The organism is Acetobacter ghanensis (assembly GCF_001499675.1).
Taxonomy (GTDB): Bacteria; Pseudomonadota; Alphaproteobacteria; order Acetobacterales; family Acetobacteraceae; genus Acetobacter; species Acetobacter ghanensis.
Window position 1 is genome coordinate 1,826,913 of record NZ_LN609302.1, and the last position, 43,483, is coordinate 1,870,395.

The 43,483-nt window shown below is 53.9% G+C and carries 33 protein-coding genes, 1 tRNA gene, 2 rRNA genes and 2 pseudogenes (2 of these 38 only partly in view); 13 read left to right on the forward strand and 25 right to left on the reverse strand.

The genetic code is table 11. The features are described from left to right. Positions 1-187, reverse strand: partial view of an ABC transporter permease gene (locus tag AGA_RS08695; RefSeq protein WP_059024780.1) — the 5' end (the start) only. It extends 599 nt beyond the left edge of the window; 187 of the gene's 786 nt are visible here — the first part of the coding sequence; its start codon is at positions 185-187; its stop codon lies beyond the left edge, outside the window. A gap of 216 nt (positions 188-403) precedes the next feature. Here AGA_RS08695 and AGA_RS08700 point away from each other — a divergent pair, with 216 nt between their 5' ends. Next, positions 404-1,393 (forward strand): ABC transporter substrate-binding protein, encoded by a 990-nt coding sequence (locus tag AGA_RS08700; RefSeq protein ID WP_231945759.1) that lies wholly within the window; start codon positions 404-406, stop codon positions 1,391-1,393. Between the two features lie 38 nt (positions 1,394-1,431). Then, positions 1,432-2,577, forward strand: a complete 1,146-nt coding sequence (locus AGA_RS08705) for an acyl-CoA dehydrogenase family protein (RefSeq protein ID WP_059024781.1) — start codon at positions 1,432-1,434, stop codon at positions 2,575-2,577. Between the two features lie 74 nt (positions 2,578-2,651). On the opposite strand, the gene AGA_RS08710 is transcribed toward AGA_RS08705, so the two are convergent. Beyond that, on the reverse strand, positions 2,652-4,085 hold the full coding sequence (locus AGA_RS08710) for a coniferyl aldehyde dehydrogenase (protein ID WP_172793733.1): 1,434 nt from the start codon (positions 4,083-4,085) through the stop codon (positions 2,652-2,654). Positions 4,086-4,173: 88 nt separating this feature from the next. On the opposite strand from AGA_RS08710, the gene AGA_RS08715 reads away from it, so the two are divergent. Next, complete coding sequence (locus AGA_RS08715; protein ID WP_059023893.1) at positions 4,174-4,782, forward strand: TetR/AcrR family transcriptional regulator; 609 nt, start codon at positions 4,174-4,176, stop codon at positions 4,780-4,782. Between the two features lie 51 nt (positions 4,783-4,833). Here the strand turns inward: AGA_RS08715 and AGA_RS08720 are convergent, their stop codons facing one another. After that, positions 4,834-6,510 carry a tannase/feruloyl esterase family alpha/beta hydrolase gene (locus AGA_RS08720; protein ID WP_231945760.1) on the reverse strand — a complete coding sequence of 559 codons (1,677 nt, stop codon included), beginning with the start codon at positions 6,508-6,510 and terminating at the stop codon, positions 4,834-4,836. A 531-nt stretch (positions 6,511-7,041) separates the two neighbouring features. Here AGA_RS08720 and AGA_RS08725 point away from each other — a divergent pair. Further along, positions 7,042-9,237 carry a TonB-dependent siderophore receptor gene (locus AGA_RS08725; protein ID WP_059023894.1) on the forward strand — a complete coding sequence of 732 codons (2,196 nt, stop codon included), beginning with the start codon at positions 7,042-7,044 and terminating at the stop codon, positions 9,235-9,237. 143 nt (positions 9,238-9,380) lie between these two features. Here AGA_RS08725 and pgm read toward each other — a convergent pair whose 3' ends face one another. Together pgm and AGA_RS08735 are read right to left on the reverse strand one after the other, a co-directional pair. Beyond that, complete coding sequence (gene pgm, locus AGA_RS08730; protein WP_059023895.1) at positions 9,381-11,048, reverse strand: phosphoglucomutase (alpha-D-glucose-1,6-bisphosphate-dependent); 1,668 nt, start codon at positions 11,046-11,048, stop codon at positions 9,381-9,383. Between the two features lie 154 nt (positions 11,049-11,202). Then, positions 11,203-11,760 (reverse strand): TetR/AcrR family transcriptional regulator, encoded by a 558-nt coding sequence (locus AGA_RS08735; RefSeq protein WP_242008555.1) that lies wholly within the window; start codon positions 11,758-11,760, stop codon positions 11,203-11,205. Between the two features lie 150 nt (positions 11,761-11,910). Between AGA_RS08735 and AGA_RS08740 the strand changes: the two genes are divergently transcribed. Both AGA_RS08740 and AGA_RS08745 read left to right on the forward strand, forming a co-directional pair. Beyond that, positions 11,911-12,894, forward strand: coding sequence for an SDR family NAD(P)-dependent oxidoreductase (locus AGA_RS08740; protein ID WP_059024783.1), 984 nt, complete (start codon positions 11,911-11,913; stop codon positions 12,892-12,894). Between the two features lie 254 nt (positions 12,895-13,148). After that, complete coding sequence (locus AGA_RS08745; protein ID WP_059023897.1) at positions 13,149-14,222, forward strand: alkene reductase; 1,074 nt, start codon at positions 13,149-13,151, stop codon at positions 14,220-14,222. A gap of 42 nt (positions 14,223-14,264) precedes the next feature. On the opposite strand, the gene AGA_RS08750 is transcribed toward AGA_RS08745, so the two are convergent. Beyond that, complete coding sequence (locus AGA_RS08750) at positions 14,265-14,822, reverse strand: flavin reductase family protein (protein ID WP_059024784.1); 558 nt, start codon at positions 14,820-14,822, stop codon at positions 14,265-14,267. Positions 14,823-15,479: 657 nt separating this feature from the next. Between AGA_RS08750 and AGA_RS08755 the strand changes: the two genes are divergently transcribed. Beyond that, a complete protein-coding gene (locus tag AGA_RS08755; protein ID WP_059024785.1) occupies positions 15,480-16,637 on the forward strand; it encodes an iron-containing alcohol dehydrogenase in 1,158 nt (385 codons plus the stop codon). 72 nt (positions 16,638-16,709) lie between these two features. After that, positions 16,710-18,101, forward strand: coding sequence for an NAD-dependent succinate-semialdehyde dehydrogenase (locus AGA_RS08760; RefSeq protein WP_059023898.1), 1,392 nt, complete (start codon positions 16,710-16,712; stop codon positions 18,099-18,101). Positions 18,102-18,242: 141 nt separating this feature from the next. Here AGA_RS08760 and AGA_RS08765 read toward each other — a convergent pair whose 3' ends face one another. Next, complete coding sequence (locus tag AGA_RS08765; protein ID WP_059023899.1) at positions 18,243-18,935, reverse strand: fumarylacetoacetate hydrolase family protein; 693 nt, start codon at positions 18,933-18,935, stop codon at positions 18,243-18,245. 157 nt (positions 18,936-19,092) lie between these two features. Here AGA_RS08765 and AGA_RS13740 point away from each other — a divergent pair, with 157 nt between their 5' ends. Next, entirely contained in the window at positions 19,093-19,398 is a 306-nt protein-coding gene (locus AGA_RS13740) for a hypothetical protein (protein ID WP_157065335.1), read from the forward strand. Here AGA_RS13740 and AGA_RS14470 read toward each other — a convergent pair. Beyond that, the gene (locus AGA_RS14470) at positions 19,389-19,553 is read right to left on the reverse strand and encodes a hypothetical protein (protein WP_172793707.1); all 165 of its coding nucleotides are present in this window, start codon (positions 19,551-19,553) and stop codon (positions 19,389-19,391) included. The genes AGA_RS13740 and AGA_RS14470 overlap by 10 nt on opposite strands. Here AGA_RS14470 and AGA_RS08770 point away from each other — a divergent pair. Continuing rightward, positions 19,482-19,754: an FAD binding domain-containing protein gene (locus AGA_RS08770; protein ID WP_083503682.1), complete on the forward strand. Its 273-nt coding sequence runs from the start codon at positions 19,482-19,484 to the stop codon at positions 19,752-19,754. The two genes, AGA_RS14470 and AGA_RS08770, sit on opposite strands and share 72 nt — an antisense overlap. Here AGA_RS08770 and AGA_RS14475 read toward each other — a convergent pair. The 7 genes and pseudogenes from AGA_RS14475 to AGA_RS08805 all read right to left on the reverse strand — a co-directional run bounded on the left by AGA_RS14475 (position 19,663) and on the right by AGA_RS08805 (position 26,261). Next, a pseudogene (locus tag AGA_RS14475) lies at positions 19,663-20,439 on the reverse strand (IS5 family transposase). The gene AGA_RS08770 and the pseudogene AGA_RS14475 overlap by 92 nt on opposite strands. Positions 20,440-21,156: 717 nt before the next feature. Next, on the reverse strand, positions 21,157-21,495 hold the full coding sequence (locus tag AGA_RS08780; protein ID WP_059023901.1) for a DUF1493 family protein: 339 nt from the start codon (positions 21,493-21,495) through the stop codon (positions 21,157-21,159). 30 nt (positions 21,496-21,525) lie between these two features. After that, positions 21,526-21,942, reverse strand: coding sequence for an STM2901 family protein (locus AGA_RS14480; protein ID WP_373319901.1), 417 nt, complete (start codon positions 21,940-21,942; stop codon positions 21,526-21,528). 308 nt (positions 21,943-22,250) lie between these two features. After that, positions 22,251-22,634 carry a type II toxin-antitoxin system VapC family toxin gene (locus tag AGA_RS08790; protein ID WP_059023903.1) on the reverse strand — a complete coding sequence of 128 codons (384 nt, stop codon included), beginning with the start codon at positions 22,632-22,634 and terminating at the stop codon, positions 22,251-22,253. Continuing rightward, positions 22,631-22,969 (reverse strand): type II toxin-antitoxin system Phd/YefM family antitoxin, encoded by a 339-nt coding sequence (locus AGA_RS08795; RefSeq protein ID WP_010512391.1) that lies wholly within the window; start codon positions 22,967-22,969, stop codon positions 22,631-22,633. The genes AGA_RS08790 and AGA_RS08795 overlap by 4 nt, the downstream gene beginning before the upstream one ends. Before the next feature lie 7 nt (positions 22,970-22,976). Then, positions 22,977-23,615: a tyrosine-type recombinase/integrase gene (locus AGA_RS08800; RefSeq protein WP_059023904.1), complete on the reverse strand. Its 639-nt coding sequence runs from the start codon at positions 23,613-23,615 to the stop codon at positions 22,977-22,979. Positions 23,616-24,008: 393 nt separating this feature from the next. Next, the gene (locus AGA_RS08805) at positions 24,009-26,261 is read right to left on the reverse strand and encodes a CHAT domain-containing protein (protein WP_059023905.1); all 2,253 of its coding nucleotides are present in this window, start codon (positions 26,259-26,261) and stop codon (positions 24,009-24,011) included. Positions 26,262-26,731: 470 nt separating this feature from the next. Here AGA_RS08805 and AGA_RS13480 point away from each other — a divergent pair, with 470 nt between their 5' ends. The 3 genes from AGA_RS13480 to AGA_RS13745 all read left to right on the forward strand — a co-directional run bounded on the left by AGA_RS13480 (position 26,732) and on the right by AGA_RS13745 (position 33,676). Beyond that, entirely contained in the window at positions 26,732-26,971 is a 240-nt protein-coding gene (locus tag AGA_RS13480; RefSeq protein ID WP_231945762.1) for a restriction endonuclease, read from the forward strand. Between the two features lie 227 nt (positions 26,972-27,198). Beyond that, complete coding sequence (locus AGA_RS08810; protein WP_231945763.1) at positions 27,199-33,210, forward strand: DUF4011 domain-containing protein; 6,012 nt, start codon at positions 27,199-27,201, stop codon at positions 33,208-33,210. Positions 33,211-33,499: 289 nt separating this feature from the next. Beyond that, a complete protein-coding gene (locus AGA_RS13745) occupies positions 33,500-33,676 on the forward strand; it encodes a hypothetical protein (protein ID WP_157065336.1) in 177 nt (58 codons plus the stop codon). Between the two features lie 346 nt (positions 33,677-34,022). On the opposite strand, the gene AGA_RS08820 is transcribed toward AGA_RS13745, so the two are convergent. From AGA_RS08820 to AGA_RS08860, 10 genes and pseudogenes are all read right to left on the reverse strand, one after another. Beyond that, positions 34,023-34,373: a hypothetical protein gene (locus tag AGA_RS08820; RefSeq protein WP_059023908.1), complete on the reverse strand. Its 351-nt coding sequence runs from the start codon at positions 34,371-34,373 to the stop codon at positions 34,023-34,025. A 28-nt stretch (positions 34,374-34,401) separates the two neighbouring features. Next, positions 34,402-35,217, reverse strand: a pseudogene (gene tnpC / locus AGA_RS08825) (IS66 family transposase); the annotation flags it as partial. A 77-nt stretch (positions 35,218-35,294) separates the two neighbouring features. After that, positions 35,295-36,074 (reverse strand): IS21-like element helper ATPase IstB, encoded by a 780-nt coding sequence (gene istB, locus AGA_RS08830; RefSeq protein ID WP_025437151.1) that lies wholly within the window; start codon positions 36,072-36,074, stop codon positions 35,295-35,297. Beyond that, positions 36,064-37,587, reverse strand: a complete 1,524-nt coding sequence (istA, locus tag AGA_RS08835; protein ID WP_059024568.1) for an IS21 family transposase — start codon at positions 37,585-37,587, stop codon at positions 36,064-36,066. The genes istB and istA overlap by 11 nt, the downstream gene beginning before the upstream one ends. 90 nt (positions 37,588-37,677) lie before the next feature. Then, entirely contained in the window at positions 37,678-39,267 is a 1,590-nt protein-coding gene (locus tag AGA_RS08840; RefSeq protein WP_231946121.1) for a xanthine dehydrogenase family protein molybdopterin-binding subunit, read from the reverse strand. 10 nt (positions 39,268-39,277) lie between these two features. Continuing rightward, a complete protein-coding gene (locus AGA_RS14135; RefSeq protein ID WP_231945764.1) occupies positions 39,278-39,625 on the reverse strand; it encodes a molybdopterin-dependent oxidoreductase in 348 nt (115 codons plus the stop codon). Between the two features lie 2 nt (positions 39,626-39,627). Then, entirely contained in the window at positions 39,628-40,092 is a 465-nt protein-coding gene (locus tag AGA_RS08845; RefSeq protein WP_059023909.1) for a (2Fe-2S)-binding protein, read from the reverse strand. A gap of 751 nt (positions 40,093-40,843) precedes the next feature. After that, positions 40,844-40,921 (reverse strand) — tRNA-Met (locus AGA_RS08850). Positions 40,922-40,974: 53 nt separating this feature from the next. Then, a 5S ribosomal RNA gene (gene rrf, locus AGA_RS08855) occupies positions 40,975-41,090 on the reverse strand. Between the two features lie 112 nt (positions 41,091-41,202). Then, positions 41,203-43,483 (reverse strand): 23S ribosomal RNA (locus tag AGA_RS08860); it runs 460 nt beyond the window's last position.

Consider the following 43,483-nt stretch of genomic DNA (forward strand, 5'->3'; position numbering starts at 1 on the left):
ACACGCCCAGATTAGTCGGCAATGTGCCATCCAGCACAAGCCCCCAACCTGTTCCTACGATCTGCGCAGGAGACGCGACCAAACGCGTGGAAAGGAGACCAGTCGAACAGGCAACCTGCCATAAAACAATGAGCACAAGGGGGGACAAATAACGGGCAAGATTGTGCAATAGACGCCTCCCCCCCATCCAGCCCACCGCATAAGGAGGAAATCGGATACCAATCGACCGTTTAAAGCGGGAAACAGGCTGGTGCGTATTGTGCAGGATTGTGCTGGACATTCCCTTGTGCCTCCACAACTGGAAATTTTTTCTCCATCACCCTCTCATATATACGTCATTAAATTATGTTAAATATATTAATATCCTACATTTTCGTGTTTTAATTGAAATTAACGAAATTTCGTGGTTGGTTTTGGTGTGATGAAACCATTTTTACATCATCTACAGATACATAAGAGCTTGCGGTGTATCTGCACGCTGCTAGGTGCCTTACTGCTACCGATATTGCTCAGCATGCCAGCGCAAGCTGAAGATGAACTGATTGTGGCAGACCAAAAAGGGCAGCAAAAAGCTTTGTTGGAGGCCGCAGGGGCCGCTAAGGATTTGCCTTATCATATCCGTTGGGTTGAGTTTGAGGCGGCCGCCCCTCTTCTTCAGGCCCTTGGTGCGAGAGCGGTTGATACTGGCATTGCAGGAGATGGCCCTTTCCTTTTTGCATGGGGATCTGGCCTACCTATTAAGGCCGCATGGGTCATTCCTCCACGTGGAGCAGGTTCCGCTACCGCCATTGTGGGGGCGGCTGGGTCACCTATTTCTTCGCCAGCGAATTTGTCAGGCAAACGTATAGCGACGGGGCGAGGGTCGGTCGGGCATCTCCTTCTACTGCGCCTTCTTGCCATTGGAGCCATACCTGCGCCTGCGCCCCACATTGTGTTCCTTTTACCCGCACAGGCAAAAGCGGCATTGGATACAAACCGCGTCGACGCATGGTCAACATGGGAACCATACATATCCCTCGCTGTCATATCCGGGCATGGGCATATCATAACAGACGCAGCGGGGCTGATGCCGAACAACAGTTTCTTTGTAGCGAACACGGATGCTCTTGCCAGAAAGAAATTGATTCTGGCTGATTTTTATCGCCGTATGACCACAGCTTATAACTGGGGCACGAGGCACCAAACCGACTATTCGCATATTCTCGCCCGACAGACAGGACTGCCTGAAGATGTGGCAATCTCTGTTGCTCAAAAACTCATTGCCGTTCCTGCACCTGTCACGCCAGATGTAATTCAGGCAGAAAAAGAAGTACTCGACACTTACAAATCCGCAGGTTTCATCACCCGTAAAGATGATTTGAGTGATGCATTCGAACAAAATCTGACGCACTGAAGATGCAATAAGGAGATCTCTCTATGGACGGAAATCGCATGACAGAGGCACCCGCTATCAATCTGGATGTTCCAGAAGAGCTCGTGCGTCGATTTGCATCCCGGGCAGCTGAATCGGATCGTTTAGGCGAGATCAACTTTGACAATCTGTCAGACTTACACAAGGCAGGCTATCTTGGCCTAACTTTGCCTCCAAACCGGGGCGGACAAGGCATTACCCTACGCCAGATCACGCAAATTGTATCGCAAGTCGCAAAAGGAGATCCGTCCACCGCGCTGATACTCGCTATGCAGTATTTGCAGACAGTCGCTATTCTGTTGTCAGAAACATGGCCAGATAATGTGCGTGATGAAGTGCTTGATTCCGTCATCCGCTCTGGTGCTCTGGTCAACGCATTGCGGGTCGAACCCGAGCTTGGAACCCCTGCCCGAGGCGGAATACCAGCAACGCGGGTACGTCGCCAAGGGGACCGTTATGTTCTGTCTGGTCGAAAAATCTTCTCAACAGGGTCATCTGCTCTGCATTGGGGCGTCGTATGGGGCGCAACAGAAGAGGAAACACCCCGCGTCGGACAGATTCTCGTCCCCTTGTCTTTACCGGGAATAAGGATTAAAAAAAGCTGGCATCACATGGGAATGCGCGCAACTGGCAGTGATACAATCATCTTTGAAGATGTTGAAATCCCCGAGCGCTATCTGATCAATTTTCACGAAAATGGACAAAACCCGGAAACGCCTATTTTAGCAACATGGCATACTGTTGTTATTCCTGCTCTGTATAACGCAATAGCCCATTCAGCGCGTGACTGGTTAATCGGGTTTCTTGAAGAACGAGTACCTTCGGCCTTGGGCCGCCCTCTTTCCACACTGCCTCGCTTCCATACCGTGCTCGGCGAAATTGACGGACTACTCTTAACCAATGAAGCATTGTTAGAATTGGCCCTGACAAAAGCTGAAAACCAGACACTCAGCCTATCGGACTCAGGCCAGGTCAAAAGACTGGTGACGGAGAATGCCATAACCGCAGTAGCACGCGCAGTTGAAGTGACAGGTAATCCGGGTCTTAGCCAAGATAATCCGTTGGAGCGCCATTATCGCAATGTTTTGTGCGGGCGAGTGCATACACCACAAGCTGATGCCGTATTGCAAAGCGCAGGCCGAACAGCCTTCTCCCCCGCAATCTAAAAAGGGCAATCTGTCTCTGGATCAGTTTGGGTCAAACAATACCAGCCAAACAGATTGCAAGGCACAAAATTTTCTTACCGCAAAATAAAGTTTATTATGATGTCGGTTAGTTTTCCAAAGGGTGGGTAAAGAAGCGTGCTCATGTTAATACGACCTTGTTTGTAAATTCCGCGTGGGTGCGTAAGCGCAATAAAGCCTTCCTTGCCATGATAAGCCCCTATCCCGCTTTCTCCTACGCCGCCAAAAGGCAGATCGTCCTGCGCGTAATGCAGCAATGTACCATTGATGGTTACATTCCCTGAAACTGTGTGCTTCAGCAGTTTGTTCTGCTCAACCCACTCCTCTCCAAAGTAATACAATGCCAGAGGTCGGGGGCGCGCGTTAATGAACGCAATAGCTTCATCAAGATGACTATATGTGAGCACAGGCAGAATGGGGCCGAAAATTTCTTCCTGCATGACCGCCATCTGGGGCGTAACATTCAGGAGCAGGACAGGAGCAAGGACATGGCTGTCTAGTGCATCGCTACCCAAACGGAGGACTTGCGCGCCATGTTCTTCGGCATCACGGAGCAAACGGCTCAGCCGTTCATAATGTTGCGGGTTGAGGATAGCTGTGTAATCGGGCGATCCAGCGAAACCCAAGGGATGAAGCTTTTTTACAGCATTCTGATAAGCGCGGACGAAAGCATCCTGATCATCCTTGTGCAGCAACACATAATCGGGCGCGACGCAGGTCTGTCCGGCATTGGTAAGCTTACCAAATGCTACGCGCTCCGCCGCCCGTTGCATGGCAAAACCGGGTTCGATTACTACGGGTGATTTACCGCCGAGTTCGAGTGTAACTGGCGTCAGGTTACGGGCGGCTGAAGCTGCAACTTTTTTTCCGACCGCCGTGCTGCCCGTGAAAAAAATATGGTCAAACGGCAGGGCTGAGAACGCCGCTCCTACTTCAGCATCTCCTGTAATGACGGAGACCTGTTCTGGCGGGAAAGCGGCCTGAACGACCTTCGTAATAACTTCTGCCGTGGCCGGTGTGAGTTCCGATGGTTTAAGCATCGCACGGTTGCCTGCGGCAATGGCCGTGGCCAACGGCACAAGAGCGAGGGCAACCGGGTAATTCCACGGAGCGATAATGCCCACAACCCCAACTGGCTGACGGACTACCCATGCGCGACCAAATTGGAAATAGGCTGTTACGTGCCGCCGTTCCGGCTTCAGCCAGCGCCCGAGATGACGGATCATGTAATTAATCGACTGCACCAGCGGGATGAGTTCGACAATGGCGCTTTCTCGCTCTGACCGCTGCCCGAAATCTACTTTTAGAGCGTGAATAATCTCCCCTCTCCGCTTCAAGACCTCAGCTTTAAGGCGGCGTAAATCTGCGCGACGCTGTTTGAGGTCCGGTGGGCCGAGGCGCAGGAACGCAGCACGCTGACGGTCAAGAATACGATGTAGATCCGTGGGGACTGCATTCGCTGAAACAGTATCGGACATTGCGTCCTCCATGTTTACATGAGAAACATATAAAGACAGACTATGGACAATAGCGCGCGGACGTCAATGAAAGTTTCTCTTGTAAACATGAGTCTCACAGATGAGTGATATGAAAGATCGGCCGTACCACCATGGCAACCTGCGCCATGCCCTGATCGAAACTGCTCTTACCATGCTGGACGAAGACCGAAACTGGACCTTTACAGTGCGGGAGGTTGCTCGGCGGACTGGTGTCAGCCATGCAGCGCCTTACAAGCATTTTCGCGACCGTGAAGAACTTCTGCGCGAACTGGCTCGGATTGGCTTTGTCCAGCTTGGAAAGACCATGAGGAATGCAATGACCTCGGCGCAATCTTCCTCACGTATGCAATTTATAGCTGTGGCACAGGCTTGCATTGCGTTTGCAAGCGGCAAATCTGGCCTTTATTGCCTGATGTTCAGTTCTGATGCGGACAAAACTGTGGATCCCCAGTTACATGATGCCGCCATGAGCACATTCGGAATTCTTCTGGAACTTCTGGAAAAAGGTCAGCGAGATGGTAGCTTTCGGCAGGGTGAGATAGCTGCACAGGCGGCAGCAAGCTGGGCACAGGTGCATGGCCTGGCCATGCTTGCGATCAATGGCCAGCTTCTTGAAGACAAAGTCGGGCCAGAACCAATTAGAGCCGCATTAAACGTATTGCTGGATGGGGTATGTTGCAGCGTTTGAAAAGGCGACGTCTCTGCTTGGCATCTACTACCAAGCAGAGAGCTGCTCTGGTTACTGCGCGTTTTCTATCACAAGTTTTCCACCTTTAACGCCATATTGCTTTTGATTGTCCGGACCGATCAGTGATGCGGCATGGCTCGCAAACATCATGGGCAGGGATACAGGAGACATCACGGGCCGGTAATTCTCCGCATTATTCACGTCTCCTGCCCCTCCATACTGAGCAATATACGGATAGGGATAGACTGGCCGGCTCGCGATCGCCACGGCATTGGGGCGAGCATAAGGCTGGCTGGGCATAGAGGCCATGTGAATCTGCCCACCAGCCGGTGGTTTACCATGCCCGCCGAGCGGCGGTCCCATCGGCCGCCCATCACCCAGTGTTGTCTTTTCCGCAAGAATAGCGTTAGGCGCAATACCAGATTCCGTCCAAGCCATAAGCGGGGAAAGAAAATCCACCTGAGGAAAGCCTTCGCCATTGCCGCAATGCCCCACACCGGGCAGCAGATAGAATTTCAGGAAACTGTCGGTCTGTTTCGCTCCCATTTCCTGCTGCACGCCTTGATAATACGCAATGGTATTCAGTGGCGAAATCGATTGGTCCGCCAGCCCATGCCACAGGATAAGGTGGCCACCATGCTTGTGAAACGGACGAAGGTTCGTATTCTCGGCATTATACAGCGGCGCCAGTTCGGTCATGCGGGCAAAGGATGCGTCATCAAAATGGAAGCGTGTCAGATCTGCCGCCTTTTCATCCACCTGTAGCGGAATAACATAGGCAATGGCGGAAGCAGCAATGCCCTTGCTCATGGACTCTCCACGGGCTGTGGAAGGCAGCGCCCATTGCAACTCCGACCCCGGCAATGGACCACCAATAATGTAGGGACGTCCCGCTGCATCCGTTGCCCCCTTGTAAAGCCGCAGCGCTGCCTGCGTTTCCTCTGCCGTCAGGCAATGCAATGTATCGCGCTGGCCTGCCGGGCACTGCACCCATGCGGGATCAAAATGGCAGGTGCGAGGGTCTTCAAGAAGGCCGTCCTTCACACCCGAAAGCGTATCGCAATGACGGATGACGGCATCATGCAGCACGCCCACGCGGCTTTGCAGCAAAATATTGGTACCATCGGCACGCTGGTTCCCGCGTACATTCCACGCGTGGTAGAAGGAATTTTGCACGGTAAACAAGGCAGCTGGAGCACCAGCGGAAATACCGTCAAAATCCTCGGGATAGCGCTGAGCTTCCATCAGCGCCTCACGCCCACCATCGGAACAGCCGACAAAATAGGAATATTTTGGAGCTTGCCCGTAGAAAGCCGCTGTCAGGGCTTTGGCGGCCAGTGTGGTGACATGGTTGGCGCGATAAGCAAAGTCAATGCGTTGTTGCGGGCTCTTGCCAAATTCGCCCTGCGCCAGCCCCATCATGGAACCGGTATGGCCCATGTTATCCGCTGCCATCACGAATTCGCCATTTAGTGCCGGGGAGCACGCCCCTGCGTTACTGACACCCACATGCGTCATCCCACACAGGCCGCCACAACCACCCAGTAGAAACCGCTGGGTCCAGCGCTCCATAGGTAGATCGACCTCAAAGGAAATAGCAGGCGCGATCTGCCCCGTAACCTTACAGAATTTACCCTTTGGCGTTTGGGAGAAGGTCGCCTTCTGGTCATGCACCTCGGCCCTGATGGCATGTGCCACATCGACATTGCCGAGCGCCTCACATGACATGACGGGCTTTACGACAGGTAGAGCAGCTAGGTCTGTGCCCTGTGCTGCGCTTGACCACACGGGGAACAAACAAGTTCCGCCGACCACAGCCCCCCAAAAAGCAATCAGACCAAGAATTACTCTTTTCATATTCAGCGAGGCATCCTGTTTAGTCATCCGTTCGCTCCGGGTTCATTCTTCAAATTACGCCATGCCCGCCAAACTCAGCACCATGAGAATTGTCATGTGCCGTCCCGCTAGAGCGATATGCGACAAGAGAGAATGATCTGCCCACATTTTTATGCTCTCACGGGTCAATCAGGCCATCCATCTTTACGCAAAAAGTATGAAGAGGTCAGACCTAGCCTCCTAACACAAACAGAGTGCGACCATCGCCCCATGAGACACTTGCATTCTGACGGCGCAATCACGCTGCCTGCTGCTCAAGATTAATCATCCGTAACGATATGGCGATTAACTTGCAACTGATTCTCATTTCTATTAATGCGCACGAGTAAGTTGAATGCCACCTGCCAGATCTATGGACAAATCATGCACCGTAGCCGAGCGCTTTGCGCCCTTTCCTTCTCTCTTCTCATCAGCACACCCGCACTGGCAGCTGGGCAAGATGACAAAGCTGCTCCCCATGGGGCTACAAAAGTAACCACTAAAAAACAGACTGCCCGCAACGCGGAGGAAACCGAGCAGCTCGAAGTTAAAGGCCGCAGAACCTCTACCATTGCGTCTTCGGCAACAAAGACTGACACACCACTGGTGGAAACGGCTCAGTCCGTTACGGTTGTTACCCGGAACGAAATGGATATTCGAGGCGTGCTCAGCCTCAACCAAGCCGTGCGGTATTCGCCTGGCGTTACACCAGATCTACGCGGCGGTGGCGTAGGAACACGGTACGACCAGTTTGCAATACGTGGGTTTACTGTCCCCACATTTTTGGATGGATTGCGGTTGCAGGATAGCCCAACTGGCTACGCTGTGGCCCAGACCGATACGTCGCGGCTCGAACGGATAGAAATTCTGCGTGGTCCGGCATCGGCGCTCTATGGGCAGTCAAGCCCGGGTGGGCTAACCGCCCTATCCAGTAAGCTGCCAACAAGCCAGCGTTTTTATGGGGGCGTTAACACAACAGGCGGCATGTTTGACCTTTATCGTGTGGATGCAGATGTCGGCGGCTATGCCACAGATAATGGCATGGTGCGCTACCGGCTTTATGGAACCGTCAATGGGCAACATAGCCAACTGGCCCGCACGGGTAGCCGTCGGTTCAGCATCAGCCCATCCTTCACTTTCGGGGGGGATGGTCCGACAACATTGACGCTTTTGGGCAATTATCAGTACGATCCAGAAAACGGTACATATGGTGGCGTACCACTGGTCGGCTCGCTCAAACGTGCATCCTTTGGTTATTTGCCAAGAGATTTTTATGACGGTGACACGTCTTTTGAAAAATTCAACCGTAAACAGGGTGCAATAACCTACATCTTCAACCATGACTTCAACAGCCAATGGAGCTTTACGTCACGCGGGCGCTATGATGACATCAAGACCATTTATCGCAGCGTGTATGACGCAGGATTTTATAGCAATGAAAGTGCCGGTATCCTGCCGCGTTATGCTTTTGGCACAAACGAACATACCCATAACCTGGCGTTTGACAGTCAGTTCAAAGGGCATGTGCGCACTGGCCCATTAACCCATGCTATGATGTTTGGGTTTGATTACATGCAGCAGCACGCTACAGAAGCCGGATTTTATGGTAGTGCGCCAGACATGAATGTATTCCATCCTGACTATCGGATGGATATTCCAGCTATGAGTCCATACGTTAACTATACAACAGACTCTCATCAGATCGGGGTCTATGGTCAGGACGAAATAAAATGGGGCGGTCTGGTGCTAACCGGAAGCCTGCGGAATGACTGGTACCGGTCCCATCAGGTCGAGCATCTTTCACAAACAGATACGCGCCAAACCCCTAGCCAAATAACATGGCGCGCATCCGGCCTGTATCACTTCAAATTCGGGCTTGCCCCCTATATCAGCTACTCAACATCGTTCCAGCCTCAATCTGGCATTGTTTCAAATGATGGCGGAGCAACACTCCATCAGGCTGATCCCAGCATCGGCAAGCAACTTGAAGGCGGATTAAAATACCAGATACCCAATACATCTGTTCTGTTTACGGCCGCAGGGTTCCATATCGAACAAACAAATGTCCTCGTGTCAGTCGGCAACTATGGATACAGCACGCAAAGTGGGAAAGTGCATTCTGATGGCTTCGAATTTGAAGCCCATGCCGAACCTTACAAAAATTTTGTTGTAACGGCTGCTGTCAGTATTCAGAAAGTACAAGACGATTCTACTGGCAAACCGCTTATCCAGTCCGGCAAAGGCAATGCATCCCTGTTTGCCTACTACACCATGCCTTCTGGGCCAGTCAAAGGTCTGGGTTTTGGCGGCGGCATGCGTTACACAGCAAAAGCATATGGGGGGGAAGCATCCTACGGTAGCGTGTGGGTTCCCAACTATGCACAGTTTGACGGGACTGTTCGCTATGACCTGTCCAACCTTTCGTCTTCTCTTCACGGTTGGAATGTTGCTGCCAGCGTGCGGAATATTTTTGACAAGAAGTTTATCGCCAACTGCCTTGCCTATGCGTCCTACGGGCAGGAATTCTGCTATTATGGGGAGCGCCGTAACGCACAGGCCAGCATAGGTTATAGTTGGTAAACGACGGATAATGCTGAACAGGAGGCAGTTCGCTTAAGCAGGAATGCCCCTATTAAGATACCCGTCAAAAATGCCGTCTGCTCATAACGGGTGGGCGGCGTACCCCATACCACAGTGATGGGATATGGGGACTTCTGCTGAAATCAGTCCGTCTTTTTCTCTGCCGCTTTGGCGAACAGGGCAGAAATCGCAGCTTGAGCTTCGGTCTGAATAGCCTTGAGATGCGCTTCGCTTTTAAAGCTTTCAGCATAGATTTTATAGACGTTTTCCGTGCCCGATGGACGGGCAGCAAACCAGCCATTCTTGGCTGACACCTTAAGACCGCCAATGGCTGCCCCATTACCTGGTGCATTGGTCAGAGTGCTGACAATCGGCTCCCCTGCCAGTTCAGTCATGCCAATCTGCTCAGGTGACAGGTTTTTCAGGATAGCTTTCTGTTCCGGATTGGCCGGAGCATCTATACGTGCGTAGTACGGTGTGCCGAGGCGTTTGGTCATGTCCTCATATGCAGCACCGGGGGTATGCTTGGTACGGGCCGTAATTTCGGCCGCCAGCAAACCAAGGATGATACCGTCCTTGTCTGTGCTCCATACTGCGCCATTACGCCGCAGGAAGGACGCCCCTGCGCTTTCTTCCCCCCCAAAGCCCAGCGTGCCATGGAACAGTCCATCAACGAACCACTTGAACCCAACAGGCACTTCCACCAGCTTGCGGCCAATTTCCTCCGCTACGCGGTCAATCATGCCGCTGCTGACCACCGTCTTGCCCACACTCGCACTGGCGTTCCAGTTTTGGCGGTTTTTGAACAGGTATTCAATCGCAACGGACAGGTAGTGATTGGGGTTCATAAGCCCGTACCGACCCGACACAATGCCGTGACGGTCGGCATCGGTATCGTTGGCGAAAGCAATGTCGAACCTATCCTTCATCCCGACCAGACGCGCCATAGCATAAGGGGATGAACAGTCCATACGGATCTTTCCGTCCCAGTCGGCCGTCATAAAGCGGAAGGTCGGGTCCACCTCCTTGCTGACAATCGTGGCGTTAATGCCGTATTTGTCGATGATAGGCTGCCAGTAATCCACGGCGGCTCCCCCCAGCGGATCGATGCCGATGGATACGCCGGATTCACGAATAACATCCATGTCCACCACGGCAGCCAGATCGTCCACATACGGGGTGATGTAGTCATGTCGTTTTGTGGTGGGAGCCTTCAACGCCTCTTCATGATTGATGCGCTTTACGCCGTCCATGTTCGTGGCCATGTACTTGTTGGCTGCGCTTTCCACCACCTTGGTGATGTCGGTATCAGCCGGACCACCGTGAGGGGGATTGTATTTATAGCCGCCATCTTCAGGGGGATTATGAGACGGCGTAATGACCACACCATCAGCCAGGCTGCTGCTACGACCGTTGTTATAAGTCAGAATAGCATGCGAGATAACAGGCGTGGGGGTATAGCCATCCTGCGCATCAATGCGGACTTCCACACCATTGGCCGCAAACACTTCCAGTGCGGATTTTAACGCAGGCCGTGACAGCGCATGCGTGTCTATGCCGATAAAGAGCGGCCCGGTAATGCCTGCCTCTTTGCGGTAGTCGGCAATCGCCTGACTGATGGACAGAATGTGGTTTTCATTGAAGCTGGTGGTCAGGGAGGAGCCTCGATGCCCCGATGTGCCGAATGCCACACGCTGCGTTGCAATGGCGGGGTCAGGCTTATGAATATAATAGGCGTCAAGTAGGGCGTCTATATCGACAAGACGGGCCGGATCGACCGGCTTACCGGCAAACGGGCTTATGCTGGGCATTGTCTACTCCCGGAATACGATACGAAAAAGCTTATATTCTACATATTTCCTTACAAGCCGATATCGGCAGCGTCCACCCGCCATCCTGCCTTGTGATCTGAAGGGAGGAGCGAACTCTTGATCGATAGTTCTGTGCAACGCTGCCTGCTCTACCTTATGGGCGCGAACCCACAATCAGAACATCAACGAGGCGCTTCGCACGCGCCTCCCAGCCGGGGCCTGTGGCGTAGTTCGAAATGCCACCGAGGGCGCACAGCAGATCCACCGGCTCAATATCAGGACGAATGTCTCCGCTTGCCATGGCACGGGCAACAAGCCCGTCAATCGCAGCAGTAAGAACGGTGCGGGAGTCCGCATAGATTTCATCTGTTCCGCCGAGGAGGCTGTTCAGCGCGGGGGCAATGACCTGCTTGGTCGCAATATAATCAACGAATAGAATCAACCATACGCGCAGCGCTTCGACAGGCGGCTGCGTCTCTGCCAGATGGGTAGCTGCCACAGCGAGCCTATTCAGTTCATCACGATAGACAGCCTCGATCAGAGCATCGCGATTGGGAAAATGCCGATAAAGCGTACCAATTCCCACGCCGGTGCGCCGAGCGATCTCATCAAGAGGAATGTCGATTTCGCCTGCCCCAAAAGCGGTTCTGGCCGTTTCTAGCAAGCGTTCACGATTTTTACGTCCATCGCTACGTGGCCTGCGGCGGCGCATCTGGTCCTCTTTCACGTCTTTCCCTCTTGTTAAACGGAGGAATACTCCGTATATAAATAAGCGGAGCATGCTTCCACATAACTCCTTAGGCGCCCTTCCCACAAGGAACGGCGTTCCCTTTCATGCTGGAGGCCTATCATGGCACAGACTATGACACAGCAGTTTGGCGCAACTTCCACAACTGAGGACGTCCTGCACAATGTTTGCCTTACCGGCAAGCGCGTTCTCGTGACCGGTGTTTCAGCAGGCCTTGGCGTTGAGACAGCCCGTGCGCTGGCAGCCCGCGGGGCCACGGTTGTAGGGGCTGTACGCAACCTTACAAAAGCGGAACACGCAACCGCACAGGTCCGAACAGACGCCCAAAAAAGCGGTGGATCGTTTGAACTGCTTGAACTTGACCTTGCGGACCTTGCAAGCGTGCGCGCTGCCGCGGACCATCTGAACACAGCAGGCAAGCCGTTTAATCTGGTCATTGCCAATGCCGGTGTGATGGCCACTCCCTTCGGGCAGACGAAGGATGGGTTTGAAACACAGTTCGGCACCAATCATCTAGGGCATTTCGTGCTAGTCAACCGGATTGCTGGCCTGCTGCGGGCGGGCTCCCGTCTGGTCAACCTTTCCTCAGCCGGGCATCGCTTTTCCGATGTTGATCTCGCCGATCCAAACTTCGCACACACGCCGTACGATCCTTGGGTTGCTTATGGCCGGTCAAAGACCGCCAATATCCTGTTCGCGGTTGCTTTCGATGCCCGGCATCGGGCGCAGGGCATACGGGCCACTGCAGTGCATCCCGGCGCGATCCTGACGGAACTCGTGCGTTATCTGCCCCAGGGCGCATTAGAGGCAATGGTAACGCAGATCAACTCTCAGGCGGCGGCTGAGGGTAAACCGCCATTTGAGTTCAAAACAGTCCCTCAGGGCGCTGCAACCTCGGTGTGGGCAGGCGTCGTTGCTACCGCCGATGCGGTAGGCGGACATTATTGCGAGGACTGCCATGTCGCGCCGGTCATTCCCAATGATGCACCTAAAGGGCTGCTTGACGGGGGTGTCCGTGCTTATGCCGTTGATCCGGCACATGCTGAGGCCCTATGGGCTAAAAGCGAGGAAATGGTCGGGGAGCAGTTTACCCCATAATGTCCGTTAGCATTCGCCCGTGATCTGCACAGAAACCTGCCATCTGCCAGATCAGGCTCTCCAATCAATGAGCTGGCGATTTTTACCTGTCGATCCGCTTTACATACTCGTGGATCGACAGATTTCCTCTCCAAAATGTAGCATAGAACGAATGCCCATACACGACCCAAGCTGGTGGCGAGGAAGCCTCCTGTTGTAATCCACGTAAGGCTTCCCCAATTCATAGGGACTGCGTCTTTTAGGGAGGATCTGTCATGCCTAGCCTGTTTGAGCCAATTAAATTGGGAAGCATTTACGCCAAAAACAGAATTCTCATGGCACCGCTGACACGCGCCAGAGGCACCCGCCAGCATGTTCCGACCCCCATTATGGCCGAGTATTACGCACAGCGCGCCACCGCAGGCCTGATTATCTCGGAAGCAACCGGGATCAGTCGGGAAGGTCTTGGATGGCCCTATGCGCCGGGCCTATGGTCACAGGAGCAGGTGGAAGCCTGGAAGCCGATTACTGCTGCTGTACACGCCAAAGACGGAAAGATCGTAGCCCAACTCTGGCATATGGGGCGCATGGTACATTCCAGTGTAACAGGCCAACAGCCTGTATCGTCTTCTGCCACAAAAGCGCCCGAACCACTTCATACGTATGATGGCAAACAGGCGCCTGAAGTAGCCCGTCCCCTTACCAAGGATGACATTGCCCGTATTCTGAACGATTACGAAAAAGCCGCGCGCAATGCTCTGGACGCGGGTTTTGACGGTGTTCAGATTCACGCAGCCAACGGTTATCTGATTGATGAATTCCTACGGGATGGCACCAACCATCGTTCTGACGAATATGGTGGTTCTCCAGAAAACCGTATTCGCTTTCTGCGTGAAGTCACCGAACGGGTGATTGCTACGATTGGCGCGGACAGGACATCTGTAAGGCTTTCCCCCAACGGTGACACACAAGGTTGCATAGACAGTCATCCCGAGCAGGTTTTTGTGCCTGCCGCGAAGCTTCTGAACGATCTTGATATTGCTTTTCTCGAACTGCGCGAGCCCGGTCCTCATGGCACATTCGGCAAAACCGATCAGCCAAAGCTCCATGGTCCGATCCGCAAAGTCTTTACAAAACCATTGGTTCTAAATCAGGATTACACACGGGACGAAGCGATTGAAACGGTCGCAACAGGTGTTGCTGACGCCATTGCATTCGGTCGGCCGTTCCTTGCCAATCCAGATCTGGTACATCGTCTGCAAGACAACCTTCCTTTGAACAAAGACGATATTCGCACCTGGTACACGCAAGGGGCAGAAGGCTATACCGATTATCCACTCGCCCAGTAATGACCCTATGTCTCTCAGAAAGCCCCTTCCTCAGGAAGGGGCTTACAATTTATGTGTCAGAACACTTGGCGGCAGTTTTGGGCGCATCATCATGCGCCGATCCAGCGCAGGGCCATCGGTCACAAAGGTGCCATCGCCAATGGCGTGCAGGAGTGACCGCCCTTTGCGATGCGGGTCAATATGAGCTGCGACCCCTTCAAGGATGACAATGTCATACTGCTCAATGATGTCGATAACGCGACATTCGATATTCGCCAGACACGCATCAAGCAGCGGGGCTTTAACTTTATCAGCCTTGCTGCGCGCAATCCCAAATTTCCCGAACTTGTCCGTATCTTTGCCGGAGCAAAGGCCGATCCCCACGACAGTATCGAGCATGTCAGCAGATGGAATGGCGAGCACGCATTCGCGTGTTTTCTCAATCGCCTTCCATGAGTAATTCCACGGACCAGTGGTGATCGCAAAACGTGCGTCGAAATCCAGTACCATGGTCCAGGTGATCGTCATGACGTTATCGCGCCCATCGTCATGCGTCGTCACGAGCGTTACCGGCCCAGATTCCAACCAAGTAAAAGCCCGATCTAAGGGAAACGGCTGCATGGTAGTCTCCGTCTGGTTGTCGTCGCCCCACAACTGATAGCCATGCTACTGCGCGCTCTGTATTGCGCTGCGTTAACGGTATCATGAAAAACAGGCAGCGCGCGCGAAAAAATCAGAGCATCATGCTCTAGTCTCTGACTGCCTCCCCGACGTAGGGGCGCGGAGTGTCCTGCGCATCGGCTACCCATCACAGGTCAAACATGGTGTTCGTTAACCAGTCCATTATCCCTTCCCCAACTTTGCCTCAGAGTCAGTCACGGCATTGCTGCCTTTCACAACCGCCGTGCAGATGGACCGCATGGTGATCGGATACTATGAATATAAAAATAGTAGACCGGTCTAATTTTATATAGACACGCAATCCGCTTGCCCATATACACGCCTCATGAAGATTGCAGAGAAACATCGCGCTGTCCAACAGCATATCTTAAAAGCGGAAAAACTGCTTATCGGCCAGCGTGGTTTTTCAACTGTTGGCTTGGTCCGGCCCTACTGGTGAAAATACCACATGCCTCCCTCATAAGGGTTTGATCACGCTTCACAGGCTACCAAGCAATTTTTGAAAATCTAGAGTAGGCAAAAACGCATAGGCGTTATTTTTTGCAGACTTAATAGTAGACCGGTCTATTATTTATGCCGGCATATGTAGGCGGAACAATGCAAAACTTTGAATTCTACAACCCTACACGGATACTGTTCGGCAAAGGCATGATCGCCCAGATTAATGAACAGTTATTACCCGAAGCGCGTGTGCTGGTACTTTACGGGGGCGCAAGTGCTGAACGCAGTGGCACGCTGGCTGAAGTCAGAACAGCTCTTGGCAGCCGGACTTTTCGTGAATTTGGTGGCATTGAAGCTAATCCCACATATGAAACCCTGATGAAAGCCGTGGCACTGGTACGAGAAGAAAAGCTTGATTTTCTTCTCGCCGTTGGTGGCGGGTCAGTTATGGATGGCACCAAATTTGTGGCCGCAGCCGTGCCGTATGATGGCGAACCGTGGGACATTCTGGTCAGCAAAGGTGAGGCTGCAAAAAAGGCGCTACCACTGGGCACAGTTGTTACCCTGCCTGCCACTGGTTCCGAAATGAATTGCCTGAGCGTGATTTCACGTCAGTCCACCGGTGACAAACTGCTGTTCTCCAACCCGCTGATCTATCCGCGCTTTTCCGTATTAGACCCCATGCGCACCATGAGCCTCCCGATGAAGCAGGTTATCAACGGTGTGGTGGACTCTTTTGTCCATGTAATGGAACAGTACATGACCTACCCCGTCGACGGTATGGCTCAGGACCGTTTTTCTGAAGGGCTGCTCTCCAGTCTGATAGAAATCGGACCACGGATTACAGCAACACCGGATGATTATGATCTGCGTTCCAATCTCATGTGGGTGGCAACGCTCGCTCTGAATGGTTTGATTGGTGCTGGCGTGCCTCATGATTGGACAACCCATATGATCGGTCATGAAATCACAGCAAAGTATCACATTGACCATGCCCGTACACTGGCCTTGGTATTCCCTGCCCTGCTGAAAGTTCGACGCAACGAAAAGCGGGCCAAGCTGTTGCAATATGCCGCACGGGTCTGGAATTTGAACGCTGGTACGGAAGATGAGCGCATTGATGCTGTCATCCGTAAGACCGAGGAATTCTTTGAGAACCTAGGCGTGCCGACTCATCTGTCTGCCTACGACATCGGCGCCGAAGGTATCAACGATCTGGTCAGACAGCTTGAAGATCACGGCATGACGCATCTGGGTGAAAACGGTGATGTTACCCTCGATGTAAGCCGCAGAATTCTGGAAGCCGCTGCCTAATCTACGATCCATTACTGCCGAGGAGCTCCCCACTCTCTGGCCCCTAACAAGTTGACAAGAAAGAAGCTTTAAATGGCTTATGCCTCGATTAATCCCTATACCAATGAAGTCGTTGCCACATTCCCTGATGCCACGGATGCCGAAGTCCAGACTGCACTGACCGAAGCTCATGCCGCTTTCGAAGTCTGGCGTGACACGTCCTTTGCTACCCGTGCAAAGGTGATGAATGCCGCCGCCGCAATTCTGCGCCGTGACATTGATAAATATGCACGTCTCGGCACGCTGGAAATGGGGAAACTCTTTGAAGAGTCAAAGAAAGAAGTCATTCTTTCTGCCGAAATATTTGAATACTATGCCAATAATGCTGAAGAGCTACTCAAGCCGGAAATACTGCCTGTAGCCGATCCAGATGAAGGCAAGGCTATGTTGGTGCATGAACCTCTTGGTATCGTGCTGGCGATTGAACCGTGGAACTTCCCTTTCTATCAGGTGGTGCGCATCATCGCACCGCAGCTTTCTGCCGGTAACGCAGTCCTGCTCAAGCACGCATCCAATCTGCCGCAGTGCGCTGCAGCCTTTGATACCCTGATGACGGAAGCCGGCCTTCCCAAGGGTCTATTCCGCAACCTGTACGCGGCCCGTCCGCACACAGCCATGATTCTGAATGATCCTCGTGTGTGCGGCATTGCACTAACGGGCTCGGAAGGGGCCGGTACGGTTATCGCTGGTATCGCTGGTAAAGCTCTGAAAAAAGCCACCATGGAACTGGGCGGCGCGGATGCGTTTATTGTGCTGGAAGATGCGGATGTTGAAAAAGCAGCAAAATGGGCGGTCATCGGTCGTCACTGGAATGCCGGTCAGGTCTGCGTATCTGCCAAGCGCCTGATTGTGGCCGATGCCATTTATGACCGTTTTGTCGCTCTCTACAAGGAAGGTGTCGCAGCCCTCAAAGCCGGTGATCCAATGGACCCCGCGACCACACTGGCCCCACTCTCATCTCAGGGAGCGGCTGATGATTTACGTAGCCAAGTAACGCGGGCTATGGACCTGGGGGCGAAGGTTGAGGTGATTGGTGCTCCTGTTCCTGAGCAGGGAGCGTTCTTCCAGCCACTGCTCATGTCCAACCTCAATGAAACAAATGCGGCACGGCATTGGGAATTTTTTGGTCCCGTGACCCAGATTTATCGTGCGAAGGACGAGGCCGATGCCATCCGTATCGCCAATGATTCCCCTTATGGGCTGGGTGGCAGCGTCTTCACTCAAGATGAAAAGCGTGGTGCCCGCGTGGCACGCGCTCTGCGAACAGGCATGGTGGTCATCAACCATCCACTCTCACCCAAGGCAGACCTGCCTTTTGGTGGTATCAAGAACTCAGGTTACGGGCGTGAACTGATCGGTCTGGGCATCAAGGAGTTCATCAACCACAAACTTATTAATGTGGTGGATATCGACGCAGCGTTCTAATACGACTTTGGCAGAATGTGTTGTGGGGTCTGATGTAGGAGGATTCCACAGCGCGAACATTACCCGGTGGGTGGCGGCAGGGTGCAATCAAGAATGTCCTGCCTCCTCCCTTACCCTCTGACCGGCCCACCGGTCAGACTGCTACTGGTAGCGGACTGTCAACTGGCCAACATTTTCACAACTGGCTTCCAGCACATCATGGGCGTGGACCTGACTAACACCTGCTGGCGTACCGGTCATGATAAGGTCGCCCGCACGCAAGGTCACACTGTGTGACAGGACGGAGATCATCTCCGGAATTGACCAAATCATATCGCTAATGTGCCCAGACTGACGCACCACTCCGTTGACCTTAAGGCTGAGCAGGCTGTGCTCCAGCCCTTCGACCAAGCCAGCCGGACGAATGGCGGAAATAGGACAAGCATTGTCAAACCCCTTGGAAAGGCTCCACGGGTGCCGGTTTTTCTTGGCCTCTTCCTGCATGTCCCGCCGTGTCATATCCAGCCCGACGGCGTAACCATAGATCAGCTTTTGGCTTTCCTCGGGTGTCAGGTTAGCTCCTCCGGCATTGAGTGCCACAACCAGTTCCACCTCATAATGCAGTTTTTGCGTTTGCGGCGGAAAAGGCAGAACGGCAAGAGTGGTCACACTATCCGCCGGTTTGGTGAAAAAAAACGGTGGATTGCGCTCTGGGTCACTCCCCATTTCGCGGCTGTGCTCCGCGTAATTGCGGCCAACACACCATATCCGGCCGACAGGAAACTGCACATTCTGCCCGTCTATTGGCAAGGCCGGGATGGAGGGAGGAAACAAAAAGGAGGGACGCTCAATCATGTATGATGCTCCGAGGGGAGGCTGAGTGAAAAAACTATGCTGGATAAGGCTGTTTTATAAACGATACCCGCAAATTTTTACTGATCAAATTTAAGTGTCATATATCCATCCCCTGCCCCGAAAGACGTGCCATAGGGCAAGGATAGATCCCGGAGTTTTGCCTGAATGCGCCTATTATCCTCCCCTTTTACCAGATAGCTACAGCAGCACTCTCGCTGTTCTCAAGGCTAACGGTCTGTCGTCCAACAATGCCTACGCCGTGGCAGAGCTTATTCATTCCAGCCCCCAAAACCGCGAAACCCTGAGTGTTAACTGGACCAGAGGCAAGTGGTCTGTCTCAGTGGAAGAAATGCGCTACGGGTCCAGCGTCTTTATTGCGGCCCTAACCTCCCCACCAATCTGTGGATACAAATCCAGCCTGCGACGGCCCGACGCAGGAAAGTCGCCTGAGCATCAGTCATAATCCTGACCGCGACATAATCGTCGAAGGTGCAGACCGCCACGGCGGGTTTCCGGGAAGGCGACACTCTCATCATAGGCGCCCTGATGCGTTGGCAGGACATCCTGCTTGACCCTGTCATCGCGCAGACCGCCCCGATCCTCCGAGACGTCGCACATGGTGTTGGAAGCCCCCAGATCAGAAATGCCGCAACCATTGACGGCAATGTGGCTACCGCCTCTCCGGCCGGAGACAGCCTTCCGGCTCTGGTCGCACTTCAGGCCCGCATCAGGCTAATCCACGGGATAGCACTCGGGAAATGCCCGTTGCAGACTTTATCACCGGCCCCGGACGCACGCAGCGCAGAACAGAAGAACTGATCGCCACACGTCGCCAGTCTTTCAGCGTTGCGAACATGTTTTCGATCAGATGACGCTTTTTATATCGATGCCAGTTGTAAGGCGGCTTTGATTTCCGGTTCTTTTTCGGAGGAATGCAAGCAGTGATATTGCGTTCTGCAAGCGATAACCTGATCCGGTTGCTATCATAGCCTCAGTCTCCGATGACTTCTCCTGTCTCGTCTGGGAGAACTGCCAGAAGCACGCCTGCGCCTCTGAAGTCACTGACCTGTTTCGCAGTCAGATAAAGGCGGACAGGCCGGCCCCGACCATCGCACACGGTATGGAGTTTTGAGTTCAGACCGCCTTTTGTCCGTCCGATATGGCGGGGAAAAGCCCCTTTTTAAGCAAGGGAGGCCGATGTCCGATGCGCTTTGAGATGTGTTGCATCAATCATCAGGCGCTTTGAACGGCCTGCCTGTTCTGTCAGGGCTACAAAGATCCTGTCAAAGACGCACTGGCGGCTCCACCGGATGAAGCGATTATACAAAGTCTTGTACGGACCATACGCTTTCGGAGCGTCTTTCCACTGAAGGCCATTGCGTATCACATAAACGATCCCGCTCAGAGCACGCCGGTCATCCACCCGTGGCACTCCGTGCGCCAGAGGGAAAAACAGATCAATCCGCTCCATCTGGCTCTCAGACAGCAAAAACACCTCACTCACAGCCTTACCTCCATCGGTAAGCCTCTGAAACACAATGGCTCGCTCAGCTCAAGAAATTAATAGGTCCTGAGCCTAATCATGAGCGGGATCTTGGACGAATTCTTATAGATGGCCAACATGAAGGCGTCTGCCTCCTGTCCGCTTCCGGCCCGGTCCCTTCAAATGCGGTTGTTCTGCATAGCGCCAAAAACGCGGTCTATCGTGGTTCACCTAAAAACATCGGCTTCGGGCAAGCGCCACCATCACTTTGGTGTCTGACTTGAGGCGTAAGCCTCCATCTAGGCATGAGCTGAGGAGGCCTGGCACAATTAATTGCTTTTTAGGCTGCGAGTGCGGAACGGTCCGTGTTGCTTATGCATGGGACGCCGAGAGGCTGGAAAGCTCGGTTCCCGGCGAATTATCCTCATATTCTGGATTTTTTCAGTTGGCTTTGAGGTCGGTTTTTTACGTCCGACAAGAAAACTTGAACTCCCGTTCTGGAACATTGTAAATGCGCACGGGCCTCCAGTCTTTTATCCAACGTGAGGCATAATTCCTGGTTGGTCTTCCACATCGGTCTCGAACGTCACAGACTGCGTTCAGTCCACCGCCGATGTCGAATCCATGAAAATTCGGATCACTTTCTTTTGGCATTCTGAGCGGTGAATAGAAAAGAATCTCGCCATAGCTGATATGAACCGGAATAAGGTGGACGTGCTTTAGGCTCAGGTAAAGGTGTTAGACCCAAGCGCCAACAGAGGCAGCGTGCGCTAACATGGCTATAGTCAGGGGCTTAGGATCTAACTGAGGACACTTCCTATTCACAAAGCCGAACAGCAGTGCACCTATGATTCCTTCACCCTCTTCTGGGAAATATTTTTCGAAATCAAAATTTTGAGCACTGACATCAAAGTGCTCAAAGTAACGGTGCATTAGGTTCTTGGCGTCGTCGTTGTACATACGAAGATCGCCTCGCAGTGTCGTATTTTCTGTCAATTCGCGTGGTTTCGGGCCCGGAACTTGTTCAGAAATAAATGACAAGATTTCAGATAGCGCGTCTTCGTAAGATTTTACCATGCCATTTTGTCCTCCTGCTTGACTAAATCGTTATAGCGCCGAACTGATTTCAGTAACGTCCTTCGTCATGAAGAAATAGCCAACAAATGGGATGGTTCGCCCTATCCATGCTCCTAAATGTCTTGTCATAGCAATACGAAGAGTGAATAACGATTTTCCGGCAAACATCGGAAGACGAAAAGGTAGCTGAACGTCAATAGCTCGCCTAGAAGCCAAAGATGCGACTGACGTCCCTTTGGTAGCGCCCGAGGGCCTCCCCCGTGTCGAGATTACTGGCTGCCCACTTATAATCGCGATAGCCCCTATAATATCATCAATACCTAATTGTTCTTTGTTAGTATCGATGACAATCCACATGAACAAACGCTCTGCGTTTAGACTGTAAAGACCGTTATATAAATACGTTGTCATAGCGGGTTGCTTGAGTGAATATTTTGAACGAGGCATGGAGATATTCTCTCTAGGTAAGAAATTATGCTGTTTTCAATGAATAAAAAATTGTGTATTTTTGCAAAAATTTACACAAATAATAAGTTGTCTGGACGCAGCGCACAAATACAACCACCTTACCTTCCGAGGCCTTGTGCCTTTGAAGGTATAAAAATCGTATTGTTCTTTATTTGTTCCATATTCTACACACTGTGTCAACGATGCATCCTGTGTGCGGGATTGTCTGGGCCGATGTCCGCTTTACGAAAAGTAACAGATGAGAGCAAATGACTGACATGAGACGTGTTCTGACGGCAGTTTCTGCTTCACGAACAGCGTATTCGCTTGATGGGGTAATGATCCATTTGTCCGTCTTCCGAAAGAAATGTGGCGTGTTCAGCTTGCGCCTGCGCCATAAGGAGATGGTCAAACGGATCACGATGATGCAGAGGCAAAGACATCAGGATCTGTAGGTGCTCGGTCTGTATTTGTAATAGTGAGAAACCTTCTTCAGGAATGGCTGCTAGAATATCGTTCATATCCGCATCCAGCTTTCCGATACGGATTTTGATCGCAATCTCCCAGAGTGACACGATACTCACCAGAATATCGTGAACCGGGTCTGCGATGATTTCCCGTGGAGTCTCACCCAGCCGGTCGGAGTCCGAAAGCCACCACAGCAACGCATGCGTATCAAGCAGAACCTTCACAGGTCGCGTTCCATGCTTTCAAGAAGGTCCGGCGGTGTCTCATCAAAATCTTCGCTTATTCTGATCCGTCCGCGCAATGCGCCGGGTTGACGACGGGGGCGATAGGAAGAGGCTGGCGGCCGCAGTTCGGCTACGACCTGATCATGAGACGTCACCAAGATCGTACTGCCTTGCCTGACCTGACGCAGATACGCTGTCAGGTTTCCCCGGAACTCCCGAACACCGATTTTCTGTGGTAATGGTGCGTTATCTGAAAGATGCTGGCTCATGGTCTCCTCCCCATGTGTCATCATAACATGTACACATAGGGAGGAGGTAGAGAATTCCTGAGGCATGTTTGTTTCAGAGATCAGTGGCTTCCGACAGAGCCAGAGCGTCCTCGACATCCACCCCAAGGTATCGAACCGTACTATCCAGTTTTGAATGACCCAGCAGGATCTGCACGGCTCGGATATTACCGGTTCGTTTGTAAATCATGGCAACCTTAGTCCGGCGGAGCGAATGAGTTCCATATTCCGCGGCGATCAGTCCCACCGCCTGAACCCATTGATCCAAAAGCCGGGCGTATTGCCTTGTGCTCAGGTGAGCTTTGGCGCTTAGGCGACTTGGAAAAACATACTCATTCAAGCCACCACCTCGATGTTCCAGCCACGCCCGCACGCTTTCTCGCGTTGTTTCTGTAATTTCGAATTGCACAGGTCGCCGGGTTTTCTGCTGGACGACCATGGCTCGGTGGCGCACCTGACCACTGGTAACGATGTCGCCGATACGAAGACTGACAAGATCGCAACCTCTGAGTTTGCTATCGAGAGCAAGATCAAACAAAACTCTGTCTCTGACACGTTGTTCGCTCCCCAGCCAAAACCGAATAGCCCAGACGTGCTTTTCTTTGAGCGCCCGCTTGGCGCCAACCATTTTTCCTGCATTCCAAGGCACGGACGCCTTCAGTGTAGGCGATGGAAAACGCGTTTTCTTTTCCATGATACTTTCTCCTGATCAGCTGCACATGCAGCAATCAGAAGTCTGGAGGAGGACATCGGCGGATAACGAGAACTATTGCCGACCGTCCGCTTTACGGAAACCGGAACGGCTCTTCTTATAACCGAGATGAGGCGACTACAGCCTGTCTACTTCAAATTCATTGGGCAGACAGGCAGATCAGGGGGTGAGTAGAAGGTCCGCTATCTTCGCTTGAACGTAAAATAGCTGACGTTTGCATGAAAACACTTTGGCCAGCTAGCAGCCCAAAGTCACCACTCGCACCTAGTGCAGCTTCCGGCAAGGGCCAACCCCTAGCGGACGGCCGTGCTAAGCACAGCATCACACCCAATACCGACACGAAGGACGTAAAAACGGAAGTTCGCCGCGCCGGTTCTATTGATTTGCGTCTGCCTCAGCCTGCGCTTCGTCTCTGAAGCCTTCGTCAGGGTGAACGATAATGGTTTCGGGACAACCCATCTGGAGATAACTAATCGCAGTCGAGTTCACCATCGCCGAGCGCAACTCGTACCACGCCTGCTTCTCATCAATGCCGCGCTCAGACAATTCCATGATGACCGTTTCGTAGGGCCACTTGTCGCCACCATTAATAGCCATGTTACCTGCCAGATGTACAGCCACATAGGTTTCGTGGTCGATCAGACCTTTGCTTTCCAGTCGCATGCAAAAATCAGTCAGCAATTGCATCTGGATCATACCGCCCATGATCTCCATCCAGGTCAAAGACTGATTGAACTCCTTGTGGAATGCCGGAACAAATTTAGCAATGCGATAGATTAACCGAGCAACGAAGGCCGATGCATCCCGCGCGTCAATTGGAAAAACGGACCCCAGAACCGTACGCGCACCAATCGCGAGGAACCCATTTGCCGTAGAGGCGTGGTTTCGGTCGGCTGCATGAGTATCGCATGCACTAAGAACTACAATCGGTGGAATCCTAGGCTGCTTGCGCTGCAACTGCCAGATATCGATGCTTTCTTCCAAAAGTTGAAGCTCGGCAGGCTTGTCTTTTGCATGCCCGCCGTGCCCGTCAAAAATAACCAATGAGCCATTGTAAGAATTTAGTGCAGCAACCAAGTCCTCCTCATTCCGGATGCGTTCTGTCCGGATGCGAATTTTATCTCTGAATTTAGGCTCGAAAGTAGCAATCGCTATAGCAAAAAACTTGCTTATCGGGTCATCATGCCGAAGCGCGCTCAATATCAAGATTTCTTCAAAATTCGATGTCGTCAGGTGTAGATTTTCTTTCGGCAAGACTTGCTCGATGAAGAAATTTCCAGGTGTGACGGGTACTCTTGTGATATTCTTTTGGACGCAAAGTGGAAGTCCACGAACATTCATCCATTCGAGATGGGCATCTGTAATAAGGCGAATTCCATCTTCGGCTTCTTCAATAAACTCGAAAAACTCTTCCGGCACAGATGCTGTGATCGCTCTACTTACCTTCCCAAACTCTTCCCGCCTCTTCCGGTCTGTGGTGCGCTTCGCGTGGTAGTGCTGAGCAAACTGCCGGACCTGGCCAAATGTTCGGTTGACTGCATTAGGCAACCTTATGACCGCTGATACCTCCGATGCAGACAACGTGCCCACGCATTCAGTCCCAAGCCTCAGCTCAGCGGCGCGTTCAAACATGATAGCATGTGGTCTTGGTTCCTCGCCTTCTGTTGCATCCCATAACGCCTTAGCCTGTGACTTAGTAATGGCATCAAATGCGTAGCCATCCTGACGTCGCAATATGCGCCGGACAGCAATAAAGCGCTTATTTTCTTCTGGAGAGAATGCCCCGCCCGCTATGCTAATCTCGTGAAAGTGCGGATATATAGCTGGAGAAAATAGGCTAATACTTGGTGGCTTCCGGAAATACTGGTTGGCTACACGCTCGCCGATCCGTTCCCTTTCAGTCAGAACTGAACGTGTAGTCTGAACGATTGCTTCGACGTAGGGAGCAATCCCTTCATCAAACTTGTCAAAACTGCCGCTGATCGAGTCGCGGAATCCCGCCACATAAAGCGCAGACAGATTGGGGGCTACGGTGTTATGCCCACCAACTTTGTATCCGAGGTCGCGTTCTGCCGGCTCGCGCCAACTTTTAAGGTTCCTCCGAGCCATCTCCAGAGCATCCGATTTAATCTGTCCATCCAAGGCATCACAGATATTAAGGAATGCTTCCTTTAGCTTTGCCAGGCTGAACTCTTTGTATGTTATCGTGCCGCCCTTCTCCGCAACGACTGTAAGAGGAAACGTATGAGCGTCTATCCAATCGCGATACGTCTCGACGTTATCCTCACGTCCTAGAAACAGGACCAAGAATGGAAAGAACGGAGGTGTAACCATGCTCTTTAAAGCTCGCGGTGACTGGCCGCGCCATATCACCGGAGCTTGGCCAGACATTCTCCGTGGGAGCAGAATTTCTTGCCCTTCTGGTGTTAATTCCAAAATGTCGCTTGGCAAAGTGTTGATGAGCTGGACGATGCCGACATTGTACATGAGGCTGCGGGCAAAGCCCTGCAAAAGGCTGGCCTCATATGGGTCACCATCCTCGACCGGTATGACGTAAGTAATCTTTCCAAATAGATCGTACAGAGCGTTCCCGCTATCGGTTGTCTGCCCATGGATTTTCTTAATCATCTTTAAATCTTAGCGGATCGTTGTGGTCGCAGGAAGTATGGAAAAGTATTTTTCCAACGATTGACGACTGACAAGTTCAGTGAATCTACGCTGCGGCACGAGCTGGCAAGATTACTGATCGCTTTGGGCCATCTCCGTTGAATGACGCATGAACGAGCTGCCGTGAAGCGGCGTCCGCTTCCTGCTCGACTCGCCCTGATAGGCTTTGAAACAGTCATGTCAGCTATCGGGAAGCAAGTGGGAACGCCCTATGTCCGAGATGAGGCGACTACCGCCTATCTGTTCTGGTTCTCTTGAGCAGGCAGGCGAGTTAGGGGGGGGAGTGGAATGTCCGGTTTCAGGTCACAATTCAAAATAGCAGACATCCATACGGACTGAAGTCGGCTTCGAGTTGTTTTCAATGCAAACAAAATCCGCAAAATCATTAAGGCATGTCATCAATTAGCATCTGGGCCTGGAGCCGGATTTAGGTGCAGGCGAAGCATCATGCCACAAATGTCAGCGTCGATCGCCCCAATAGACAGGCCTTTGTTGGCTCGCTTGTGGAGCATGAATCGAGCAAAGGCGTGTTCGTCAACACTTCATCCTTCAGCACCCCAGCGATGGACTGCGTCCGCCACCTGAGCCAGCGCGCCATTTTGCTTGACGGCATAACATTGGCAGATCTGATGATCTCTATGGCGTCGGTGTTCGTATCAACCGCGCCATAGGGATCAAGAGGATCGATCTGGATTGCTCTGATCCCTGCCAAGCGGGAGTTTGCGCGGACAGATATGTATCGTCACGCAGATGAAGGTGTGGATTGTCTGAAGATCACTTGAAAATCACGTTCTGATCCCCGAAAGTATTTTGTAACGAAGTATGGATCTTTCTTCATGTTGCGCTCAACGAGATCACAGGCGCATGTGCGAGATTATTGAGCGTTGTGGAGATTTCAGTGACAGCCGACCATGAACAGACTGCTGAGGACGTTGAAATCACCACAGAAGAAAAAAAGCCCGAACTTCGGATCGTCTTACAGGAAACAGTCAATGCCAGCCTGTGGGAAAATAGTGTCCCGATCCTTGAAGAACTGGAATTCGACAACAGAAGCGAAAACACATATCCGGTTGTTGAAATAACCATTACCAGCGAGCCGCATTTTCTGACGCCTCGGTCGTGGATGCTCCAGCAGATCGGTCCCGATGAACTTCGAGTTCTGAACGATCGTGACCTGACACTGGATGGCTCATTGCTTTCGGCCCAGACCGAGGCATCAAGGGCCGTGGTGACCATCGTCGCCCGTGCGGGAGAACAGGAACTTGCGAGGGTAACACGCGATGTCCGGATGCTTGCCCGCAATGAATGGGGGGGCCTGTCCGGTATCCCCGACATCCTCGCCGCCTTTGTGCTTCCCAATGACCCCGCTATTGCCCGTATCCTGCGCAGCGCATCCGAGATCCTCCGGCAAGCGGGGCAATCCCCTTCCCTGGAAGGTTATCAGGGGGACAAGGCGCGCGTATGGGCGCAGGCTCAGGCGCTGTGGTGCGCCATCTGCGCGCTGGATATTACCTACATCAGTCCGCCCGCGTCTTTCGTTGAAAACGGCCAGCGTATCCGTCTTCCAACACAGGTTGTCGAGGAACGTCTGGCGACCTGTCTCGATACGACCGTTCTGTTCGCCGCATGTCTCGAAGCCATTGGTCTGCGTCCTCTGATCGTCCTGACGCGCGGGCACGCCTTCGCGGGCCTGTGGCTGGCCCAGCAGGATGCGGGTTCTTCGGTGGTCCAGGATCTGCCTGGCATTCGCAACCGCCTGAAGCTCGACGATCTACGTGTCTTTGAAACAACTTTGGCGACGGCAGCACGCAAACCCAGCTTCACCGCAGCATGCGAGCGGGGCGAGGCCCATCTGCGCGATATAGACGATGACGATCCGGATGCGTTCCGCGAAGTTATCGATATTCACCGGGCGCGCCTGCGCCGTATCCGTCCCCTCTCCACCTCTGCGGCCTCGCCGGGTGACGACGCACCAGAAACCGTATCCAATGATTCAGTTGGACAACCGACATTCGAGGCTCCTCCCCCATTGCGTGAGGAGCGTGAAGAAGAGCGCCTGCCAGATCGTCCGGCAGATCGCGTACAGAGATGGTGCAATCGCCTGCTCGACATGTCCGCGCGCAACCGACTGCTGAATCTGCCCAAATCAGATCGTCAACTGATTGAACTCGACTGTCCTGATCCGGCAGCATTGGAAGACATGGTGGCGGAGATGCGCTCGGGCAGCAATACCAAACCGCTTCGTTTTGTCGCAGCGCCCGGCCTAATGGACGACGACGATCCCAGAAACAAGGCGCTCCATCAGGGACGACATCATGAGGATGCGTCCAGAGCGTATGCGCTCGAAGCCCTCAAACGACGTGAGATCGTCGTTCAGCGGAAAGACGACAAGCTTCAGACCGCACTGACCGAAATTTATCGTCATGCCCGCAGTTCCGAACAGGAAGGCGGCACGAACGTGCTTTTCCTGACGATCGGAGCTCTGGCCTGGACATCGCAGGATAAATCTAGGCCGTATCTCGCTCCTCTCATTCTCGTTCCGGTCATTCTGGAAAGAGCGAGCATCAAATCACCCTTCACACTACGGGCACACGGGGATGAAACCCGTATCAACACAACGCTGCTGGAAATGCTGCGTGCCGAATACGATATCCGGATTCCCCTTCTGGAAGGAGAGACACTTCCAGAAGATGAGTCCGGTATTGATGTTCCAAAAATCATCGAAGCCTTCCGACTGCACCTTCGACACATTCCGGGATGGGAAATTCGCGAGCATGTCAGTCTGACGACATTGAGCTTCGCGAAATTCCTCATGTGGAAGGATCTGCTGGAACGGAAAGAGTATCTCGCCACGAACGACGTCGCCAGCCGCCTGCTGAACGGAGTCAAGGACGGCGAGCACACAGGTTCTGCCCCATCGAACGGTTTTGATCCTGCTGGTGACCTCGACGATGCTCTCGCCAAAGCCGATCTCGTCTGCCCGATGGAGGCCGACTCATCTCAGCTCAAGGCCGTCGCACGCGCCGCAGCGGGAGAAAACTTCGTCCTGATCGGACCGCCCGGTACAGGAAAAAGCCAGACCATCGGCAATATCATTGCCAATACGCTCGCGCAGGGTCGTACGGTCCTTTTCGTCGCTGAAAAACGTACGGCCCTTGAAGTAGTCCGCGCGCGTCTGGCTAAACTGGGCATCGCTGAATTCTGTCTGGATCTGTTCTCGCCCAAGGCGAACAAGATGGCGGTGCTGCAACAGTTCCAGACAGCACAGGCTGCACTTGAGGATTTCCAGCCTGAAGAATATTCGCGAACAAAACAGACACTCGACACAATTCGCACCGAACTGAACGCATACGTCCGTGATCTTCATACGCCCCGTCGCAATGGCTGGACACCCTATCGCGGAATTGGCGTCATTCTTCGTGGTCAGGAAGCATCCGTCGTCCGCATTCCTCTGGAATGGGCCAATGCGGATGTTCATTCAAAAGCCGATTACGACGCGCTGGTCCAGTCCGTCGAAGACCTGGCGACCCTCTATGCCCGCATCGGAGATGTTGTCGTCTCACCCAGACTGGCAGGTCTTGAGCAGACAGACTGGTCGCCACTCTGGGAAGACAAACTGCTCGGCGCCGTCAATGGAACGCTCTCCGCCCTCGACACGCTAAGAGAGGCAGCACTGAGTGTTACCAAGGCGCTTTCGCTGCCTCAGAACGATCTCTCCCTTCAGCGGCTTGAGCAGATCAGGGCGCTTTGCTCGCATCTTCTGTCGCCCCATGCAGCGGCGTGGAGCTTCACGGAAAGCGCACGCGAAACCCGCGACGCCGTATTACTGGAACAGGAACCCGTTGCACGGTGCCACGCCCTGACAGCAGATATTGATACCCGCTGGAAAGACAGCGTACGTACCCTTCCGTTGGCTGACACCCTCGCAGAATGGCGTACCGTCAAGGAAAAATGGCTGCTGACCCGTTCCATGGGGCAGAAGGCTATCCGTAAACGACTTGAGCCTCATGCCATCGCCTTACCTGAAGACTGCGAAAACGACCTTGAAGCTCTGGTCGAACTTACGACCCTTCTTGAAAAACTCGCGAATGCTTCTCACAAGACGAGCATCGGTCCGATGTGGCGGGGACTGGATACTAACTTCGACGCCATCAACGCCACATTTGACTGGGGACAGGAAACACGCACCCGCCTTGCGGGCTGTACAGCCGAGACGGGAGAACTGCTCACCGCCCGCACCCATCTCAGGACTCTACTGGCAGAAGGTCAGGATCTTCTCGCACCCAGCGGAACAGTCCACGCCTCCCTGACCCGTTATCTCGCGGCATTTACCGAGCTTGATGCCGCCATGAAAACACTGGGAAACTGTAGTGCCAGCGACGTTACCCGGCTGATTTCCCCCGAAAATTCTGGTTGGCTCGAACAGACAGCAGACAGGCTGCGGGACTGGAAAGAGGCCGCTCGCGAACTGCGGGACTGGTGTTCGTGGCGCCGTGCCTGCCATCAAGCCGCGCAACTCGGTCTAACACCCATGATCGAAGCCATTGAACATGGGTTGATCGCGCAAGATGACGTGCCGGCCGTTTTCGAAGCAAATTATGCACGCTGGTGGACCATGCACGCCGTCAGTGAGTCCGCTCTGCTCAGCAGTTTCGTAGCTGCGACTCATGAAGGACGTATTATCAGGTTCCGCGAACTGGACGAAAAGCTGAAAACCCTGGCCATTCGTCTGATCCGCGCGCGCCTTGCTGGACGTATTCCCGGAGAGGCCGCGCGACAGCACGATCCGGAATACAAGGTTCTGACACGAGAGATCGCCAAGAAATCCCGCCATCTTCCAGTCCGTCAACTGGCCGAAAAGATGCCGGGAGCCCTTCGAACCCTCACACCTTGTCTCATGATGAGTCCCTTGTCGGTCGCACAGTACCTGCCTGCCGATGCAGATCCGTTCGATCTTGTTATCTTCGACGAAGCCTCCCAGATCGCGACATGGGACGCGATTGGCGCCATCGGTCGTGGCAAGCAGGTCATCGTGGTTGGCGATCCCAAGCAGTTGCCACCCACGGATTTCTTCACGGCCGGTCGGGCGGCGGCTGATGCCGATCCATCCGATGAGATGACTGACCTTGACTCGATCCTTGACGAATGCCTCGGAGCGGGTGTCCCGGCCATCAGTCTAGAATGGCATTATCGCAGTCGTCACGAAAGCCTGATCGCTTTTTCGAATCAGGCTTACTACGCCGGTGATCTAGTCACCTTTCCGTCTCCGGTCACGGCTGATCAGGCCGTCTCTTTCCGCTTTGTTCCGAAAGGGATTTATGAACCCGGCAAAAGTGGATCGCACACCAATCCTGCGGAAGCACGGATGGTGGTCGCCGAGGCTGTCCGGATCATGCGCGATGGCACTGACCGCTCGGTCGGCATTGTCACTTTCAATGGAGAGCAGCAGAAACTGATTGTCGATCTTCTGGACGCTGAAGTCCGCAAAGACCCTGCTCTTGAAAGATTCACGGGCGAGCAGGCTCATGAAGCGGTGCTTGTAAAAAATCTGGAAAACGTGCAGGGCGAAGAGCGTGATGTCATGCTGTTCTCGCTCACGTACGGGCCTGACGTCGCAGGCAAAATTTCCATGAATTTTGGTCCCCTGAACCGCGATGGCGGGGAACGCCGTCTCAATGTCGCGATCACCCGAGCGCGTGAACAGCTCATCGTGTTTGGGTCGCTGCGGGGGGATCAGATTGCGATAGAACGAACACGCGCCGCCGGTGTTCGGGATCTGCGCCGCTTCCTGTTGTTCGCTGAACGAGGCCCAATGGCTCTGGCCGGCGCGCATGAAGGTTCTGTTGGAGGGTATGACAGTCTCTTCGAAGTCGAAGTTACGAGAATGCTTCAGGCAAAAGGATGGGAGGTCACAACACAGGTCGGTGTTTCCGGATTCCGCGTGGATCTTGGCGTCATTGATCCCGATTTACCCAGCACGTTTCTCGCAGGCGTCGAATGCGATGGCGCCACATATCACCGGAGCGCAACGGCGCGCGACCGAGATCGCCTGAGACAGGCTGTTCTTGAAAATCTTGGCTGGAATATTCTACGCATCTGGTCCACGGACTGGTGGACGAACGCCCCTCGCGAGGTTGAACGGGTCAACATCGCCCTGCAAGGCTTTCTGGAGATTGCCCGTCAGAAGCGCGCTGATCAGGCAGAGCAGGATGCGCCAAAAGCCGAAGCACTGCTGAATGCCACAGTGAATGAGCAAGAAGAAGATCCCGTTGTTTCTGCTGAAACATCGCAATTTGAATCTGTTACTGCTCAGCCCGCCCCAGAACACTCACCTGAAGAAATCAGGCATGTAGAGCCTCTTTACGCAAAGGCACCCGAACATATTCCATCGGATGACACGACCAGTTCAGATATCGAGGCCGATCCATCCCGATTCACGCAGGATGATTATTTGCCGACATTGGCGCGCCTCGTCGTTCGCAAAATCGATCAGGCAAAGGTCATTCGGGAAGACGTTCTTGTTCAGACCCTCTCACGGGCACACGGGTTCAGTCGCGTCGGTCGTGAGATTCGTGAACGCATCCAGAGCGCCATTCCCTCATCGATGGCACGCACCGAGGAAGATGTTGGCACTTTTCTGTGGTCGGATCGTCAGGCTGTCGTTTCACGATTGCCTTTGTCGTCATTAATGGTGGAAAAACCCATGGACCCGGCCATGTTCCCTCTTGCCGCCCTAGTGGATCTGGCGTGTCGTGCCATCGCCATTGACTGCCTGGACGAGGATGCCATTGCAAGAATGCGCGATGCCTGCGGCATGAGTCGTATGGGGCAAGCAACACGAACTCGCTTCGCCATGGCTCTGAATGAAGCGCGTCGTATGAAAGATGAACACGACACGCCTCATCTATAGGAAAGCGCTACCTGCTCCCCTTGAACTGGTACCCTTTCAAAAGGATCGAAAAGCGTAGTACCCGTTCTTTGGAAATGTCGTAGAGGGGGGGAGAAGCGGACTGTCTTGTTCTAGATTTCGATAATTCGCAGAAAATAAGTAATAATATTTTCACTCTTGCGCACTATATTGACTAATATATATACAGCGCTACATCTAAGGTACAAGAAAGAATGCCGTTTTTTGATAAGCTTAAAGAGAACGAGATGAAGAGGGCCTTTGTACGCAATATGCATTGCGAATTGGATGAATGGATAGAAACCTTGTTAAGGAAGGTAAGCAATCCAAGTCAGAGGCTAAAAAAAATGCGTGGCGCCTTGCGAAAAATTTTGAACAATGCGGCAGGAGAGAAGAACTAGAAAGATTAGGAAAACTTGCGGATAAATATGAAAAATTTGTTGTTTCTCAAAAATATCTTAAAAAGTAATTGTTTTATCAAACATCAAAAAATAATAATCCCATGAAATTATGTCTGCTGTGCGAATGCAAAAAGAACAACCTCACCTTTTCTTGGAGGGCGAAGGCAGCCTACCTGCTTTACATTGGTTGAACAGACATGCAGTTTATTGGTCGGGATAGTAGATACCCTGCTGAACGATAGCAAAATAGGCTGTCTATGCGTTGGCGCGTCTTCCTCTACCATTTTGGCTGTAGAGCGGTCTTGGGCTTCTGTTTTTTCTTGGGAACGGCTGGAGCCGTCCGAGACCGGGGGTGTTCGTGGCAAGATCACTTTGCGTTGCCACCTCAGTCGTATTCGTCCATCACGCTCCCCCTCAATCCTTCCATTCGCTGCGCCGGGCAGGCAGCCTGTTGTCGGCCGTACGCCATTTCTTGCCACTACGGTCGCCGCGGATGATCTCGTTACCTGCTTTTGAACAAGCGACAACACTCGTGACGTCGACATTGCGATATTTACCGCTTTTATCGCACTCCCAGTTGAAGCTGATAGTCTCGTTTCTGTAAACGAACTTGCCGGACCAGGCCGCAAGGAACGAGTATTTCTCACCATCGATCGTGATGACATGCTGATGCCAAGCTCGGCAGTTACCGCCGCGGCTAGGAGGACGGGACTTATCCTTTAGATAGACGTCATAACTTTGAAACTTAGACCGTTCGACGCGCACGGTAACCGGCCGCTCTGGGCCGCCTTGATTATGCGGCCTGTCTGTGCAGTGTATTCACGGGTTTCCAGTTCCATGGCAACAGTTCGTGGAGCCGGTTGATCTTGTGCTCGTTGATACGGGCCAGGACGTCGGCGAGGTAATCGTGCGGATTAAGCCGGGAGAGTTTTGCGCTTTCGATAAGCGTCATGGCATCAGCGATGTTGTCGCCCCCGGTGTCGGATCCGGCAAAGAGATAATTTTTTCGCCCCACGCATACGGGCCGTATGGCGCGTTCGGCAGGATTGTTGTCGATGGCGACACGACCATCTTCGAGGAACAGGGTAAAGGCCTTCCACCGGTTGAGCGCATAACGGATCGCTTTTGCCAGTTCCCCCTTTCCAGGGATACGGGCAAGCTGTGTTTCGCACCATGCGTGGAATGCTGTGACACGGGGGCGGCTTTGTTCCTGTCGGACAGCCAGACGATACGGGGCCGGGTGTCCGGTGATCTGGCGCTCGATATCGTAGAGCTCTCCGATCTGTTCAAGTGCTTCCCTTGCGATTGTCGAATCACTGCCCTTCCAGACATCATGGAAGGCCCGGCGGAGATGAGCCCAGCAGGCCGCTTCGCGCACGTGCACGGTTCCTGTTGCGTCTGGTTTATACAGATCCCTGAACCCGGCGTAGGCGTCAGCCTGCAGAATGCCCCGGAACTGTGCCAGATGGGTCTGGGGATTGATCCCCTTGCGATCGGGAGAGAACCAGTAGGCCACGGCGGGCGGATCACTCCCTCCCCATGGGCGGGGATCGCGCAGATAGCTCCAGATCCGCCCTTCCTTCACGCCCCGGGGTTTGCCTGTTGATTTTCACTGAGAACTGACCCGGGTTTTTCATCAGGAATTGACCCAGCCAGATGCTATTTCAGGCACAGTCGGGCGGGCGGTCAAGAAGAGGATCTGTCCTTTCTGTTTTTTGACGCGGCGGTGCTGGCGCGGAACCTGTAGCTGTCATTTCCTGTCTCGAGGATATGACAGTGATGGGTCAGCCGATCGAGGAGCGCCGTTGTCATCTTCGGGTCACCAAAGACGTCTCCCCATTCACTGAAGCTCAGATTGGTTGTGATGATGACACTGGTGCGCTCGTAGAGGCGGCTGAGCAGATGGAACAGCAGGGCGCCCCCAGACGCACTGAAGGGGAGATAACCGAGTTCATCAAGGATCACGAGATCCAGGCGGAGCAGCCTGTCGGCAATCTGCCCGGCCCGGTTGGCGGTCTTTTCCTGTTCGAGCGCATTGACCAGGTCGACCGTTGACCAGAAGCGCGCCTTCTTGCGGTGATGGGTGATCGCCTGGATGGCCAGCGCGGTCGCCAGGTGGGTTTTCCCGGTTCCCGGACCGCCGATCAGCACGACATTTTCAGCACGCTCGATGAAGTCCCCGCTATGGAGCTGGCGGATCATGGGCTCGTTGACCTGCGTATCGGCAAAGGAGAACCCGGACAGGTCCTTGTAGGCGGGGAACCGGGCGGTCTTTGTCTGGTAGGCGATGGAGCGCACTTCGCGTTCGGCCAGTTCCGCCTTCAGGAGTTGTGAGAGGATGGGGATGGCCGCCTCGAAGGCAGGTGCCCCCTGCTCGATGAGGTCGGCCGTGGCCTGGGACATGCCATACATCCGCAATCCACGGAGCATGACCACAAGTGAAGCAGCCGCAGGATCATGACGCATGGCGGCTGTCCCTTCGCAGGATGTCATACCGCCCTGTATCGGCGCACGGTTCGTGTTCGAGCACCAGGGCCTGTGGGGCATCGAGCCGGGGAACCACGGTTCTCTTGGCATCGATCAGGCGATGAAGCGTATTGAGAACATGGGTCTTGGTCGCCACGCCGTCTTCAAGTGCCAGTTCAACCGCGCAGAGGACAGCCTGCTCATCATGCTGCAGCACAAGGGCCAGGATTTCAGCCATTTCCCGGTCGCCTCCAGGGCGCCTGAGCAGTTGATCCTGCAGGGTCCGGAAGGCGGCTGGCAATTCGGTAAACGGCGCGCCATTGCGTAGGGCGCCCGGTTTGCGCTGGATGACCGCCAGATAATGCCGCCAGTCATACACCGTGCGGCCTGGCACACCATGCGAACGCGTGATGATCCGGTCATGCACGCACAGAACTTGCCCTTCGGCGATAATGCGCAGCTTGTCAGGATAAACCCGCAGGCTGACCGGACGATTGGCAAAGGAGGCCGGCACGCTGTAGCGGTTGCCTTCGAACTGGATCAGGCAGGTTGGTGAGACGCGCTTGGTCTGTTCGACAAACCCGTCAAAGGGACGCCCCGGCACCATGAGGTGGGGACGTTCGCTTGCATGGACCTCGGAGACGCTACACGGCAATCCAGCATGCCGCAGCCGTTCCCAACGGTCCAGGCAGCGGGCTTCCAGCCAGGCATTCAGCGCCCCCAGATCGGGAAAGACGGGCAAATCCTGCCAGATCTGGCGCCGGGCATCCTGCACGGTCTTCTCGATCTGCCCTTTCTCCCATCCGGCTGCCGGATTGCAGAAGGTCGGCTCGAACAGGTAATGGCTGGCCAGGGCCATGAAGCGCAGGTTGACCTGACGCGCCTTGCCCGACCCAATCCGGTCCACGGCCGTCTTCATGTTATCAAAAATACCCCGCCGCGGCACGCCACCGAGCACGCGGAAGGCCTCGGTAAGCGCATCAAAAAGCATCTCGTGGGTCTGTAGGGGATAGGCCCTGAGTATGAAGGCCCGGCTGAAGGACAGTTTGGTGTGGGCAACCTGCAGCTTGACGCGACGGTCGGCAATGACCGCCCAGTCCTCGCCCCAGTCGAACTGGAACGCTTCCCCGGGCTGGAAGCACAGGGGCACAAAAACACCCCGACCCGTTGTCTGGCGTGCCTGGTGCTGTTCGTGTTTCCACTGCCGGATGAAAGCGGCCACCCGTCCGTAGGATCCATCATAACCCAGTGCCACAAGGTCTTCATGCAGTCGTCGCGCCGTGCGCCGATTCTTGCGGGGGCGAGCGGCTTCCAGGACCAGCCATCCCCTCAGCCTGTCAGCAAACGGGTCCAGTCGGCTGGGACGTTCGGGGACCTGGAACCGCGGTTCAATACTCTGTGCCCGGAGATATTTCCGGATCGTATTGCGTGACAGTCCCGTCCGGCGTTCGATCTCGCGGATCGGAAGATGATCCCGGCAGTGCCACCGGCGGATCACACTCAGAAGCTCCATGTCAATCACTCCAAAACCCCCCCAGCAGATGATGCCGGGGAGTGTGAAGGCATGGGTCAAATCTCGATGAAAATTTCCGCCCTACCCGGGTCAGTTCTCAGTGAAAATCAACACCCAGACCTCGTGCACCCTGACACGCCCGTTTTCGAGTGACACTTCCGCAATCGCCGCAGCTTCAGACCCGAAAGGTGACGCCATGCCAATCCCGCGCGCGCGGCGTGAACCATCTGCAGCCGTAAACGGGCCACGCTTCCAGCCACCGGACAGGTCTGCGACCGCCTTGAGCAAAGTCGTCAGGCGCCTGTTGTCCCGGAGCAGGTGCAACCGAAGCTCGTAGGGGTCCTGATGTCCCTTGTCCGCAAGTTCGTCCAGAAATGTTTCATAGAGAAAGTCATTCATGGAATTCCCGACGGAACGCCAGTATCCCAGCGTCGCCGGATTTCTGACGAACAACTGGGCGATCCGACGGTCGGGAATATCGTAGGCCTTGTTGGTCAGTCCTTCGAGGGCTGTCGGATCAAGGTCTTTTCCGCGCTTCGTCCCGAGACCTTCCGTTGCTCCTTCCGTAGCGCTGACGACGTCAAGCGCAACAGGACGACCAGTCTCATCAAGCCCCGCACGGAACCGCACGGCCGCCATGGGACGCAGGGCATCGCGCAGGAACTCTTCCTCACGGGTCCAGATCAGCTTGATGGGCCGACCCGTCGCTTTGGCGAGCGCAATGGCCTGCGGATAGGGGCTACCATGGTCGTAAAGGAAATGACGTCCGAAAAACCCACCCAGTAATGGCGAATGGATCGTGATCTTTTCGGCATCCATCCCGGTGCGCCTGGCCATATCGGCACGGAACATGTCGGGCGCCTGATTGGGGAGCCAGACATCGAGTGTTCCATCGGGATTATACCGTGCCAGTGCGGAAGGAGGCTCAAGCTGCCCATGGTTCACGTACTGGCTGAAATACGTTGCCTCGACGATTGTATGGGCGTTTTTCAATCCACGCGTCACATCGCCTCTGGTCTCCGCGTTCTCTTCTTTCCCGGATACTGTCGCCAAATGTTTCCTGAACTCTTCCGTCGAAAAATCCGCTGGCATCACACGAATGTCTGAGGCTGCCCCCGGTTCAGCCTCGACCCAGTTCACCAGCAGAGCTTCAACCCCGCGTCTGGCATGCCACCACCGCTCGGCTACGACCGCCACCGCCCCCGGCAGACGATGAACGGAGTGAACACCCTTCATCTGGCGCACCTGTTCTTCGTTGCGGATGGAGCCAACCGTCATGCCAAGGCGCGGCGCATGCTGGACCGCTGCGTGCAGCATGCCATCAACCCGCACATCAATTGCGTAGTCGACCTTGCCTGTCGATTTCTCGTAGATATCCAGCCGCTTGACCGACTTGCCGATCCAGCGGAACTGCGACGGATCTCTCAGCTTTACACTGGCCGGACCAGGCACCGGGAGATCCATGGCCACATGCGCCAGGTCTCCATAATTGACCGTTCGGCCCGATGCGACATGAACGACCTGTCCCGGCTGAGTGGTCAGCTCTGACACGGGAACACCCAGATGCTGCGCCCCGGCCTGAAGCAGCATCTCACGTCCGAGCGCACCGAGACGCCGCATGGCGGGATAGCCGTTCCGCACCGACATGCTCCCGCCCGTGATGCGCATACCGCTGTCCATCACAGCGTATTCATCTCCTGCCGGGGGCATTTTCAACAAGGAAAGTCGAAGGGGCCGCGTCCAGTTCCTCGCCGACGATCTGTGCCATGGCAGTGAACGTTCCCTGCCCGCCTTCAATGAAGGGGCTTTGCAGGCGCACGGTATTATCCGGACGGATTTCAAGGAATGCGGGGACCCGTGTTCCCCGATATTTCGGTCCCTGCGCGGCCTGGGCGCGCGCCTGTCGGGCCGGCAGGCCGAAACCCAGCACGAATGCACCCGTTGTAGCGCCTGCCGATGTCAGCATAAAGCGCCGTCTGGACAGATTGACCGGTCCCTGCTGCATCAGGGGAGCATCATCAAAAAGACCGTTCACCATTCTTATGCTCCCCCGTCCGTTGAACCGGACGCCAGATCATGAATGGCGGTACGAATGGCATTATAGGTTCCGCAGCGGCAGAGATTGACCATCGCTGCGTCGATATCGGCATCCGTGGGGTGGGGAACCTGCCTGAGCAGTGAGGTCGCGGCCATGACCTGCCCGGACTGGCAGTAACCACACTGCGGCACCTGATGTTTCACCCATGCAGCTACCACACGCTTGCCAAGATCATCCTGCTCGATCGCCTCGATGGTCGTGATCGACGCTCCTGCCACTTTTTCAACAGGTGTCACGCAGGACCGCACGGCCTGTCCGTCGACCAGCACAGTGCAGGCCCCACACTGCGCCAGCCCACAGCCATACTTAGTGCCCGTCATCGCAAGATCGTCGCGCAGAGCCCAGAGCAAGGGAGTATCAGGCTCGACATCCACATGGTGCTGAATACCGTTGATGTTCAACTCCATGTAAACCTCCCATTATTGATTTTGTACAAAATCATTATGAATGGTGACGTAATTCACCAATCCAGATTTTTATTTTCAGTCCATTCAACGCGTGAACTCTTATATTATTATTTTTCAAAATAGAAAATTAGCCCTAATTTAATGCATATAATCATGAGCGCAGCACATAAATGTATAACGATTTGAAGCTGTAAAACTTAAGGTATTCTATGTCTTCCCATGAACTGGACTTTGGATTGAAGTGAAGTTTGTGCCTTGAAAACTGACATTAAAAAAATACCCAGAATCATGTCATCGGGATCCTGAAGGGGGGCCAGGCATGTTCTGCGGCTACATATTTATGCCGCAGGCTCAGGACCAGAGATACTATGTTTATACGTGGCAATCGAAAATACGGCGGGATGGTGGAATGGCCGCTCAACGCTCTCTGTGAAGAGCTTGATAGCGGTCTAATCACTGGAGACACTGCCGGCAAAACACTCGCAGCACCCGGTGTGCACCGAGAAGCTATGATCTGGGCGCCCCGGGTAAGACATATTCGCCATTCACTCACCGGTTGACCCGCTTCTTAAGTGGCTTCTCGTGCCTATTCTAGGTTGGCTCCGGAACTCACGCAGACGTGAACACCGACAAAATTGCGCCTGAATTCCTTTTCGTTTGCTTCCTATGTGTTTCCTGCGGTGGATTTTGGGCACAAAAAAAGCCACCCTTCTGGGTGGCTTTTCTTCTGTCTTTTCAGACGCTTATTTTCTGGTTGCGGGGGACAGGATTTGAACCTGTGACCTTCAGGTTATGAGCCTGACGAGCTACCGGGCTGCTCCACCCCGCGATGGTGATTGTGTTGATTTTGTTATGAGAAGATTTGTGAGGGTAGACTGGAAGACCTGGCGGCGACCGACTTTCCCGCGGCTTAAGCCGCAGTATCATAGGCGCTGGGGGTTTTCACGGCCGAGTTCGGGATGGGATCGGGTGGAACTCTCCCCGCCATGGCCACCAGGTCATCCAGACCACCCTTTAGGGTGTGTGGATGCGGTTGGTGCGTTTTGGTGTTTTAGCGTGTGACGCGGTTATGGATGATTTCTGTGCACGGGCCATCTTTTCAGATGGTGTGAGAGTGAGCCTATTGGGTGATTAGGACCAGTTAGCTGCACGTGTTACCACGCTTCCACATCTGGCCTATTAACGTGGTGGTCTACCACGACCCTCAGGGAGATCTAGTTTTGAGGTGGGTTTCCCGCTTAGATGCTTTCAGCGGTTATCCCGTCCATACTTAGCTACCCGGCTGTGCCGCTGGCGCGACAACCGGTGCACCAGAGGTATGTTCATCCCGGTCCTCTCGTACTAGGGACAAATCCTCTCAAATCTCCAACATCCACGGCAGATAGGGACCGAACTGTCTCACGACGTTCTAAACCCAGCTCACGTACCACTTTAATCGGCGAACAGCCGAACCCTTGGGACCTGCTCCAGCCCCAGGATGTGATGAGCCGACATCGAGGTGCCAAACCTCCCCGTCGATGTGGACTCTTGGGGGAGATCAGCCTGTTATCCCTAGAGTACCTTTTATCCGTTGAGCGATGGCCCTTCCACGCGGGACCACCGGATCACTATGGCCGACTTTCGTCTCTGCTCGAGCTGTCACTCTCGCAGTCAGGCGGGCTTATGCCATTGCACTCAACAGCCGGTTTCCGACCGGCCTGAGCCCACCATCGCGCGCCTCCGTTACACTTTGGGAGGCGACCGCCCCAGTCAAACTGCCCACCATACAGGGTCCCGGACCAGGCTTACTGGCCGCGGTTAGACATCAGAAAAATTCAGGGTGGTATTTCAAGGATGGCTCCACAGGAACTGGCGCCCCTGCTTCAAAGCCTCCCACCTATCCTACACAGAATGTCTCTGATGCCACTGTAAAGCTACAGTAAAGGTTCATAGGGTCTTTCCGTCTGACCGCGGATACCCCGCATCTTCACGGGGAATTCAATTTCGCTGAGCCGATGCTGGAGACAGCGGGGAAGTCGTTACGCCATTCGTGCAGGTCGGAACTTACCCGACAAGGAATTTCGCTACCTTAGGACCGTTATAGTTACGGCCGCCGTTTACCGGGGCTTCAATTCAGTGCTCTCACACCTCCTCTTAACCTTCCGGCACCGGGCAGGCGTCAGACCCTATACGTCGTCTTTCGACTTCGCAGAGTCCTGTGTTTTTACTAAACAGTCGCTACCCCCTGGTCTGTGCCACCCACAAATGGTTGCCCAAATGTGGGTCTCGCTTATCCCGAAGTTACACGAGTAATTTGCCTAGTTCCTTCAGCATCGTTCTCTCAAGCGCCTTGGTATGCTCTACCAGTCCACCTGTGTCGGTTTAGGGTACGGTCTATACGCCAGAGCTATTTCCTGGAATGCTCCAAAAGCCGGTCCAATCCGTTAAGGACCAACAACATATCGCATTCGTCACTTCTGGCAGGTTCAGGAATGTTCACCTGATTCCCATCGACTACGGCTTTCGCCCTCGCCTTAGGGGCCGACTAACCCTGCGTGGATTAACCTTGCGCAGGAACCCTTGGACTTTCGGCGACAGTGTTTCTCGCACTGTTTGTCGCTACTCATGTCAGCATTCGCACTTCCGATATCTCCAGAAGGGGTCACCCCGCTTCCTTCACAGACTTACGGAACGCTCCGCTACCGCGCATACATAGTATGCACCCACAGCTTCGGCACGTGGCTTGAGCCCCGTTACATTTTCGGCGCAGGGTTTCTAATAGACCAGTGAGCTATTACGCTTTCTTTAAAGGATGGCTGCTTCTAAGCCAACCTCCTGGTTGTTTTGGAATCCCCACATCCTTTCCCACTTAGCCACGATTTAGGGGCCTTAGCTGGTGGTCTGGGCTGTTTCCCTCTCGACAATGGACCTTAGCACCCACTGTCTGTCTGCCAGGCTAAACTTCCGGGTATTCGGAGTTTGGTTGGGTTTGGTAAGGCTTTGGGCCCCCCTAGCCCATCCAGTGCTCTACCCCCCGGGGTCAACACCTAACGGTCTACCTCAATAGATTTCGCGGAGAACCAGCTATCTCCGAGTTTGATTGGCCTTTCACCCCTAGCCACAGCTCATCCCCGACTTTTTCAACAGGCGTGGGTTCGGCCCTCCAGTGCGTGTTACCGCACCTTCAGCCTGGCCATGGCTAGATCACTCGGTTTCGGGTCTTCTGCCAGCAACTTGGCGCCCTATTCAGACTCGCTTTCGCTACGCCTACACCTATCGGCTTAAGCTCGCTGCAAACAGAAACTCGCTGACCCATTATACAAAAGGTACGCCGTCACCCCATAAGAGGCTCCGACTGCTTGTAGGCATCCGGTTTCAGGTCTATTTCACTCCCCTCGTCGGGGTGCTTTTC

Coding starts and splice junctions, on each gene's coding strand:
- AGA_RS08705 (WP_059024781.1), top strand. CDS start 1,432: ATGACAGAGGCACCCGCTATCAATCTGGATGTTCCAGAAGAGCTCGTG.
- AGA_RS08710 (WP_172793733.1), bottom strand. CDS start 4,085: ATGGAGGACGCAATGTCCGATACTGTTTCAGCGAATGCAGTCCCCACG.
- AGA_RS08715 (WP_059023893.1), top strand. CDS start 4,174: ATGAGTGATATGAAAGATCGGCCGTACCACCATGGCAACCTGCGCCAT.
- AGA_RS08720 (WP_231945760.1), bottom strand. CDS start 6,510: ATGTCATGTGAGGCGCTCGGCAATGTCGATGTGGCACATGCCATCAGG.
- AGA_RS08725 (WP_059023894.1), top strand. CDS start 7,042: ATGCACCGTAGCCGAGCGCTTTGCGCCCTTTCCTTCTCTCTTCTCATC.
- pgm (WP_059023895.1), bottom strand. CDS start 11,048: ATGCCCAGCATAAGCCCGTTTGCCGGTAAGCCGGTCGATCCGGCCCGT.
- AGA_RS08735 (WP_242008555.1), bottom strand. CDS start 11,760: ATGCGCCGCCGCAGGCCACGTAGCGATGGACGTAAAAATCGTGAACGC.
- AGA_RS08740 (WP_059024783.1), top strand. CDS start 11,911: ATGACACAGCAGTTTGGCGCAACTTCCACAACTGAGGACGTCCTGCAC.
- AGA_RS08745 (WP_059023897.1), top strand. CDS start 13,149: ATGCCTAGCCTGTTTGAGCCAATTAAATTGGGAAGCATTTACGCCAAA.
- AGA_RS08750 (WP_059024784.1), bottom strand. CDS start 14,822: ATGCAGCCGTTTCCCTTAGATCGGGCTTTTACTTGGTTGGAATCTGGG.
- AGA_RS08755 (WP_059024785.1), top strand. CDS start 15,480: ATGCAAAACTTTGAATTCTACAACCCTACACGGATACTGTTCGGCAAA.
- AGA_RS08760 (WP_059023898.1), top strand. CDS start 16,710: ATGGCTTATGCCTCGATTAATCCCTATACCAATGAAGTCGTTGCCACA.
- AGA_RS08765 (WP_059023899.1), bottom strand. CDS start 18,935: ATGATTGAGCGTCCCTCCTTTTTGTTTCCTCCCTCCATCCCGGCCTTG.
- AGA_RS08770 (WP_083503682.1), top strand. CDS start 19,482: ATGCGTTGGCAGGACATCCTGCTTGACCCTGTCATCGCGCAGACCGCC.
- AGA_RS14470 (WP_172793707.1), bottom strand. CDS start 19,553: ATGTGCGACGTCTCGGAGGATCGGGGCGGTCTGCGCGATGACAGGGTC.
- AGA_RS08780 (WP_059023901.1), bottom strand. CDS start 21,495: ATGGTAAAATCTTACGAAGACGCGCTATCTGAAATCTTGTCATTTATT.
- AGA_RS14480 (WP_373319901.1), bottom strand. CDS start 21,942: ATGCCTCGTTCAAAATATTCACTCAAGCAACCCGCTATGACAACGTAT.
- AGA_RS08795 (WP_010512391.1), bottom strand. CDS start 22,969: ATGCCTCAGGAATTCTCTACCTCCTCCCTATGTGTACATGTTATGATG.
- AGA_RS08800 (WP_059023904.1), bottom strand. CDS start 23,615: ATGGAAAAGAAAACGCGTTTTCCATCGCCTACACTGAAGGCGTCCGTG.
- AGA_RS08805 (WP_059023905.1), bottom strand. CDS start 26,261: ATGATTAAGAAAATCCATGGGCAGACAACCGATAGCGGGAACGCTCTG.
- AGA_RS13745 (WP_157065336.1), top strand. CDS start 33,500: ATGGATAGAAACCTTGTTAAGGAAGGTAAGCAATCCAAGTCAGAGGCT.
- istB (WP_025437151.1), bottom strand. CDS start 36,074: ATGCGTCATGATCCTGCGGCTGCTTCACTTGTGGTCATGCTCCGTGGA.
- istA (WP_059024568.1), bottom strand. CDS start 37,587: ATGGAGCTTCTGAGTGTGATCCGCCGGTGGCACTGCCGGGATCATCTT.
- AGA_RS08840 (WP_231946121.1), bottom strand. CDS start 39,267: ATGGACAGCGGTATGCGCATCACGGGCGGGAGCATGTCGGTGCGGAAC.
- AGA_RS14135 (WP_231945764.1), bottom strand. CDS start 39,625: ATGGTGAACGGTCTTTTTGATGATGCTCCCCTGATGCAGCAGGGACCG.
- AGA_RS08845 (WP_059023909.1), bottom strand. CDS start 40,092: ATGGAGTTGAACATCAACGGTATTCAGCACCATGTGGATGTCGAGCCT.